The following is a 57,671-nucleotide window of genomic DNA, read 5'->3' as shown; positions in this document are numbered from 1 at the left end:
TGATGCTAAATGTAAAGAGTCGCCAATTTATGCAGAAGGAATTAACACTTTGATTCGCTTGTTAGCGCCTTTTGCGCCACATATTGCTGATGAATTGTGGCACAATACTGGTAACAGTGAATCGGTGCATACGCAAACTTGGCCGAGTGTGGATGCTTCTGCCTTAATTACCGATGAAATTACGCTGGTAATTCAAGTTATGGGCAAGACTCGCGGCACAATTCAAGTGCCTTCTGGTGCGGATAAAGCTGCTTTGGAAAAGTTTGCTCGCGAGTCGGAATTAGCCAAGCGTCACCTGGAAGGTAAGGAGATTAAAAAGGTAATTGTGGTGCCTGGAAAGTTGGTTAATTTCGTGGTAGCTTGAGTGTAAAAGTCGCTACCTGTAGGCAACGTATCGTTTCTACACAAACACAACCTCATCCCCTTTAAACACTATCGGGCAACTATTATTTACTGTAAGAGTAGACAAGTTGCCCTTTTTTTACTAGCTTTAAGGGAATTTTAGGATTGTTTAGCGGCTCGTTTTTTAGCCTTACCTTTTCTTCCCATTCTTTAAATTTAGGTTCCAGCATTTCAGGTGTAAGTTTATAAATCTCTTTGAGAGTTATGCCTTCATACAGTCCAATATACCAAGCTTCTACTCTGCGATATTTGTCAAGTATAATTTCATTCAAATGATGGTGAGTATTGACCCCACCGCTTCTATTAAGAGCAATATTTATTGTTTTAAGTTCGTATTCTTTTCCTTCAGCATCAATAGCATCGTTTCCTTCACGTCCCGGTGATATCCGCAGCCCTAAAAGGATTAATAACTGTAAAGTCTTTCCCCCGTTATCTTGAAAAATATCCGCAATACCATATTCACTAGCCAGATTTTGCAATTCTTGGATGCTTTTCATAGCATTTTCTAGCCGTTTAGCATCTGAAATGCGTTCTGCTTCCGTGGTAACAGCCTCTTCAACAGGCTCTACAACTGACGGAGAAACTGGTTCAGCTATCAGGGTGTTAATGAGAGCTGTACTCTCGCCGCTTTGGCTAAAACTGATTAAATAAGTAGCGGGTACATCGAGCGCTTCAGCTAGAGCGAAAATAACTTCAAAGGATGGCGATCTTTCACCGCGTTCCAATAAGCTGATATAGTCAGTAGTCTTGTCTATGAGTTCTGCTAACTCGTCCTGTGTCATCCTTTTTTCTCTGCGTAACTGACTTACGTTGGCCGCAAATTGTTGTCTGGCTTCTTTGTAATTCATACCCCTCACACTTCATAAAAACGAACGGAAAGTTCGCTTTTTGAATGGTACGAAGAATTTATACACAAAACAACGTACTGAAAGTACGGATTTAGTAAGACTGACAGTACGGATTTTGATATAATGACAGTAGGCTGTGTCTGTTGTACCTTAAACTAATATAAATTAAGCATGAGTAACATTTTGCCGGCCCCAATTTACACCACCCAATACGGTCAATCTTATGTGGGAGATTCTCTTCATCTCCTGAATAGTCTTGCTAACAATTCTGTAGATTTGGTGATTACATCCCCTCCTTTTGCATTGCAACGCCAAAAGAGTTATGGAAATGAAGATCAAGATTTATATGTTGATTGGCTGCTAGGCTTTGCTCCTGAAATTAAAAGAGTTCTTAAGGATACTGGAAGTTTTGTTATAGACCTTGGAGGTGCTTATCAAAAAGGGATACCTGTACGCTCGCTGTATAATTACCGCGTACTTATTAGATTATGTGACGAATATGAATTTAAACTGGCTCAAGAGTTTTTCTGGTTTAATCCTTCAAAACTTCCATCTCCTATAGAGTGGGTGAATAAAAAGAAAATCAGGGCTAAAGATTCTGTGAATACTGTTTGGTGGCTTTCCAAAACGAATCAGCCTCAAGCGAATATTACTAAAGTCAAAGTAGAGTATTCTGAGAGAATGAAAAAACTTTTAAAAAATGCTGATGAATTTTACACGCCCAAAGAACGTCCTTCCGGTCACAATATTAGCGATCGATTTGCCAAAGATAATGGAGGTGCTATTCCATCTAATTTGCTAGAGATTTCTAATTCTGAAAGTAATTCTCAATACTTGCGTTGGTGCAAAGAGTTTAATGTTAAGGCGCATCCGGCACGTTTTCCCCAAAAATTACCGTCATTTTTTATAAATTTTCTTACTGAACCGGGAGACTTGGTAGTAGATATTTTTTCGGGTTCTAATACTACGGGTTATGCAGCAGAACAATTATCAAGAAACTGGCTAAGCTTTGAAAAAGAAAAACAATATGTTGCTGCATCAATATTTAGATTTTTGCCTCAAGAATCTTTTTGGCAAGCGGATACAATATATAACCAATTGTTAACTGAGGAAGCATCAGGATTGATTTTACCTCAAAATAGGCTACTTTTTGAAGTTAATAATTATTGTTTTTAAGGTGACTAAATAGTCGAATTTTTATTCAGATATGAAGCAGTATTTAGAAATCGCTTCTACACGAACAAATTCCCAGCAGAGAGGGACTGAAAGAGATGATTTTAATTGTTAGTTTCAAAAAGCAATTGCACGATCGCTCCGCATTCCAATTTTAATACTGATTGAGCGCTACCGCCGTTAACGGCAATTTCTACCCAACCGTCAGAACCAGTTATGGCAATTAAATCGCCCGGTTTGCTGTCGCTGTAGGTTTTACCGCTGGGGATGCGAATTGCATCAGAACTATTGCTAATTGTCAATGACCAATTGTTACCTATAATGCAATTATTCGGGATATTAGTAATTAGGTTGCCGAAGCGATCGACATATTGAATGCAGCCTGCTGCACCTGTGGCTGTAACCGCACAATTTGGTATCTCTAACTCGACTAAACTTGCAGGGTCGAGATCCTCCCCCAACTCTTCCAATGCCACCCCGTTCGCCAAGTGAGCGCCCGCAGCAGCGAAAATATCGCGACCGTGAAAAGTGCTGCTGGGTTGAGGTGTGCGCCAGTATTTGGGGTTGGTGAGTTCGACAGAGGCGATCGCACTTTCCCGACTCAACACCCCGCTAAACAACCCGTTATCCGGCCCAACAAGGAAGCCATTAGCACATTTAATCGCAACCCCGCGTCTCTTGCTTCCCACACCCGGATCGACGACAGCAATATGTACGGTTTCCGGGGGAAAATAAGCAAAAGCAGTCATCAAACAAAACCTCGCGGCCGCAATATTTTGAGATGGTATTTGGTGAGTAATGTCAATGACTTTTAACTGCGGGTTAATTTGGGCGATCGCACCTTTCATCACTCCCACATAAACATCGCTTAATCCAAAATCCGTCAGCAGAGTTATAATTCTATTTTTAGACATATATCCACAGGTAAAAATATGGTATCACAATGGGAAAACTTTCTGCAAAACTTGGGAGAATGGCACGGTTCCTTTACTCAGTTATCCCCGCGAGGAGAGGTACTTCAAGATACTCCTAGCATTATTTCTCTCGAAGGTTTCAATGACAACAAAAATGTGCGATTGAAACTCCGTCGCTTTTCCCCAAATCCTAGCGGTGTCGGCGAACCGGAAGTCAGCGAACTTGTTCGAGAATATCAAAGTTTGGGACGAGATATCCTATTTTTTGAGAATGGAGCTTTTTGTCAGGGAACTATTCAACTAGCGCCTTATTCTGAGTGCGGTGCCGAGTTTGGTTTTATCTACAATTATCGCCGGTTGCGCTTCCCTCTGACATACAATACCGACGGCAATTTATCAAAACTTATCTTAATTCGGGAAAAGCAGCTTGATAAAAATGTCCCCGAACGTCCGCCTTTAACTGTTGAGGATTTGCTGGGGGAGTGGGAGGGCGAGGCGGTGACAATGTATCCAGATTTGCGTTCTCCAGACTTTTATTCTACCAAACTGCAATTGCATTTAGAAAGTGGCGATCGCCTACAGCAGAAAATTACTTTTGGCAGTAATGCTAGTGTTATCACTTCTAGCGCCACCATAGACGGTTCAGTTCTGCACTTTAACGAAGGTACTTCGCCCGTGCAAGTTGTGCTGCTTCCTGACGGCGGTTCTTGCACTTTACCTGTCAAGATTGAATCCAGAAAACCTATATTTTTCGAGGCTGGTTGGTTGGTAGAACCTGACTTGCGGTTTCGGATGATTCGCAGTTACAACGATCGGGGTGAATGGGTAAGTTTGACTTTAGTTAAAGAACGAAAAATTAGTCATTAGTAATTTAGTCATTAGTCATTAGTCATTAGTTAGTAGGGGCGGGTTTTACCCTAAATATTTATAGGTAACTCAGGAAATAGATAAACCCGCCCTTTGGATTTGATGCTCTTCCAGTCCACTTTACGGCGGAGGAAAGTTTATGTAGCAGCTAATTTTATTTGCGGGATTTTGTTTCCTGGGTTTGCGATTGAATCACCGCACTCCAATCATCATTGTTAACAGCCGCTTCCAAATCCTTAGCGCGTTCGCCGTCATTTTTGGCTGCTGTTTCTAACTCTTTGGTAAGACTAGAATCTGCCATTGCTTTACGCAATTTCAGCTTTTTTTCCTCATAAGCTTTTTGTTCCTCAGCAGACATAGCAGCGCGCGCTGCTTGACCTACCGTAGCCGCCCACATTTCGCTGTCAGCACCGTTCCCAGGGGGAATGCTGCCAATTTCTGCTATCCAAGCATCCCGCAAACTTTCCATTTCTTCCCGCTTGGGGAATTTGAAAGTTTGCACGCGCAGGAAAGCACAATTTTCAACGCCATTTTGGGCGATGTGACCGTTGATTGAAAGCAGGATATTTCGCGAATAACCGATAAACTGAGTATTGCGGGAAGTGTCCATTACAGCATACACGCCGGCGACTTTCGCGTTAGTTGCCAAATCGCGCCACGTATCGATCGACATTACTTGCGTGCCGTCATTTTCTAATTCAGAAATAGCAGCCGCTGCGCTGTGTTCTGAGTCGGAACTGTATAAAAAGTTGTGCAGTCCTTCATGGGCGACAGGTACGTTTTGATGTTCAATTGCTACGTCTCGATCGGCATTCACTTGATTAGCTTCCATTAAATTCAATTCCTCAAAAAATGTCAACTTTACTCATTAAATCCCGCTTTCAGGGGCGGGCAAGATGCCCAACCCCTACTCCCCACAATAAAGTTCTCGTGGAACAGGCATCTTGCCTGTTCTATTGTTTTTTTTGCCCTTATATAGCAATCCTAAATGAGATGTAGGGGTAGTGCTACCCCTACTCCCCGTGCCTACCCCAGCATCATGGGGGCAACCGGGCGTGGGTTTTGCCCCTACAAGAATTACACAAATGATGCGAGGATTGCTATATACTTAACTTACGGAAATTTGTTGCAATTCCTCGTCAGTCAATTTAACTTCGAGCGCCTGCACAGAGTCCTCAATACTCGATACTTTGCTCGCACCGGGAATCGGAACTACGCAGGGCGATTGAGCCATCAACCAAGCTAATACTATACAGTAAACTGAAACGTTTTTTTCTGCGGCTAATTTTGCGATCGCGGGCATCTCTTGCAAGCTGGTGACGCGGCGGCTTCCTCCCAAAGGACTCCAGGGAAAAAATGTCAGTTTTTCGGTTTCGCAATATTCCAGAACCCCGTCTGATTCCGGCTGTCTGTGCCACGGATTGTACTGATTCTGCACGGAGACAACTTCTACTGTATCGCGGGCACGTTTGATCTGCTCTACAGAAAAGTTGGACACTCCAATAAATCGAATCATTCCTGCTTCTACTGCTTCTTTTGCAGGTGCTAGGGCTGCTTCGATGGTATAAGCAGGATCGGGCGAGTGGTACTGCCAAAGGTCGATCGGTTCCTTGCCGCCCAATGCTTCAAAACTTTCGCGAATTGTCTGGCGCAAATGGTGGGGATTGCCGTTGCGCGTCCATGCACCTTGAGGCCGCATTAAGCCGCCTTTAGTGGCGACAGTAACGGCCCGAGTATCTCCGGTGTACTGTTCCAAAGCTTTGGCAATCAGGTGTTCATTGTGGTGTTTGTCGGATTCATCTTGGCAGTAGGAATCTGCGGTGTCAATTAGGGTGACACCCAAATCGAGGGCGCGGTGGATTACTGCAATTGATTGATCTTCGGGCGGCCGGCCGCTTAAGGACATTGGCATACCTCCAAGACCGATCGCGCTGATAGTAAAATTACTGTTACCCAGTTTTTTTCTTTTCATTGGTTTCCCTTCCTTTGCGTGGTTTATTTCCAGTTTACATTTCAAGGATAAGTTGAAATCTTACATTTATTTAACTATCTAAGTAAATAGACCAAAATATTTTTTAGATCAGCTGTTTTGCCTTGAAAATGTATATTTCACTTCCCTATTCCGCACCTGTCAAATCCTCTCCCTCTCAAACATAATAGACAATCTCGATCCGCAGCAGCCAACCCTACCTACTTAACTAGCTGGAAGCGCTGGTGTAAAAGCGGAGTGCAAATTGCCAGAAGTAGCGGGAGAAAAATAACAGCCCGATCGCCAATATTCCCGCCCCTGCGATCCAAACGATTTCACCTCTCCCCAGCATGGCTTCTGCAGGCACAGTCGTCAAGAAGGCAACGGGAACTACGAAAGTGAAGAAAAATCGATAAGCTGCAGGATAAGCGGCCATTGGAAATCTACCCGCTTCTAACAATCCTTTGAGGACTTCGGTAACATTGTAAATTTTGACAAACCAAATGCTGGTGGCCCCTAACATAAACCATATACTGTAAAGAGTAATAGTTCCGAATAACAGCGGTATTGCTGTTAAAAAATAGTTGCCGATTGCTACTCCCAATTTGTTGGCAGCATACAGCAGCAATACGGTGCCGAAGATTAAATCTGGGATTCCCCAAGGCGAAACTGTGTTTGCAGACAGCCAAAATTGGGAACTGATGGGTTTGAGGAGTACGAAATCGAGAGTACCTTGCTGGACTCGATCGACAATACGGCTGAGATTAGGTGCTAGAAACGTTGACGAAAACCCCTGCAAAATCGTGAAAATACCGAGTACAACTAAGGCCTCTTCCCATGAATAGCCCGAAAACGTGTAGCCGGTACGGTAGAACAAAAACAGCCCAAACAAGCTGCCCGTAAGATTTCCGAGGCTGCTGATGGCCGCCAGGACAAAGTTGATTCGGTATTCTAGTTCCGCTGCGATCGCCGCACCCCAGAACATTTTCAGTACGTGCAAATATCGTCCCATGTTTATAGCCATTTTTTGCCGTGTAAATACTTAAATTCCCCTATTGTAAAGCTTGTGTAAAGTTAACTGCTGTACTGGGTGTTCATTTCACTATAACAATAAATTATTGATACCGCTTACCTAAGTAGTTTTACTGTTAAATAGTATTAAGTTATTTAACAAAATTCAAATAAAAATTACAATTCTTAATTTAAGTCTATCTTAAGGCAATATATTTTGGCAAATATTAAGCATGGTTCATGTTTGGAGACAAAACTCCGCTTAATTGATTGGAAATACTAATATGTTACAAGTCTTAATATTATAAATATTTGACAAACATCTAGCCAAACCCAAACGGAACACTTAGGATGGGGCATACGTACTCAAAAGGAATACGTAATCAGAAATACGTATTCCTACGTACCAAATATGGCTCGAGAAATTGACTTAAGTAACAACACGTAAGGAAAAAAAGACATGGATGCTTTAACGTTATCGAGACTGGGCGTCAAGCACACCAAGAGTGCAGTAGCCGAATCGCTGCGGATCAATACAGGATACGACGTGACAAGCCCAGTCACTTTTTACGGGATTGTCAACGAGCACTGCAATGTTAAATGCCGCCAGTGCGAGTATTGGCGACTCAAAGAATATAAAGACGAAATGACGATCGAAGAATGGCAAAATGCCCTCTTGAGCGTCAAAGAATTTGTGGGCGAATTTTCAATCAACTTTAGCGGTGGCGAACCTTATATTAAAAAAGGTTTTCTCGACTTGCTGGCCTTTGCGAATAAAAATGGCATTCACGCCGGCGTCACCACCAACGGCTATTGCATGACCAGGGAAAACGCAGCCAAAACTGTAGCGGCGCGTCCTTTTAATGTGAATATGTCCGTTGACGGGCCGAATGCAGAACTGCACGATTATTTGCGGGGTCAACCGGGATTATTCGACAGACTTTCTAAAGGAATCGGTTATCTGCGCGAAGAACAAGAAAAACAGAACGTCTTGTTTCCGATCAACGTCAAACCGACAATTAACCGACTGAATTTCCGCCACCTCCCGGAAATAGTCACCTGGGCTCAGGGAATTGGGGCGACGACGGTCAACTTCCAACCAGTCAACCGCTGGACGCCAGAAACATACGAGGAATTGTGGATTGAAAAAGAAGACATGGAGGAATTTTCCCAAGTAATCGAGCGGCTAATTGAAATGAAGAAGAACGGTGCTCCGATTATGAACAGCGATGAAGTGTTGCGATTGATGATTCCTCACTTTGCCGAAGAAAAAGCTCCTGATTCAACTCGTCCTTGTCGCGTTGGACTCCGCAATTACTGGATTGATACGCGCGGCGATGTGAAATTGTGCGATGAGTTTCCGGTAATTGGTAATGTGAAAGACGCCAGCGCCCGCGAGATTTGGTACGGCCAAAAAGCTCAGGAAGTCCGCCGCGATACTTTGAATTGCGGCAAGCTTTGTCTGATTACTTGTGTTTCGCAAAAAACGATTTTGGACAAGGTGAAAATGGGGATGAAGTTATTAAAGAATTGAGGTTTGAGCCGTGTTAATATTGCTTGTGTTTATGGTGGCCGGGTTTTATCAGAAACCCGGTTTTTTGTTTAGTTGTCTTCGTTCTTGCTGTCGATTTCCATTTGTTCTAGATCGCGATCTTTGTGCTCTTTTTCCTTTTGTTTGTATAAGTCTATTTGTTCTCGATCGCGCTGACGTTCCCTCTGTTCCTGTTCCCGTTTCAATTCCACCTGTGCGATTGCCACCATCCCGCAAATTGTGGATGTTGTCTGCTGGAACAAATCTTGATTAGGAATCAGGTAGTTTAAGAATTTTTCAATATCCCTTTCCATGCCAAAAGAGCGATCGACCTTCCCAGACACAATAGCGAGCGCATTGCTTTTACTCAATCAGTATTGAAAACATCCTGCAAGTTACGATAACCACTAATAACGCGCAAAATCTCAATACCATCACCAACTATTTGATAAAAAATGATGTATCCATCACTGGCACACCACGTAAACTGGGAGAAAATTGTGAATACGATCGCCCCAAATATGGAAACTGTGCAATCTGCTGACATTTTTTACCAAATCCTTCCACAAAGCGCTCTCCTGCATCCACGCTTTGCGCCAAAAAGTAATCGGAAATTTCGGATAAATTTCGACTCGCTTCGAGCGTAATAAGCAAGCGATTCATGCTCTTAATTCTCTGGCTTTTTTCACTTTATCTCTAAGTTGAGCTAATACATCGTCTGGATTGAGCAACTCACCCCGTTGTGCTTGTTCTCGTGCTATATCGATTTTCTTCCCAGTTTCTTGTACCCACGCTAAATAGTTTGGGCTGTTGCCGTCATCGGATAAAGTAACATCATCGATTAATAACAGCAAGGCTGTGTTAATTGCTTCTTCAAGGGAGGGATATTGACCGTGCTTTACTAAAGCTTCAAGGACTTGGGTTTGCTCTTGGCTCAAGGTGATTTGCATTGTTACCTCGGATGGGGGCAAGGGTTGGACAATACTTCTACTGTATCGTATTTTATTACAAAAGTACGCGCGTGCGAAGCTATCCCGTAGGGAATCGCTCTTGACTGTGGCAGATAGAAAAAGGCGATCGCCTGCGCGTTGAGAAAAAGAGATAAAGTGCGATCGACCTTTCCATATCAAAAAGAGCGATCGACCTTTCCCTGCCAAAAAGGGAGATCGCTCTAGTTGTCGAGTAGACATGGTTTGGGATAAACTAATATTGTCTCCTTGGCTGGGCTATAATAGTCCTCGTATCATTCTTTAAAGAACCTTTCTGCCAGCAGTTGCACGATTTTACGGAATAATCATCAAAATTTTCTTTGGGGCTCACCCACCTCCTCATTTTCACGCAGTTTACGGTGAGTAAAACGCTTTGATCGGTATTGAGTATGCGAGAAATTATAGAAGGAGATTTACCGAAGCGGGCCCAAAAGCTGGTAATAGAATGGGCTACGTTGTACCAGAAAGAACTGCTGGATATGTGGAATAGCCAAGAATTTAGTAAACTTCCACCATTAAAATAACTCCGATATGTTTATGAAACCTCAACGCATTGTTTCTGCTAAAGCTATTGACGATCGCACATTGATGGTTAAGTTTACCAATCTAGAATTTAAAAAATACGACATCTCTAAGTTATTAGATAATCCGATGTTTACGACCTTAAGTAATCCTGTGTTTTTCCGAAATTTTACAGTTGAACCTGGTGGTTATGCACTGGCTTGGAATGATGAGATAGATATCAGTGAATATGAACTTTGGCAGAATGGAATTAGTGGCACAGAGGAGGAAATTGAACGATATATTGAATCTATTCATCATGTTGCTCGCTGAGAAATAAGACCCGATTCTTCTGAGCGATCGACCTTCCTATCCCAAAAGAGCGATCGACAATTTTATTGTAGATTTTTATTGTGCGGCTTTACAGTTAGTAATTGAGATTGATGGGGAGAGTCATTTTACGGAACAAGGGAAACTATATGATGCAGAAAGAACCGGGATTTTACAGGGTATGGATTGAAGGTTGTCACGTTTACGAATGTTGAGGTGTTGCAGAGTTTTGAGGGGGTTTGTGGGGAGTTGTTGGGTTTGATTGAGGGTGATTTTTGAGGCTAGATCACCCTGGCGCCCCCCTTAAGAAGGGGGGGAAATGAAGGGAGGGGAGTTGAATGGGTGGTTGGATGCGATTGGGGCGATCGCACTGTACGATCGCTAGTCGATCTTAGGCTTGCAATCGACAAAGGATAAAGCCTCTTCATCGAGATAACCGGCGATCGCCATTTCAATTACTGCCCAAACGGGATAATTCATGGTTTTAGCCCGCATTTCCAGTGCTTTACGAATGCTTTTGGGTAATCCTTCTAGAAAGATTTGTGCTAATTCCGGTGACAGATGTTCGGTGATAATAGGCGGAGTTTGCATAGAATTAGTCCCTCGCTGGAATTTTGACGTTATAGGGTGGGTTAACGGCTTGAATGATGAGGCTTCCTAAGTCTGATGATAACTGAATCCACGCTCGTAAAATCTAGCTGGTAAAAGGCGATAGCGCTCGCACTCAACTGGAAGCTAATAGTTGTATAATAGACTAGCTAGACAAGCGCAAAAAGTGAAAACCTATGTCACAGGCAATCCTCAACCAAATTGTTAATCAGCTTGAAATGCTGGATTTTTTAGAGTTACAGGAACTCGAACGCGCAATCGCCAAACATCTGGCCCAGAAACAGCAAGCTACTCAACAAAAACCAACTCAAAAATCTGTTAATAAAAAGCAATTATTTCAAGAATGGGATGCCATTTCTGATGAGGAAGCTGCGGTACTAAAAGCTGAGTTTACCACCGAAGATTTAGCATTTGCAGAAGTCGTCTTAAGTGATTATCTGCCCCAACTTCAGCAACAGGATGAAAATTGATGCTAGGAGATATTTATTTAGCCGATCTGAATCCTTCTAAAGGTTCAGAACAAGCGGGAATTAGACCAGTCATTGTTGTACAGCGAGATACATTAGACCGCTTTACTACGACGGTGATAGTAATTCCGGTAACAAGTAATCTGCGGCGTGCTAAAATACCGGGGACAATTATTTTACCAACAGGTGAAGGTGGTTTAACACAGGATTCAGTGGCGCTTTGCTATCAAATAGTAGCGATCGATAGAGAGCGATTAATCAAAAAAATGGGATCTCTTTCAGCAGATTATGTATCTAGATTACAGGTAGCATTGCAGTATACACTGCAAATGGATGAATTTGAGAATGTAGAAGAATAGAATGAGTTGAAGTGCGATCGCACTTTTTGACTTATTCCAAAGGGGCGATCGACCTTGTGTGAGAAAGAGGAATAAAGGGCGATCTGCCTTGTAGTTTATCAAGGCTAAGCAGCCATCGGGCAAAGGCTCAGAGTTGAACAATCAACTTTAATTCTCGGTCGCAGTTCAACTTGAACTAAAGTTTTAAATTCTTCATTTTTGGGAGCAACTAAAAATTCTAATTTACCGTTAATATAATCATTAATTTCAATAAAGTTCACGAGTTCAAAACACATAATACCCACAGTGGCATCGGCTATTTTTAATTCAATTTGAACTGATTTTTGAATGATATTCATTCCAAAATTGAGGGTGACACCTAATGAATCTGTCACTTCATAACACCAATAGCCATCGGAGGGTTGGGAATCTTTTGGTTCTTCACAAAATAATTCTAGAAAAGCTAGTTCATCAAATCCCTCATGTAAATTGATTTTTGCCATTTTCTTACCTAAGATATTGAGTTATTTTCCATAGATTATAGCACTGAGAAAGCGGCGAGTTCCATCGGGCAAGACTTCCCATGAACTTTGGACTTGGGCGAATTTTCCGGTTCTGCCCGGTAGAGCGTGAATCTCTAAGCTCTGTATCTATTGTACCCTCTTCTCCTGTAGTGTGGTTTGTATAAATATTAATAAATCGCTCAACAATATTACTTTCTTCTTGGACTGCTTGTTCTAAATGAGTTTGAATAAATTGACGAGATTCTGAATCGTCATCAAATCCCAAGCGATTTAGTTGTTGTCTATTTTGTACCGCTCTTTTTGAGTTATGAGCGTCTGGCTTTATGTTGACATTGAATAAGTAATCGAGCTTGCGATCGTTAATAATGCAGGGTGTTTTTGCGTCGGTGGGTCGATCGGATTGTGTCAATGGCTGATTTTTAAAATATAGATTTTGGGAATTGTAGGATTATATCATTTTGGCAGTTTTTTCATCCTACAGCACGATCGCACTCACAGCCCCAAAAAGGCGATCGCCCTTTTTGACTTATTCCAAAGGGGATCTCGACCCTAGTTGTCAAGTAGACATGATTTGAGATAAACTAATCCTGAAACTATTCCCTAAAAATATCGCCCCATCACAGACAATTTCAATGCACATCCAGTCCCCCCCTTCTTAAGGGGGGCTAGGGGGGATCAATCCGAGACTAAACAACCCAACCCACAATTTCAATGCACATCCAGTCCCCCCCTTCTTAAGGGGGGCTAGGGGGGATCAATCCGAGACTAAACAACCCAACCATAAACTTAAACCAACATCCAGTACCCCATTAATAAGGAGCACCAGGGAGATCATGCCTTTATTAAACGACTCCAACTTCCACCTACCATACAACCCAAAACTCATCCCCATCGCCAAACAAGTGCGGAAAAATCCAACTCCTGCGGAAAAAAAACTGTGGCAGGATTTTCTGAGAAATTTCCCCTTTCGAGTTTTGAGACAGCGCCCGATCGACAATTTTATCGTAGACTTTTATTGTGCGGCTTTACTGTTAGTAATTGAGATTGATGGGGAGAGTCATTTTACGGAACAAGGGAAACTATATGATGCAGAAAGAACCGGGATTTTAGAGGGGTATGGATTGAAGGTTGTCAGGTTTACGAATGTTGAGGTGTTGCAGAGTTTTGAGGGGGTTTGTGGGGAGTTGTTGGGTTTGATTGAGGGTGATTTTTGAGGCCAGATCCCCCCTTAGCTTGCCCCCTACTCCCCCTTAAGAAGGGGGGGACATGAGGGGAGGGGAGTTGAATGGGTGGCTGGGTGCGATCGCACTTTTTGAATTATTCCAAAAGGGATCTCGCACTGTACGATCGCTAGTCGATTTTGGGCTTGCAATCGACAAAGGATAAAGCTTCTTCATCGAGATAACCTGCGATCGCCATTTCAATTACTGCCCAAACTGGATAATTCATTGTTTTAGCGCGCAGGGATAGTGCTTCACGAATGGTTTTGGGTAATCCTTCTAGAAAGATTTGTGCTAATTCCGGTGACAGATGTTCGGTGATAATAGGCTGAGTTTGCATAGAATTAGTCCCTCGCTGGAATTTTCACGTTATAGGGTGGGTTAACGGCTTGAATGATCAGGCTTTCTAACTCTGATGATAGCTGAATCCACGCTCGTAAAATCTAGCTGGTAAAGGGCGATGGCGAGATATTCAGTTTGTATTGCACTATTGCACCAGTGTATACTAGATTATAGGGGTGTTTTGAGCTAGTTTATGCCACGCCTAGATATCTACCATAATGTCGTTAAAGCTGCTCTCATTAAAGACGGCTGGACAATTACTCACGATCCTTTCACTATTAGATTTGAAGACTTGACTGTTTACGCGGATCTAGGAGCCGAAAAATTAATTGCCGCCGAGAGGAGTGAGCGAAAAATTGCTGTTGAGGTGAAGGTATTTATCAGTCCTTCCCCAGTGACCGATCTCGAACGAGCCGTTGGACAATACTATCTGTATTCGAGTTTTATGGCGCGGCTGGAGCCCGATCGTACTCTATACCTTGCCATTCCGAAACGCACTTATGAAAACTTTTTTCAGCGTCCGTCGATTCAGGAATTTGTTAAAGAACGACAATTCCCTTTGATTGTTTTCAATCCTGACTTAGAGGAGATTGTACTATGGAAAAGTTGACTCAGTATCGATCGATCGTGCGAGAAGTAATCGACGAATATGCCCGATACAAACCTAGTTTAGGGCAGAGCGATATGTCGGCAGTTTACGATATCGATCGCGACCATTATTTGCTGGTTAGTTTTGGATGGAATGGCGATCGGCGAGTTCACAGCACTATCCTGCATCTGCGAGTTTTAGAGGGCAAAATCTGGATAGAACGAGATGAAACTGAGGAGGGGGTGACTCAGGATTTGCTGGATAGAGGGGTTTTTCAAAAAGATATTGTGCTGGCTTTTTACCATTATGAAGACCGGAAGTTGACTGATTTTGCAATTGCTTGAGGTAAAGGACGATCGCCCTTAGTTGAGAAACAGGAATTAAGGGCGATCGCCCTTTTTGACTTATTCCAAAAGGGCGATCGCAGGTTTGGCATCTGGTATAGATGAAGGGCGATCGCTCTTCCCTGCAAAAACATTCGTAACCAAAAGGGCGATCGGGCCAACGTTGAGTTGAGGAGATCGATCGCCCTTTTTTCAGAAAGAGGAGGAAAGGGCGATCGCTAATCTGTGCTTACAAAAGGGCGATCACTCTTAAACTATCCCTAAAGATGAGCGCTTTCTTCCTGAACAAACACTAAACTTCAAGTGTTATAGCTAGATGAACTCCCGCTGGTACTCTGTGGCAATTTTTTTCGGCTCAACTTAGACTTATTAGCTAACAGTTCAGCCTTAAAATTGTCTATTGTCAAACTGTTTCCATATTTGTCCCATAGCATCATGCCTAATGCTACAGCATTATAATCAGGTCCATCCCCAAAATTCCACTTTGTAGCATCATTGAATTGTGAAGCCAACTGTAAGTCATTACTAGAAATTCCTATGGCTTTCCCAACAAAGCCATAGTGAATGTTAGACCAGATATCGTAATAATATTCATATTCACTGTTATCTGGGAACTTAATGAAAAGATCGGTGTTAGGATATATATTCCGATACCTCCTTTGTAACTCAGGCTTATGATCCCAATCTTTTTTATCGTCAACAAGAGATTTCCACAAGTCTAACTTACCCGGATAAGTGTTGTAATAATTAGCTGAAATGCCCTGTAGCAGAAAGAGGATATTATCTTTCGCTTTTTCAAAAAGAATCCAAGGGTTTTGTAAGATTTCAATCTTATCGTTAGAAGGTTGACGATCACTCAGCTTTGAATTAAATATCTCTGGGTTTTTCTTCATCTCATCGAATATGTACTTTAATGCCATTTCAAAAATCTGATTTTCGAGATATTCTGGTGACAAATTGTTATTTGTAGAAGCACCAGTGCGAATTGTAACTCCCTTTCCGCTTATCGGATCATTACTATTACCTAAACCACCGCCATTTTCTGAAAAATTACCAGTATTCCCACTACCATAAGCCTGATTGAACTTACCAAGCACTGAAAGCGTGTAATTAGCAATACTGGGATATTGAACGCCATTTGTATATTCGGGCGCTGTGCTATTGTATTTGTTGGGATTACCTGAATACCAAGCTGATGCCACACGACGCACTGCAATATCAACATTGCCACCACTAGCAGCTATAGCTTGCTGATAATATTGATTCAGCTTGTAATCAATAATTTTTAGCTGAAGGTCAGGACTATTCAAGAACTGATTAGGAGTAATCTGATATCCCAGCGCTTCACGACTCCAAGAAGGAATATTTGCGGGCATCACTTGAGCAATTCCCAAAGCCCCTGAATTAGGGTTGACGGCTTTGTAATTGTAGCCACTCTCTTGTCCAAAAATAGCTGTTCTTAAAGCACCAATAACCGACTGATTAATATTATTAACAGGCTGAGGATTGGGAGACGGGGAAGTTGGCGAAACCGATCGCCCTTTTGTCTCATAAACAGTCACTTGCTGACCATTCCAGATCATAATCGCCCGTTCAAACTCCTGACGGAAAACACCACCCCCCTGATCCTGCATACCAGTAATAGCAGCCCCCACTTGCGGATACAAACTAGCAGCATACAAGAACTTCTGACGCACATCATCTGTAGGACTCGATGCAGTTGCAGGCTTTGTTGCCGCTCCCCAGATCAGACCGTTGCTAGAGACTGTACCGACAACAGTTGCTTTAGCCGTGTTCGGGTCAATTGCTAGTTTCCGGCGATCGGAAGTATAAGCTGTCAGTTGCCCATTTTCCAAGCTCAAACCGTACACTTCCCGCAAACCCAAATCACCTATATTGCGAACCGTACCCGTCGCCACATTGAAAGCAACCAGGCGATCGTTCAACGAAGTATTAGGACTACCAACCGTTGCAAAAATCTCATTAGCCCCGTTGAAAACCAAATCTCCACTGCTAGGCCCGCCCAAATTGCCAATCAAATTCATCTGACCATTATCAGGCGAAATCTGAAACAAATTGCCATTTCCCTGATCGGCCCCGTAGAGTCGGCCATCGGTCGAGAAAGTCAGAGAATTGAGAGTCCCCCCCGCCAACGGCCCGACATATCGTTCCGCACCCGTAGAGGGATTAATCTCATACAAACCGTCATAGAAAGTACAGCCGTAAAGTTTACCATTCGGAGCAACCGCCAAATCAGTAAAAGCGCGGCCTTGATAGATTGGATTTTGTGCACCCGTCGCCGTATTAACCTGCAATATCTGTCCACTACTGGTAGACAGGTACACCGTATTAGCAGTTGGTTGCTGTGGAGGTTGTTGTGGGGGTTGCTGTGTCGGCGGAAGTAAAGGCGGCCGACTTCCAGGGTAGCCACCAGTCCAAGCACTCGGTACCCAATAAGTTCCACCGTTATATCGGAAGCGATACCACAAAGCATCCGGTTTTCCTGTTGTTAAATCGCTAAGCTGTTCGCCGTAAGTCCAACCGTCAAAACTCAGCGTATCACCAGTCTTGACAACAAAATTACTTCGATCGCTCGTATTCGGACTATTGCGAAGAGTAATCCCATTCGACGAAACCACCCAAGCAGTAAAGTTTTCATTGATAATATTGACAGCCCGTTCCATCGGCGTGACAAGCCCTTCACCGCCCCAAGTCGTCGGTTTCAAGAAAGCAATGGGCCGATAAACTTCCGCCACAGTCTTCTTCGCCAAATCCACCGCCGCCAGCGTATTCAAAAACCCAAAACCCGTCTCATCATCCCACCCAGACGGCCCCAAATCCCTCGCCGTAGACTTCAAAATCTCCATCACTTGGCGATAATTCAAAGCAGGATTTGCCGCCCAAACCAAAGAAGCCGCCCCCGCAACTTTCGCAGTCGCCACCGAAGTCCCCGCCATCGTGTCCAAATCATTTCCCACAGTCGATAAACCGGGGTGTTCAGTCGTGCCGCCATCCGCCACCATATCCAAACCGCGGCCATAACTAGAATAGATCGATCGCCCGTTAATATCCCCAGCCCCAACCGTAAAAATATTGTCAAATTCCTGAGAAGCTTGACCCAAAACCGACATCACACCGCCGTCATTACCCGCCGCCACTACCAGCATTACCCCATTTTGCCGCGCATATTCGATCGCACTTCTTTCTGCTGGAGTCAACTCATAGCGCGTCGTCACACTCCCGTCAGCATTCTTCTGAGTCAAATCCAAACTGAGATTCGCGATCGCATTTTTCTGTCCAGAAGCCTTCGCAGCATCCACAAACTCTACCAAAGAATCAGCCCATCTCCCAGAATCGATCGCCCTTCCCACCCATTTCGGCGCAGTCTTATTAATCGCATCAATAATCCCCAACATAAAAGTACCGTGCTCGCTACCTTCCCCAGGCTTCAGCAACGGATTGTCATCCCCGCCCACATAATCGCGGCCCTTCTTAATATTCGCGTAATTCAAATAAGGACTATCCGCACTCACACCAGTATCAATACTCCCCACCAACGGCTGAGAAGCCAAAGGAAAATTGAGCAATTGACGGATTGCATTCGGATTGCTAGGATTCGGCGAATGCGGATCGACAGGAATTAAAGCAACCGGCAAAGTCTCAAACGCACCGCCCGGATTGTAAGGAGTTTGAGTGGCAATCCCATCATGGTACAGACCCAGCGGGTCAAAATCAATCAGCGGCGGTAAATTGTTAGTTGGAACTCCAGAAGGATCGATCGGGCAAACACCGCTATCAGCAAAGAAATTAGGTAAATCTAAATCAGACAGCGACCAAGAACCCAATAACTGATGCAGCGAGTCAAAATCTTGCAGCCAACCCCCAACACCCGCACTCGGAGTCACAATTTTTTCTAAGATAAAAGTTTTTCGCCGTTTCCGGCTTTTCCCCTGCTGGGAATTGCCAAAACCTTTACCTTGTTTGCGTTTTTTGCCACCAAGATTTAGCCAACCCATAACTTTTGTACCCTGTTTAATATGAATTCGATCGCAAGAACTTAATTAAATGCCTTCAGACATTCAACCAAAATCCTTTGTTGACAAGGATTTTTCAATAATCGTAAAAAATTTCTGTTTAGTTGAGAATTTACGCAAACTTAACCAATTTTCTGTATAGGCTATCGCTTTACATCTGCCGCGCTTTGCTAACGGTCAGGCGGGCGATCGGACAAATACTTTGTTAATGCGTAATCTCTATGATTTTTTGCTTCTTCACGATTATCATACACCCAAGTTCTATTTGCGATAGTAAAGTTTGTGTAAACTTTTTTCCGGCAACTTAATTATGACTTACGCCTTGCAAGGGGATAGCAATTCCCGCCTCAACCAGAAACATCCGCTACACCCTCCTTTCCCACGCAATGACAGGTGGAAAATGCGTAATTCCTAAAATAGTTAGAATTTACACTTGCTTTTTTTCTGCTTTCTGATAATATGAACACAAAGGTGAAATTTGGATTAAAGTCTAAAGCCCAAACAAATATCACTAAAGCTTCTTCACAAAATACTTCAATACTTCCATGCTTCCTTAAAACAGGGGCAAATTTCGCCTTGAAACTTTCCGTTTCCAGAAAAACTTAGGGCGGCTCGAAATGCTCAAAAACCCAGCGGAGAGAGCTAAAAAAGAGAATAGGGCGATCGATTCAAGACAATTCAATAAAAACACCCACTTTGATTGAAAACTCTTGTCCCCCCCTTCTTAAGGGGGGCTAGGGGGGATCGAGTTTCGCCCTAAAATGTGTAATTCCTAAATTAGTGAAAACTCTTCTCCCCCCCTTCTTAAGGGGGGCTAGGGGGGATCGAGTTTCGGCCTAAAACCCACTGTCTCTCTGCTTGATCCAAAAGTCCAGATCCCCCTAAATCCCCCTTAAGAAGGGGGACTTTGAGTAAATTCTCTTGTCCCCCCCGATGTTTTGGGAGAATTTACAAACACTCTTGTCCCCCCCGATGTTTTGGGAGACTTGACGAACACTCTTGTCCCCCCCGATGTTTTGGGAGACTTGACGAACACTCTTGTCCCCCCCTTCTTAAGGGGGGCTAGGGGGGATCGAGTTTCGGCCTAAAACGCGTAATTCCTTCTTCCTTCTTCCTTCTTCCTTCTGCCAAACCATGCAACTCAAATCAGCGGTGCAGTGGATACCTCATCCCGACGGTCATTGGATACTTCGCAATCCCGAAGACATTACCTGTATTCAAGTAGACGACTTTGACAAACAAGTAATTTTGCAATTAAGCCAACAGCCAATAACTAATATTCTCGCTGAATACAACCTCGATTTAGAAGACGTGCAAAATCTCTTGAAAGACTTAGCACAAGCAGGAATGCTAGAAGGAACCAAGCCACCGAAAGCCAAATTTAACCTGCTATCCTTCACAATTCCCCTAGTCAATCCAGATGTTTGGCTATCGCAGCACATCGACAAATTACGCTGGATGTGGACGTGGGAATTTGGCTTTTTTCTTTGCGCTTTCATCTCTTCCTCTGTAGCAGTGTGGTTGGCTTCCTCTGCCGAAATCGCAGCCTCACATCAGCAGTTGTGGATAGCCGGAAAAAATGAGACTATTTTCCAATTTGTCTTGCTGACAATGCTGGTAATAGCTTTGCACGAACTAGGTCATGCTTTCACGCTCAAACACTACGGCGGCATAGTTAAAGAAATTGGATTCTTGTTGATGTGTTTCATCCCTGGATGTTACACAGATACAACCGACCAATACAGTTTAGTCAGGCGGAAACAGCGGCTTTTAGTAGTAGCCACCGGAGTATTAATCCAAGTAACAATTTGGGCATTTGCTGTTTGGATGTGGCTGTTTTCTCAGTCAAATCCGGTTTGGCATCAAATTAGTTATTTGTTGATGGTAGCAGCGTTGCTGACAGTTGCAATTAATTTGAATCCCTTGAATAGATTTGACGGTTATTATTTGTTAGTAGCTGGAACTGGCATTAACAACCTGCGACAAAGGTCGTTTGATTTTTATGTGGACTTGTTGCGGCGGGAGGAGATTGAGGAAGCAGCGGAAACGCAATGGGTTTTGGCGGCTTACGCGCCTTTGAGTATACTTTATACTGTTTGGGTTTTGAGTTATCTAGCGTCATTGCTGGGTAATTTGGTTTTGCGGCTTTGGAGTTTTTAACCGCAGATTAATCACAGGCGGGACGCCCGTGCCACGATTAACCTAACGGGCGAGACGCCCGTGCCACAAAATGCAACTTTATTATTGTAGGAGTTTATCGAAATGAATGTTTTTCAAAAGTTGGGAATTGTTAGCGGAAGTTTGAGTTTTGCAGTTGTCAGTCTATGTTTTTCTGCACAAGCGGCAACTCTTACTCAAACTTACACTGTGAATTTGGGTTCGCAGCCGTTAAATAGCAGTACGAATGTGGTTTTTCCGAAGTTTAATTCGCTTTTGGGAACGCTATTAAGGGCTTATGTTACGGTTAAATCTACTGTTAATAATAGTGTGAGCATTACTCCTTTGACGGGAGATTTTATGGGGACGGCGGCGACTAATGCAAGTATTGCTGTGAATATTCCGCTGCTAAAAGTTGACCCGAATTTGACTTTGAGTGTTTTGGCGAGTCCGCCGGAAACGAAGATTGCTAGTGGCGGTACGGGAAGTGTTAGCGGTTCGGCTTCTGGTACTGTGTCGAAGAGTTATGATTTGCCGCAGTTTTTAAGTGCTTTAACTGGCTGCGATGGTGATACTTTTACTGCAGGCGTGGCGACAACTGGTTTGACTCAAATTCTGGGGAGTCCGGCTAGAGGTAGTTTTGGGGGTAAGGTTGTGGCTAACACTACAGTTAGTGCAATTTATGAGTATGAACCTATTGCTGATGCTTCTGTACCGGAACCGATGACTGCTGTTGGTACATTTGTGGCTGCTGGAATGGGTTTGTGGTGGAAGAAAAGGGTTTCAAAAAGGGGGTAATATTTAGCTGGTTCCTAGGCAGAGCTCATTGCTGACAACTTAAGACTGAAACCTACATAATAAATGTCGCTTTTAGTTGAGGCTAGATCCCCCTAAATCCCCCTTAAAAAGGGTAGTAGGGGTTGACTTTGATAAGAATCTTGTCCCACCCCCTACTCCCCTTATTAAGGGGGGTTAGGGGGGATCGAGACTTCGCTACAACCAGAGAAACGGTCGGTTTAATGTTAAGTTGTTACCAATGAGCACAGCCTGGGAACGAGTAACTTTACGTTAAAGCGATCGATAAACGCGATAGTTAATTTCAGGGAAAATATTATCAATCTCCTCAACTTTCTCCAACCAACCCGAATCAACTTTCCCTTCTTTCACTTCATCGTAAAGCTTGTGAAAGCGCATTAAGTGCGATCGAGTCCGCCGCACTGCATAGGGCACCATCGTTCCTGTACGCATGATAAACGCCCAGTCAGATGATTGAGCTAGCAGCACTTCCCGCGCCGCCTGATTCAAAGCACGATATTGCAATTCATCTTCCGGTTCCATACTTCCCAACTCAATCATCCGTTCCGCAGCCTTGTGCAAATGCGGGTAAATCCAAGCATTCGTCTCATTCAACCAATATTCGTGGAAACCCCGGAAACCCCAGCTAGACTGAGACGGGCGGCACACTTGCTGAGTCCGATTTCCCCGCAAATAATCGGCTAAGTGCGTCATCTCGTAGGTATTTTGGTCGTACCAACTCTTGCGGAATAGGTAATCTAAGAACCAAGGCCCTTCGTACCACCAGTGACCGAAAAGTTCGGCGTCGTAAGGCGAAACAATAATCGGCGGACGCTGCATAATGCCGTTGAGGTGTTCGACTTGGCGTTCGCGGTTGAAAGCAAAGTTGCTGGCGTGTTCGGCTGCTTTTTCCCGTGCCCAGTACGGATCGTACAACTGTTTATCGCCTAAACCCAATCCGCGACCGGTGATTTTGTGATATTTAATCCCGGTATTTTTCCGCTGGCCGTTGGGCATGATGTAGGGCTTAATGTAATCGTAGTCAGCTTCCCAGCCCAAATCTTTGTAGAATTCGCGGTATTCGGCGGCCCCTGGATAGCCGACTTCGGAAGACCAAACCTGCTGCGAGGATTCGTGATCCCGGCCGAAGGCTGCGACTCCGCTTTCGGTGAAAATTGGGGCGTAGCTGCCGTAGCGGGGACGCGGGCGGGCGTAGAGGATGCCGTGACCGTCTGTGAGAAAGTAGCGGAGGCCGGCGTCGGCTAACATCCGCTCTAAGCCTTCATAGTAGGCGCATTCGGGCAGCCAAATGCCTTTTGGTCGGCGGCCGAAGTTTGCTTCGTAGTTGTCGCAAGCTACTTGAATTTGTGCCCAAACTGCTTCGGGGTACATTTTCATCAGCGGTAGGTAGCCGTGGGTGGCACCGCAGGTGATGATTTCGAGGTTGTTGGTATCTTGGTGTTCTTTGAAGGCTTTGACTAAATCTCGATCGTACTTTTCCCAAAAGTTGCGGACTTGAGAGAAGTGGGCGGCGTAATGTTCTGCTAAATAGCGGAGGTGGCCGTTGCCGCTGTTGTGTTCGATTTCGAGATCGGCTAGTTCTTCGAGTTTAGCCAAGTGGTCGTCGAAACGGTCTTGCAGCAAGGGGTCGCGCAGCATGGCAACCAAGGGCGGCGTCATGCTCATGGTAATTTTAAAGTCGATGCCGTCGCGCTTGAGCCCTTCAAAGACTTGCAGCAGGGGAATGTAGGTTTCCGCGATCGCCTCAAACAGCCATTCTTCTTCTAAAACGTAGTCGCTTTCCGGGTGGCGGACAAAAGGCAAGTGGGCGTGGAGAACGAGGGCGAGGTAGCCAATAGTCATAAAAAAAGTTCGGTAAGTGGGAAACGAGCGAGACTTTAGTCCTGAGAGGGAAACGACTCGGCGGTTTCAACCGCCTTGAATCCCCTTGCGGGGAGAGGGGTATGGTTGCCCCTCAAGGAGATATGGTTGTCTCCGACCTATTTCTAGGTAATGTTCGCTTTGCCAATGTTGTAAGGGCTTGTTAGGCTTGCAGCACTGTCGAGAGTGACTTTAAGACTGTTTAACTACAAGCGACATAGCAGAAAACTAGCGTCGCATTCAAGGAGTGTCGTGACCCTAACAACGTAGTCAGTGAAGACTTAGGCGGGTCAGTACAGCTTGTTTCGATTAATCTTACAAGCGAGCGTGGCTTTAGCCCGCTCGTTACTGACAGTGATTTGGATGCCGTAGTTATTAACTGACGCCATTTAGGGACAGCTTTAAAATATTTTAAGATTTTATGCTGAAACGGGACTCACAAAATGGCGTGTTTTTTTAATGGCCTTTCTCTAACAAACTAAATGTCAGCAAATTCTGATTTTCTGCTTGCTGTCGGATTAGGGCTGCTGCTGTTTGAGAGTCTACTGCCTTTGAGAAAAAGAATCCCTGGGCGTACTCGCATTTTAACCCTTTTAGTATAGATAGTTGCGAGGCTTCTTCGACTCCTTCGGCTACTACATCCATGCCTAAATTGTGGGACAAAGTAACAATCGACCGCACAATTTCTGTCGGGTCAATGCCTCCTTTACTGAAATCGAACTCACCTCCCATCCTGCTAACAAAAGAGCGGTCTATTTTTAAGGTATTGGTGGGGAAGCGGTGCAGGTAGGAGAGCGAGGAATAGCCGGTGCCGAAGTCGTCAATGCACAAGTGTATGTTTCTGGTTCTGAGCTGCACCAGCATTGCTGTTACTGATTCGGAATTTTCTATGAGTACGCTTTCGGTAATTTCTAGTTTTAAACTGCTGCCGTCGAGGTTAGTTTCTTGAAGAACTTGGTCGATGTATTCAATTAAGTCTGGCTGAGAAAACTGTTTGACAGAAATGTTGACGCTAACGCTTAAGGGGGGGTTGCTGGGAAATAGCTGCTGCCACTGGCGGATTTGGTGGCAAGCTGTGCGGAGTACCCAGCGGCCGAGGGGTACGATCAAGCCGGTTTCTTCGGCAATGGTGATGAATTCACCGGGGGAAACTAAGCCGCGTTCTGGATGCTGCCAGCGCACTAGGGCCTCAAAACCGGTAATTGTGTTATTGGCGATCGACACGATCGGCTGGTAGTGAATAATAAACTGTGGCGCTGCGGATAAGGGAGGTAAGGCTGATTCGGGGAATGGGGGAAAGTCTTCTTCTCTGGCCGGCTCTCTAATTGATTCGATCGCCCGCCGCAGGTCGTTTTCTAGCTGCAACAGCCGCAAAGCGTGGGCGTGCATGGAACTGTTGAAAACTTCGTGTCGGGCTCTGCCGAGTTCTTTGGCGCGGTACATTGCTGTGTCGGCGTCGCGCAGCAGGGTTGTCGGTTCCACGTATTCGCCAGAACTCAAAGCTATGCCGATGCTGGCGGTGATAAATACTTCGTGTCCGTCTAGAAGGAGAGGGGAAGTGATTTTCTTTTGCAGGCGGTTGACAATGGTGGTAGCTTCATTGATGCCCTCGATGTCTTCTAGCAACAGCACAAACTCGTCTCCTCCCAGGCGGGCCACTGTATCTCCGGGCCTCAGACACGCTTCCAGACGCCGCGCGATCGATACTAGCAGTTGATCGCCGATGGCGTGGCCGAGGGAATCGTTGACTACTTTAAATCTATCTAAATCGAGAAACAGCACGGCAAACGAGTAGTCTTTGCGCCGTTTTGCCAGCCTCAGAGCGTGTTCGAGCCGATCGGTAAATAGCGATCGGTTGGGCAATCCGGTGAGGGCGTCGTGAAAAGCATCGTGCAGCAGTTGTTCTTCGGCGAGTTTGCGCTGAGTGATGTCGTGACAGTTAATCACGATTCCCTTGACTGCCGGATCGTACAGCAAGTTGGTGGCTACAGCTTCTACATAACACCAGGAACCGTTGCGGTGTCGGACTCGGTACTCAACTGGGCACTGGCTTCTTTTGGGGTTTTCAATGGCTTTGTGGAGGGTTTCGGCGATCGTGGCGCAGTCGTCGGGGTGAACTATTTCTAAGGCGCTGCGGCCGATCGCCTGGTGGGGCGCGTATCCTAAAATTCGCTTGACGGAAGGGCTGATGTAGCGGAAGATTCCTTGGGCGTCGAGAATGATCGTGATGTCTGTGGCGTTTTCAATCAGCGAGCGAAATCGCTGTTCGCTTTGGCGCAGGGCTGATTCTGCTTGTTTGCGATCGCTGATGTCGAGGGCTACTCCGTCTATAATTACGTCGCCGTTTTCGTTTTTGGAAAATTTAGCGCTGTCTTGCACCCACTTGACTTCCCCCGATCTCAGAACGATGCGGTACTGGCGATCGCACGGCAAAAGAGTCGCTCTCGATGCTGCTACGCGTCTGTCACACGAGCTTTTGTCCTCTGGATGGATGATTTCGGTCAAGAGTTCCGGGTGCGAAATCACTTCTTCTGCCCCGAACCCAGTAACTTCGCGCACGCCCGGACTGATGTAGGGCATGGACATTGTGCCATCTGGATGCAGCACGGTGCGGTAGACTGAGCCGGGAATGTTGGCTGCCATTGTGGCTAGCTGCTGCTGGATGCCGCAGACTGCTGCTTCGGCGCGCTTGCGTTCTGCAAGTTCATTTTGGGCTTGTTGGTAGAGTTCGGCTTGGTGGATCGCGATCGCGCACTGATCGGCTATGGCTTTGACTAGCGATAGTTCTTCTGTAGTCCAAGAGCGGGCGCGATCGCACTGGTAGAGGCAAATTCCTCCCAAAAATGATTGCTGGTAGAGCAGCGGTGCGATCGCGATCGAGTGAAACCCTAAAAATTCCGCTGATGCTTGCAGTTCCGGGCCCAGAGTCGATAACTCGGCGAGGGCGATCGCTTCTCCGCGGGCGAGGGAGAAGCGATAGTGTTGGGCAAAGTCGCAATTTAGACCGATCGCCCGTTCTCTGCCGGCTGCCTTTAAGCTCATGTAGCGAATCCCGATCCTGCCTTCAGCATCTGGCTGCAATATCGCGCAGCCGCTGATTTCGAGAGCTTCGTGCAGTTGATCTGCGGTGGTTTGCAGCACTTCGTCGAGTACAAGGGTGAAGCGCATGGCTTGGAGGATGCGGTTGACGATCGCTTCACGAGTCGCTTGCCGCTGAATTTTGGCGATCGCTTCTTGTTGCTGGCGCCGCATTTTGTATTCTTGGAGCGAGCGTTCTAAGACTGTTGGCAACCTAAACAGCCGCCCTTTTAAGACGTAATCGGTCATTCCGGCTTTGATGCACTCAACTGCCGCTTCTTCTCCCAAACTTCCCGTTACTAAAATCAAGGGTATGTCTTGCCCTAATTCCTGCATTAATTTCAACACTTCTAAACCGTTGAATCCGGGGAGGCGGTAATCTGAGAGTACAGCATCGTACTTGCAATTCTCCAGCAGTTTTCTGCACTCTGCTGCTGTTTCTGCGGTGTCGCACTTAAAATTTACCCCTCCCGACTCTAAGGCGAGCACTATTAATTCCATATCTTCTGCCATGTCTTCGATAATCAACAATTTTAATGTTGATTCCGCAACCATTTTTAGTAGATAGTTAGTCTGATTTATATCTAACATAAGGTATTGGGGATGTTTTCAATTGGTTATTCGTGTTGTTGCTAGTAATTTTTTAGAGTGAGTTGGGTTGTTAATTTTATCTCGATATTTTTAGCAAAATCAATTATATACTCTACTCTCAAAACCTTTATTTAGCACCGACCGTCGAGGGCTGACCGAACCGATTGGGGATCATCCCAATTTTTAAAACAGCCTTTTTTAGGAGTACGAGCATCTGGCACAGCCAAGGCTAGATATTTCGCTTCCATCCCTGAGAGTGCACACTCCTGTCACACCAAAATTCTCATGTTCTCACCGATTGTGACTTATTTAAGTGTATAAGAGTTTTAAATTCTAAATTTAAAACTCTTATACACTTAACTTACGAATCTCTACTACCGTTTGAGATTGTTTGCCCTAGTTTAAAGTAAAAGGTGGCTCCTTGACTAGGTAGGCTTTCGGCCCAAACCGTGCCGCCGTGGCGGTGAATAATCCGCTGGACGATCGCCAAACCGATGCCGGTACCTTCAAATTCTCTCTGGGAGTGCAGCCTCTGAAAGGCTCCAAACAGGCGATCGGCATATTCCATCGGAAAACCCACCCCGTTATCCTTGACAAAAATCGTCCCATCCGGTAAACCCTCAATAACTATTGTAGCCGGAGTGCGTCCGCGGCTGAACTTGACGGCGTTGCTAATTAAGTTGCTGAACACCTGTTGCAGCAACGTTGGATCTCCCATTACTGTCGGCAAATCTCCGACGGCAAATTCAACGCTGTGGGGAGTTTGGGGCGGATCTGCGACAGTTGGTGGTTTAGTCAATTTAATCGCATTTTGTACCAAACGGCTCAGATCGATCGGAATTTGCCTCAACTCGGTGCGAGTCACCCGCGACAGGGCGAGCAAACCGTCAATCAACAGGCTCATCTTTTGGCTGCTGTCTTCAATTATTTCCATATAGTGAACTATTTTGGAATCGCTCAAAGCCTCAGTTAATTCTAGTCGCTGTTTCAACGCTTCTACAAAACCTGAAATGTGTCGCAAAGGTGCGCGCAAGTCGTGGGAAACTGAGTAAGAAAAAGATTCTAATTCTTGATTGGCAGCTTCTAATTGCTCTGTCCGTTCTGACAAAGCTTGTTTTGTCTCTACCAACTCAGTGATATCGCGAGAAGTGCCAATTAAAGCATAAACCTCGCCCTCGATATTTCTCAGGGGAATTTTAAAAGTATCGTAGTAAGTAGTGTCGCCCGATATCACAAATTTATCCTGCAAGTGCATAGTTTCCCCTGTTTCAAACACCTGGGAATTTTCCCTACAGAATTTGGCGGCTATTTCTGGGGAAAAACATTCAAAAATAGTTTTTCCCTGCATCTCCTTCCTGCTATTTAATCCAGCAGTGTGGGCCACAGATTGGTTGACAAAAGACAGGCACATCTTCTCGCGCTCTACCACAAAAATGTGATCGGGCAAAGCATCAAAAAAAGTTTCTAATTCTGCGGTACGCTGCGCGACTTGAGCTTCTAAAGTTTCGTTGAGTTCTTTAAGTTCAGCTTCTACTCGTTTGCGTTCGGTAATATCTTGACCAATGCTGATACACCTGCCGTCCGAAAGACGAACATTGGCCCAAGAAGTGTCGATAATTCGCCCGTCTCTAACTTTTGTTTTGAAGTCGCTCCAGTTCGGATTTGCTGCTTCAATTTCATCCCAAACATATTGACGGTCTTCTGGCTGCAGATAAAATTCGGCCAAGATATCCCGGTTTGTGATTTCTGCCAAACTCCAGCCTAGCACTTCTTCCCAGTGGCGGTTTACCCAGTTTATTTGACTGTTTTTGTCCAAGAATGCGAGCATGACTGGCACGTTGTCGAATATAGTTTGCAGCAGTTCTTTTTGCTGTTTTAATGATTCTTCGGCTTGTTTGCGATCGCTGATGTCGAGTACGGAACCGATAAATTGTAAAATTTGTCCGTCTGGGGTTCTTTTGAAAATTTTAGAGCGATCGTGCACCCAGCGCCATTCCCCATTTTTGTGTTTGATTCTGTAGTCTCTGTCATCGGTTTCATAGGGATTCCTGCTGTGTTTGAGTCGCTCCATACCTGTAATTAGCTTTAACATATCATCGGGATGAACTAAGTTGGCTAAAGCGTCTTTACCCAAATCTTGCAATTCTTGGGGAGTGTATCCCAGCATGGCTGTGACCGATTCATTTGCATAAATATTTTGGCTGTCTACTGCATCGTAAATGTATAGAAAGTTAGGTATTGTTGTAACAATACTCTCTAAAAGTTGCTGGTGCTTTTGCAGTTCCAATTCGGCCTGCTTGCGCTCGCTTAAGTCCAGCACAAAACTAACGCCTAACTGCTTCGTTCCTTCTAAAAATGTGCTGCCCAGCAGCACCGGAACGCGGCTACCATCGGAGCGTATAAATTCTTTTTCAAAGGGAAGAACCGTATTTCTAGCCTTCAGTTCGGCGACTTTTGCTGTATCTAAACGCACGTATTCGGGCGGTGTCATTTCTTGCCAGTTAACTCTTCCTGAAAGCAGATCGTCCCGCGTATAGTTTACGGTGTTTAAAAAAGCGGCGTTGGCATCTGTAATGCTGCCGTTAAGATCCCAAAAAATTAGGCCGAGCATGTTAGAATCAACTATGGCTTTAAATTTGGATTCGCTTTGGCGCAACTGATCTTCGACTTGTTTTAGTTCTGTGATGTCGCGGGAGATGGATAAAACTGTTTCTACTGAATTGTCTTCAGCAAATTCGGGAATGACTCGACAGTGGTAATGTTTTATGCCATCGGGAGTGGGAAACTCAAATTCTATGGTTTCTTGTTTGCCACTACCCAAAACTTTCATAAAAGCCTCATCCCACAGGTCGCACAAGTGGGGCGGCATTCCAGCTTCTTGGTTGGTTTTGCCAATCAATTTGGCGGCTGGTTTTCCAGTTGTTGATTCTACTGCTGGGTTGATGTAAAGGAGGCGTAGTTTGCGATCGAACCGGGCGATGATATCGGTAGCATTTTCCGCTAGGGCGCTGAAAGCTTGTTCGCGTCGGTGCAGTTCTTCTTGAGTGCGGTGGAAATCGGTTATGTCTCTGGCAAAAGATAGAATTGAAACTACTCTTCCCGATTCATCGATGAGTGCAGAATTGTACCATTCGCAGTAAATTACCGAGCCATCTTTGGTATAGTTGCGGTTGCGGCAAACGTTGCGGGTTTCTCTGCTGTGTAACAGTTGATTTGTGACGGCGCACACTTGCTCGAAGTCTTCTTGATGAACTATTGACCATTCGTGCCAGTATTTGCCGATTACTTGGGCTGCACTCCAGCCAAATATTTGTTCGGCCATTGGCGACCACCGCACTACCCGAAATTCTTTGTCCCACTCTACCACTGCCATTGGTGAGTTTTCTAGGTGAAATTCCCGGCGCGAGTGGGCTTTTTTTATTTGAGTTTGAAGTTGTTGGCGGAGTTGCTTCGCCTCGGTCAAGCGAGCGCTGAGTTCCTGTGCGTTTGCTGAGCCGGCTTTGGCAATGTGAGCAATGGTTTCTGCTGTTTGTTTTTCGAGTTCGTTCCAAGCGAGTTCGAGGGCTGATTCCGCCTGCTCTAGCTCAGTGATGCTGTTCTGAAACAGTGTGGCACTTTCAACTGGAATTTCAGGCATATTTTTGACACTTAGACAAGTGTTACTTTGAGAATTCAAAATTAAAGCTTAAAAATTAAAAATATGTAATTTCCTGTTAAATTATACATTTTTAATTTTTAGTCGGTGCGTGGAGCCGATCGTTGGAGGCGGGCGGCGTTATTAAAGACTGCCAGTAAAAGGATCTGGGGTGCAGATCGATCGGCAATTGTGGTGGATCGATCTAAAATTCTCCTGGGTAAGGGAAGGGTGCGGGCAGGAGCTGACCCTAACTATATTTTTGCACAGAGTTGTTGTTTGGGGGCGATCAAAAGGATCTCGGCGTGGCTGCGGGCTGGGGTCGATCGCCAATCTGTAGCAGGGCGTTGCCTATGCAGATCCCCATTTGTCTCAACTAAACACGCTTTCTCAAAGTCGGGCAGGGCTTTAACCCCCTGTCGGACTGAGGGTTGGACGGGCTGGTTGACACCAATGAAACCGCCCCTACCTACCAATAATCTCCCATCAGTTTGGTCAATAAAAAGCTAAAATAAAATCTAAAGTTATTCAGTCTTTTAAATCGCTTATGACTGCTGCTGCACCCTCTTCGATAAAAAACCAAACTCAGTACGAAGCCATTATCGGTCTCGAAACTCATTGTCAATTGAGTACGAATACTAAAATTTTCTCCAGTTCTTCTACAGAATTTGGCAATGCCCCAAATACTAACATTGACCCAATTTGTATGGGAATGCCGGGAGTGTTGCCAGTATTAAATCAAAAAGTGCTGGAGTATGCGGTGAAAGCAGGGCTGGCTCTCAACTGCTCCATCGCACCTTACAGTAAGTTTGACCGCAAGCAATATTTCTATCCCGATTTGCCGAAAAATTATCAAATTTCTCAGTTCGATTTGCCGATCGCTACTAACGGTTGGCTAGAAATTGAACTCGTGGATGAGACGGGAAATTCTACTAGAAAAAAAATCGGGATCACTCGCTTGCACATGGAGGAAGATGCCGGAAAATTGGTTCACGGCGGCAGCGATCGGTTGAGCGGTTCTACTTATTCAATGGTGGATTACAACCGCGCCGGTGTGCCTCTAATCGAAATTGTTTCGGAACCGGATTTGCGATCGGGCGCGGAAGCTGCCGAATACGGTCAAGAATTGCGCCGGATCGTGCGCTACATCGGTGTTGGCGACGGGAATATGCAGGAAGGCTCGCTGCGGTGCGACGTGAATATTTCGGTGCGCCCCGTTGGCCAAAAAGAGTTCGGCACGAAGGTGGAAATTAAAAATATGAACTCTTTTAATGCGATCGAACGGGCGATCGATTACGAGATCGAGCGGCAAATTCAAGCTGTGGAAAATGGCGAAACCATCATCCAAGAAACCCGGCTGTGGGATGAAAACAAGCAGTGTACTTTCAGTATGCGGATTAAGGAAGGTGCAAGCGATTACCGGTATTTCCCGGAACCAGATTTGCCTCCGATCAAAGTTTCAGCCGAGCAATTGCAGGATTGGCAAGCTCAACTGCCGGAATTGCCGGCAATGAAGCGCAATCGCTACGAAACTGAGCTCGGTCTTTCTCCCTACGACGCGCGGGTGCTGACTGACGACAAAGCGGTGGCGGAGTATTTTGAAAAGTCGATCGCCGCCGGTGCTGTGGCTAAACAAGCGGCGAATTGGGTGATGGGCGATATTACTGCTTATCTGAAAAATGAAAAACTGGCGATCGCAGAAATTCCTTTTCAACCGCAGGATTTAGCCGAACTGCTGGGGCTAATTGAGGCCGGTACGATCAGCGGCAAAATTGCTAAGGATATTTTGCCGGAGTTGCTGGCAAACGGTGGTTCGCCTCAGAAGTTCGTTGAGAGCAAGGGTTTGATTCAAATTTCGGATACTGGGGCGATCGATCGAGCGATCGATGCCGTGTTGGCCGCCAATCCCAAGGAGCTCGAACAGTACCGAGCCGGTAAAACTAAGCTGCTGGGCTTTTTTGTCGGCAAGGTGATGAAGGAAACGGGCGGCCGGGCCGATCCCAAACTGACCAATGAGCTGCTGGCGGCGAAGCTTAACGCCCCAGGCTAAGCAAGTCGTTAAGGGGGTCGTGTAGCGGATACAGCGGCGGGCGATCGGTTTTCCCCGATCCCGCCGCCCTCTGGCCAAGAATTTCTGGATGGTACCCGCCACGTAATTTATCCGTGGGGTCAATCCAAAATCCAAAATCTCAAATCTAAAATCGAATGACCCTTCTCCCTGGCTCGTAACTTTATAATTAATATACATTTCTTTACAACATCTTCACGTTTGGGGGTAACACCCCTCATCCCGGTTGTGTTATATTGTGTTATGTAGATGCACCCTGATGGCAGAGAGAGTTACTTAGGTAGCTCTCTCTTTTTTTGTCTTTTTTTTTTGCACGGACGTGAAAATACGGATGGGGGAGAGGGGGATGGGCTATACCGATTCCCGATTACTGATTACCGATTTGCAATTACCGCTTTGAGTCGATTAATACTGAAATGCTGCACCATTCTCAATAAGCTTTTATGAACAGGCAAGATGCCTGTTCCACAAAGAATGAATTTTCTTGTGGAACAGGCATCTTGCCTGTTAAGCGAGAATGGTGCAATATCTCAGTTAATATCAGCTTGAGTTATTACCTAATTTTGACAGTATGAGCGAACAAGCTAGCGAGCTAATCAAGCAGGGGATTTCGCAATATCAGGCGCGTCAATTTGAGGCGGCGCTGGGTTCTTGGCAGGAAGCGCTGGGGCTGTATCGCTCAATGGACGATAAGCGCCGATCGGGTGCGGCGCTGGGTAATATGGGCGTAGCTTACGAAGCGCTGGGAAATTATGCTCAGGCGATCGACTGCTACCAGCAGCATTTGGTGTTAGCGCGGGAAATTGGCGATCGCCGGGGTGAGGCAAATGCTTTGGGAAATCTGGGCAATGCTTGCTGTGCTCTGGAGGATTTTTCTAGTGCTATTGATTACCAGCAGCAGCGTTTGGCGATCGCGCGGGATACTGGCGACGGGCGCTCTGAGTTGGAAACTTTGGGTAATTTGGCGCTAGCTTACGATGCTAAGGGAGATTTGCCTGGTGCGATCGAATGCTATCACCAGCAGTTGTCGATCGCGCGCGCCAGCAAGGACGATCGCATTGAGCGCAATGCTCTCAAGTATTTGAAGCTCGGTTACAAGTATTTAGCAGATTACGAGAAAGCCGACGAGTACCGACAGGAGCAATTGGCGATCGTCCGGGAACTGTTTTTAACTGATAAAAATAATAGTTTTGTACAACTTGCCGAAACCGTTGGTTTGAATCCGATTGAGGACTTTGCTGGGGCTAATTTAAGCGGTTTTGACTTGCACTACGCTGATTTTAACGGTGCGGATTTGCGCGAAACCAACCTCCGAGGCGCCGATTTGACTTTGGCGGATCTCAGCGGTGCTTTGCTGAGCGCTGCTATTTTAATTGATGCTAATTTGTGCAATGCTAATTTGCGGGATGCTGAACTCAGCAGCGCCAATTTGAGCGGTGCAGATTTGCGAACCAAGCTGCCGAGGGCAAATTTAACCGGTGCAAATTTAACCGACGCCAACTTGAGCAGTGCTTATTTACCGAATGCGATTTTGGTAAATGCAAATTTGACAAATACTGATTTCAAAAATGCTGATTTAAGCGGTGTTAATTTGAGTGGTGCGATTTTAAACGGTGCTGATTTGACCCGCGCTGATTTGAAAAATACGGTGGTAAAAAATGCGAACTTTTCTGGTTGTGTGGGAATTTCGGAAGCCCTGAAGGTTGAATTGAGGACACGGGGCGGGATTTTTGAGTAGAATGGGGAATGTTAGTAATTGTAGAGGGTAACAAAAGCTATGACTGCCGTAACTGCAAAACGATTCTCGATCGCCGAATATCACCGTTTGGAAGAACTGGGTTTTTTTGAGTCCGATAACCGATTTGAATTGATTCGCGGAGAAATTATCAAAATGGCTGCCAAAGGTACGTTTCACTCTGTTTGCAACTCGCTATTGCTTAAAAAATTGTACCCACTGCTGGAAGAACGAGCGATCGTGCGCGGTCAAGAGCCGATTATTTTGTCGGCTGATAGCGAACCAGAGCCTGATGTTGTTATTGCTTGCAATCGTTCTGATAATTATTTATCTTCTCACCCGCAGCCTGCTGATATTTTGTTGGTAATTGAGGTTTCTGATTCTACTTTGAAATACGACAGGAGAACCAAGTTATCTCTCTATGCTGAATCGGGAATTTCTGATTATTGGATATTTAATTTGGTAGATATTCAACTGGAAATGCACAGCGAACCTTATCAAAAACAAAGAGGTGGTTTCGATTATCGAGTCAAACGAGTGGTTTTGCCGAATGAGGTTGTGGTAATTCCAGGTTTCCCAGATTTGTCTCTCGATTTATCTGCGGTATTTCCGGCGCAGATGGGTGAGTGAAGGTGAGAAGTGCGTAGGCCGGGGCCGGGGCGTAGCCATCGCCCGGATTGATGATATAATGCAAAAGTGCGATTGAACTCTTCACCAAAGTAGCACTATGACGGCTAAAACTCTCGCCCCACCCGAACAAATTGTCCAGCTATCGGGTATCAGTTGGCAAACCTACGAAAATTTGCTTGCCGAAATCGGCGATCGGCAAATTCGACTGACCTATAATCGCGGCAATCTGGAAATTAGAGTACCCTCCCCAGAACACGAACTTTACAAAAAAGTAATGGGTCGATTTGTTGAAACCCTAGCAGAAGAATTGGAACTCAACATTGCCCCCCGGGGTTCCACAACTTTCAAGCGCCCTGAACTTAGCGGTGTAGAACCTGATGAATGTTTTTACATCCAAAATGTTAGTGCAGTTAAAGGCAAAAAAAGAATCGACATGAATCAAGATCCGCCACCGGATTTAGTGGTAGAAATTGATATTACCAGTCGTTCCGAAAATAGTTTGCAGATTTATGCGGATCTGGGAGTGCCGGAAGTTTGGATTTATAATGGAGTGCGATTCAGAATCAACAGATTAGAAAATGGAGAATACGTTGAGTGCGAGATCAGTTTAGCATTTCCTAGCTTACCGATATTAGAGATTGTCAGATTTTTGGAACAAGCAGAAACAATGGACTATTTGGAATTAGTGAAAGCATTTCGGAATTGGGTAAAAAGCCAAATTCAGCAAAACCCATGAGGGCGGATATAATTCAACAAAATTTACAATTTAAACCCGCGAAAAAAAGCTTTGTTGTGATGAACTAGAGATGATAAACTAATTTAAATATCAATTACAGGCTGGTAGTGCCAGCAATTCTACCCGATATGCGATCGCTAGAGTCTCACAACAAATACCCAGATTGCTTGTGGATGCAATTAGAAGCAATTCCCGTTCCATCGGTTGCACCCCAAACCCAGCAGCTTGACATTCACTTGAGCCTGAATTTTAACGAGCATTGGGAACCCCTGCTAGGTGGTCGCGTTAAGTTTGGTCTGCAAGGCGGGACGCTAAAACTCTATCTAGAAAAATGCGAAATACCCGTAGCATCACGTCAGTTAGTCGGTTCTTTCAAGCTTTTGCCAATAGAAGAAACCCTACCGATTCAAAGCAGTGCAGAAATTTTAGTAACCGAAAGTCAGCGGGGAGTTCCGGGCGGGGAGAAGGCTGAAAAAACTAAGGAAACAGAGAGCATATTGTGTCACGTTTCCACAATCAGCGATGATACAACGCCAGCTTGGATTTTTGCAGTAGAACAAGGCAAATCAGTATTAAAAGGTTTGCTAAAAAGTGCTAAGCTGGGAGAATTAACGGCGAAAGAATTTCGGATGGCAGCGGCTTTTGAAGTTGCTAAAGAAGATATTAATCTCACAGATGCGGAGGGTTTGTGGCCGCACGAGATCACGCCAAATCAACATTCGGTTTTAGAAAGAATCCTGACTATATACCTGCAAGCAAATAAACTCCAACCTGCCCTCAGTTGGGCGCTATTGTCCTACAATTTGCCTCCGGTTGAACCGCGCGAAGTGGCAATTGTCCCGGAAGCTGAATCGGAATTGCAGGAAATGGTCGATCGCATTATCTCCGCTGAAACCGACAACTTTGTAGAGTTGGCCCAAATCGCCAATCTCAACCCAGCACTAGATTTCGCGGGTAGCAGCTTGCGCGGAACGACTTTAAGTGCAGTGGATTTTAGCAGCGCAAATCTCGATCGGGCAAATTTCCGGGGTGCAACCTTAAACGATGCCGATTTCAGCGACGCCAACCTGCAAAATGCCAAATTCGGCGGTGCAGATTTGAGTGGGGCTTTCTTAGGAAATGCTGATTTAAGCGGCGCAGATTTGCACAAAGCAAGTCTGGCTTTAGCTAACCTCAGCGGTGCCAATTTGAGCGGCGCAAATCTGCTGGAAGTGAACTTAACAAATACTAATTTCAGCGGTGCGAATGTCGAGTCAGCCAGATTCGGGAATAATTCAGGAATGGATGAGGAGATGCAGGTGAATCTACAGCAGCGAGGCGCAATTTTTGAGGAGGTTTAGTCCGTAAGTGCGAGATCCCTTTCATTCATCCCCATCTATTGTGGCACGGGCATCACGCCTGTGCGATGGAATTTCACCTTGAAACTATCGCATTTCAAGAAAGTTGCTTCTTAATCCTTAAGTCTGTAACTAAATTTATAGAGGGCGATGAACCGTAGCTGTTAAGAGGGTAAACAGGCATTTCTTGCCAACACTGACGGCAAAACCAGTATACTTGACTGTGGCGAAGGTGACGCAGCATTTGATTCGTGCAGCAAGGACAGCTTGTCATAAAAACCTCTTTTTTATCGACGAAAGTGTATTTTTCTCTTGTTGCCCAGTGCTGTAAGCTGGGTTGAAGCAGCAACTCTATGAATGTAGAGGTAAATTATTAAGAATCCTGCCTCTGCCCTACCGGGGAGTGTCAATCGATTTTAGATTTTAGATTTTAGATTAAAGAATTGAAGCATTGACTTGCGCTAGATAAATTCGGGGGCTCCTTTATCGGATACAGGTTTTTTATTTCACCGGTCCTGAGTCTGCTTTCGGAATGAATCACGTGGCGGGTATCCTGGATGCTTGATTGTCAATCATCCCATCCCAAAATCTCTGCCACTTTTCCCGGCAGGCTGGTGGCTTCAAATGGTTTGGGAATTACCCCAGCAACACCCATTTTGGCAAAGTTGGCCATATCACTTGACAAAACTCTTGCTGTCAGCAGAATCACTGGAATCGATCGAGTTATGGGATCGGATTGGAGACGATCGTACACAGCAAACCCATCCATTCCCGGCATTGATACATCCAGCAAAATAGCGTTAGGTCGTTCTGTTTGTAGGATTTGTAAACATTCTTGTCCTGATTCGGCCACCAGGGTATTCCATCCCGCGAGGTCTTCCAGGCACATCTGTATCAGTTCGCGGAGGTGTTCTTGATCATCAACGATGAGAATTTGTTTCCCTATCATCTTGCTTTCGGGCAGGAGACTGCCCTCATAATTAGCTAGTTGCAAAGTGTTCATTTTATTTGGGTTGATTAGAAATCAATTTTTTGGTTGCTAATTGGGTCTCAAATACACATCTTTAAGCAATCGCTCAAATGTGCAGGTCAGACTTGAATCCGAACTTGGGATGGCGGAATTCTCAACTCTTTAGCAAGCTGAATTGTTAAACCATCCGAGTGTATTTCAGCCCCATAGATTTCAGGGTGTACGCGGTGGGGCAACGGGATGAGACTTTGAAATCCATTAGGAAGGAAATAACTTTCTACTCCAGCCGCTTCGGTAGGTTGACCTTGAATTAAAACAGTTTCTGGAGTGATTTGGAGATTCAATTTGACAAGATGAATGTCAGAAATATGAACTTTAAGGATAAGTGTCACATCCTTTTCTTGAATTTTAATAGCTGCGATCGGTGTTTCCTCTGTACGAGCAATCCAAAGTGTGGATTGCTGACAACCAGTGGGCCAACCGGAAAATGAACCTGCGAGGTCCTGATTTACATCATTAAAATCCTGAAAAGCATTCATCGAATCTCCTGCTAATGCAAAGAACTGTTAGCTGCATAACAGGAGACTAAATAGCAACGGTAAGGAATTGGTAAAGATTCCGTTATTGTTACAAAAATTGACAAAAATGGTGAAAGTCAATCGATTTTGGATTTTCGATTTTGGATTTTCGATTTTCGATTGAAGCATTCACCCCACGGATAAATACGTTCGGCAAGTTTCATCGGATACAGGTTTTTTATTTCACCGGTCCTGAGTCTGCTTTCGGAATGAATCACGTGGCGGGTATCCTGGATGCTTGATTGTCAATCATCCCATCCCAAAATCTCTGCTACTTCTTCCGTCAAGGTGATGGGTTGGATCGGTTTGGCAATTACCCCAGCTACCGCCATCTTGGCAAATTTAGCCCGATCGCTGGGCAAAACTTTGGCTGTCACCAGAATCACTGGAATCGATCGGGTAATCGGATCGGACTGGAGGAGCTCGTACAGGGCAAACCCATCCATTCCCGGCATAGATACATCTAGCAAAATAGCGTTGGGTTGTTCTATTTGCAGTATTTGTAAACATTCCTCTCCCGATCCGGCCCCCACTGTTTCCCATCCGCCTAAATCTTCTAAGCAGGCTTGCACAAGTTCCCGAAGGTGTTCTTCATCGTCAACAACTAGAATTTGTCTGTCTGTCATGGGATTTTGGATTGGAGATTTTGGATTGTGGATTGATGCTACAGATTAATCTAAGCGTTATTCAATGGTGCGTAAGGGTAGGGTAAAGCAAAATGTGCTGCCTTCACCTAAGATACTTTCCGCCCAGATTTTGCCGCCATGCCGCTCCACTATACTGCGACAGATTGCTAAACCTAAACCGGTGCCTCCTCTTTCACGGGAGTCGGAGGCATCGACTTGCTGAAATCGCCCAAAAATGAGTTCTAGTTTATCGGCAGGAATGCCTCGCCCGCGATCGCTAACTTGGAACAGCACAAAGTCTGTCTGGTTTTCGGCACTCAGATGAATTGTGGAATCGGCAGGTGAGAATTTAATCGCATTACTGAGCAAATTTGTTAAGGTTTGGACGATCGCATCTCCTGTTGCCCAGACTTCGGCATCCGTGGGGGTAACGATTAATGATATCTGCTGTTGAGTAGCGATCGCCTGAATGCTATCTACTGCTTGCTGCATCAAATCGGCAGCTTTGCAAAGGGTTTTCTCCACAATTGCCCGCCCGGAGTCTAGGCGCTCCAAATCTAAAATATCATTAACCAGGTTCACTAAACGATTGGTATCGAGGAGGGCTATTTCAATCATGCGTCTAGATTTTTCGGGTTTTTTATCATAAACCCCACTTTTTATTAGCCCCAATGACATTTGAATTCCTGTCAAAGGAGTGCGAAGTTCATGGCTGACAATGCCAATGAACTCATCTTTAATGTGTTCGATCCTTTGTCGTTCGGTAATATCTTCCCCAATGCTGATAGTTCCAATGATGTTTCCCTCTGAATCTTGCAAAACGGTATTGTTCCAAGCAATGAACCGTTCTTCACCCGATTTGGTCAAGATGGGATTTTGATAATAGGGACCATATTGCTGGGCTAAAACTTCCGAAAAAACAACTGGAAGCGATTGTTGAATAGAACGGGGTAATAATTTTTTAAACCAATTTTTTCCGATCACTTCTGGCTGAGTATATCCTGTGAGTTGTAAGAAGAAAGGATTAACGTAATTGACATTTCCCCTTATATCAAGTCCGACAACAATCAACTGCACGTTATCCAAAAGCGATCGCCAGCGTCGTTCGGCTTCTCGGATCGTGGCTTCGGCTTGCTTGCGTTCTTGCAGTTCGACCTGAAGTTGTCGGTAGAGTTGGGATTGCTGAATGGCGATCGACAATTGGCTGGCAATCTGTTCAAGTAAGTCTATTTCCCATGATTGCCATTTACGAGGTGCATTATTTTGGTATATAGCTAACAAACCCCAGAGATTGTCTCTCAAAAATATCGGGAAAACTGCATAACTTTTTGCTTGAAATTGTTCCACTAGCTCGATATGACAGGGTTGAAGTTCAGCGCTGTAAATATTATTAATAACAAAATTTTCATGATTGCGGAATCGACCGCCGTGAGTTTCTTGCAGATAGGTATCTGCACAAGTTTTTTGAAGTTCGCTTCCTATCAGTTTTACCCAATCCTCACCAACTGACTCCACGACAAAATCACCACTCCAATCAGGATTAAAGCGGTAAATGGCAGTGCGATCCGTTTGTAATGTCTGCCTGATTTCAGTAACAGCAGTATTTAGAACGGCATTCAGATCCAAAGATTGGCGAATCCCTTGAGTAATCCTCCAGAGCAAATTTTCCTTTCGGGATTTCTGTAGTAAGGCTGCTGCCGCCTCTTGTCGAAGTTCTTCGAGGTGCTTCGCTACTGTGATATCTTGATGAACTGCCACCAGAACATCGCCATAGTCGGAATGATTGAATACAGAGCAAGTTGCACTGCACCAAAATGGAGTCCCATCTTTCTTGACATTCTGAACTTCATAGCTAAATTCACCCGTTTGTAAAACGGCAGACCGAATAGCTTTATTTACATCTTCAGGACTGACCGATGCGCTGCCATAGTTGAGAATTGAAACGTGGTGACCGTTGAGTTCGCCCAAGTCATAGCCAAACATCTGCTCAAATTTAGGATTGGCATAGACAATAAGTGCATTATCTGTTCTTACTAAACAAATGCCTTCGGCCATGTTGCGGGTAATGACAGCCTGAAGCTCCAGCATTTGTTCGGCTTGTTTAAGCTTAGTCAGATCGCGAACAATAACGATTATCCCTACAATATTTTCGCCTGCATCACGTAAAGGTGTATAAGTAACGCTCAAAAATTGCCTGACTGAATTTGGAGAATCAAACCAGTTTTCATACTGAATCTTTTCGCCCGTCAAACATCTGTCTAACCGAGGTTTTATCATGTTATCGAACACGTCGGGATTCAGAATATTTCTAACAGAATTTCCGATAACTTCGCTTTCAGATTTGTTGCACCAATTCAAATAAGCTTGATTGACTATTTGATAAATATAGTTGCAATCCATCAACACAATCCCATCTGTTGTATTGAATACGATGCGTTCATATTGGCGGAATGCTTCTTCTGTACGTTTGCGATCGGTGATATCAAATACGCTAGAACGACTCATCATGAAGTTACCTGCTTCATCATAAATTGCTGTAGCATTTAGGTTAATCCAAAGGGGTTTTCCATTTTTAGTCAATAGCTGAAACTCTAAATTCTCGATCCAGCCTTGTTTTTTAAATAAGGGAAAGTTTTGATAATAATTTTTTTTACTTTCCATCGTGATTAAATCAACAAATTTCTTTTTGTGCACAATTTCCTCGCGGGAATAGCCTAACCACTTCAGTTCCGTATCATTAATCATAATTATTGTTCCTGCAGCATCTACAGAATGATAGCCACAGGGAGCCTTATTATAGAGGTCTTCAACTTGAGTGATAGAGTGTTGCAAGCTATCGTTGACTTCACTGAGTTCTGGTGTTTGTTCTATGCCTGGTTGTTCGAGTTCAGTATGGAGTTGCTGTAGGGAAATTCCTGCTTGTTGGCGCTCGCTCACTTCCGTTTGTACTTGAGGAAATAAATCAGCTTGCTGAATGGCAATTCCAGCTTTAGTTGCTAGCTGTCGCATGAGTTCAATTTCTGATGGTTGCCATTCGCGAGGTGCTGCACAGTGATGGGCAATCAATAATCCCCAAAGTTCTTCTCCCTTAAGGATAGGAATAACCAGGTTAGCTCTAACTTGAAAAGTGGTCAGGAAGGCCCGGTGACAAGGATCAATTTCGGCAGTATAAATATCAGATTTAGAGGTGAATAAGCCTTGTTTGAATGGTGCGATATAGCTTTCACCCACGCAAGGATCGTGTATCTGAGTGGATAAGATGGCTGTCCATTCTGAACCAACTGACTCTACCAACACCTTTCCGCTCCAGTCGGGAGCAAATTGGAAGATAATTACGCGATCGCATTGCAGAATGTTTCTGAGTTCCGTTACCGTAGTGTTGAAAATATCTTCTAGATTGACGGATTCGGAGAGAGAAAGTGCTGTTTTAGCAAGGATTTGTTGTTGCTGTTGTTGCAATTCCCCATTATTCTCATCAGTATGTTCTATCATTAATCTACTTAATTAATTACATTTTTTAGATTGAGGCAGAAACCAGGTTTTTAGCCCTTGTGCGTAATACCAATTTAATGTGAAGTTGCACATATCTCGATCCCCCTAAATCCCCCTTCTTAAGGGGGACGAAAGATCGGAATCTTGTCCCACCCTTATTAAGGGGGGCTAGGGGGGATCGGATTCTACGGGGCCTCATAAAAAATTGGTATAAGTTTTATTTAAGTATTCCCACCCTGAAGTAAAGGACGACTGCGCCTGATTCGGCTGAGTACCCGCGTGACTAATTCAGGCCCTAGTACCGGCTTGGTAATAAAATCATCGGCTCCCGCTGCAAAGGCTTGTTGGAGAGATTCTGGATCGGTATGGGCTGTCACCACCAAAATCGGTAAATTTTCCCATTGGATATCTTGTCGCACCACCTGACACAATTCTAACCCGCTAACGATCGGCATTTCTAGATCAAGCACTACTAAATCGGGTTCAGTGCTAATTAACACCTCCCAAAATTGCTGTGGTTCTTTGAGAATTGTCACCTCAATTCCCCAAGGAGTGAGTAAGGCTGATAATTTAACCAGCATCACAGGGTCATCATCTACGATTAAGACTTTCGCTTCTGAAGTTTTGGGACTGGGTAAAACACGGGCGATGGCTCGAAAAATTTGCTCGGTGGTTGCAGGTTTGTGGAGAAATTGCTTAGCACCTAAGCGCGATACTGCCAAGCGATCGGCAAGACTATCTCGTCCGGTAAAGACAATTATAGGCAGGTTAGGCGATCGCTCGGCGAGCTCTCGCAGTAGCGTCAATCCATCTTCCTCTGTCTCTGCAAAGCTTAAATCTAGTAACATCACATCGGGCATTGACAGTGCAAGACGCGATCGGGCATCAGTAATATTCGGCGCAATTTTCATCCGCAATCCCCAAGCTTCGGATTCTACTTTCAATCGCTCCGTTAATGCAGCATCATCATCAACTACCAAAACCCGATAGTTGAAAGTTGAAATAGTAGAAACTGGTACAGCCGTTGATGTAATCGGTGTTTTGGCTAATTCCTGCTGTAATCCTGTCACCAATTCCGAGAAGCGGGTAATTTCCTCAGCAGTCAAAGAGCCATATTTTATTAGCAAATGCTCTGCCGAGCGTGCCAATTTCCAGCCTTCGGGATAACCAAAAGATCCCAGAGATCCCGCCAATTTATGAGCTTCATGTTTTGCCGCTTGCTGTAATTCTGTTTCTAAATTTCCTGCTAATAGAGCCGTTTTTGCCTCTTCCAATACAGCAATTTGTTGGTTGAAGCATCCCCGAAATCGCTCTAAAACTTTGTCGGTCTCGGACTTATCTACCGCGCGAGATTGATGTTTTTGGGTGCGTTCAATCCCAGGATTATTTGAACTAGACGACGCAGATTGGGGGTACGGTTTCAGTCGATAGCCCATGCCATAAACTGTTTCGATGATTTCTTCAGTTAAGCCGCCGGCCTTCAGTTTCTTTCTGACATCCTTAATATGAGTGATAATGGCGCGATCGCTGGGTGCGTCATCAAATCCCCACAGACGATCCAAAATAGCACTGCGACTAAAGATGCGATCGGGATTTCGCAGTAATAATTCCAGCAGATTATATTCTGTCGGTGTCAGTGAAATTATTTGTTCGCAAAATGTCACTCTACCAGACTCTAAATCTAAACAAAGCTCTCCCCAAGTCAATGTATTAGCCGCTGACTTCTGAGTAGAACATCCTGGGGAAAGTGCTTTACTGCGTCGCAATAAAGTTCGGATTCTTGCCAGTAATACTTCCGTAGCAAAAGGCTTGCTGATGTAATCATCGGCTCCCGCATCGAAAAGAGCCACCACCTCCGCATCTGAATCCTTTGCCGTCATTAACAAGATCGGTTTGTGGTAGCCTTGCGATCGCAATTGCCGACATAGACTAATTCCATCGAGTTTGGGAACCTGCACGTCTAACACAATTAGATCGTACTCAATTGCTGCTGCCAAGTCTAGGCCCACTTGTCCATCATTTGCCCGATCCAACCCGTAATGATTTGCTTCCAACACATTTGCCAGTGTTGCTCTCAGCCCTCCATCGTCCTCTACGAGCAGAATTTTTATTTGAGACTTCTTCATTTTGGCTGTGTGGTTTAATTTCCATGCGATCGACGCGCTTTAATGTCAGGCCGAAGCGTGGCTTTTAACTAAATCACTGCTACTCATTACTACTGCTTTTATCTTATCATTTTTGCAGTCCCATAACCTAAAAATTGCTGTCACTTCCGCAGTTTAGATAGGGAGCATCTCAGTTTTGTAAAAAGCATTTTTTTATTGTAGTGCGAGCGTCCCCGCTCGCGTATTGTACAATACGCGAGCGGGGACGCTCGCACTGTAAATGCAAAACTGAGATGCTCCCGTTTAGATAAAACCGATCGCCCTTTCCTCCATCTGCGTCCATCCGCATCTACCCGCCTGCATCTGCAGTTCAAAAAAGCGTGAAGCGAAGCTATCCCGTAGGGAATCGCCCCCAAAAAGAGCGATGGGAGCATCTCAGTTTTGTAAAAAGCATTTTTTTTACTGTAGTGCGAGCGTCCCCGCTCACGTATTAGACCTCTTGCAAAAATAATTAGGACGGGCTTTCCGGCCCATCCCACAAGAAAAAATAACTCTTGTGGGACGGGCCGGAGAGCCCGTCCCATCAATTGATGAAAAGGATTTTTGCAAGAGGTCTATTGTACAATACGCGAGCGGGGACGCTCGCACTGTAAATGCAAAACTGAGATGCTCACAAAGAGCGATCGCCCTCCCAAACCAATTATCCTTCATCCTCCGACTTTACAAGTCGGAGATGAAGATGCTATACTATTTTCAGTCTTAGCCGCCCGTAACAGGCGGCCGTGATAAAAAATGAAGACAAGTGCAGGAATCTAGAATCCGTCTAGAAAACACAGAACCTTGATAAATCAATAGTTTCAGGAGAAACAACCATGAGAAGCGACAAACGTCCTCAACAGTCTTGTGATGTAAGCGTTACTGCTGACGGCAATTCTTTGCGGTTAGCGTTCCCTAAGCGTCACACACCGTTGTGGGAACAGTTAAAGGGTAAATCACTCAAGGGTAAGCCTAACTACCTGTACCTGACTAAGTACGGCTTTAGTGCTGACAACCCAGAAGATTGGAAACGAGCTACCCAGCTAGCAATAGCAATGGAATCCGACCTTGACCACCCTGAGTGGGACAAGTTATTCGATCCGACGCTTGCCAAGTACGGCTTAGGGGGCGGTAAATACGGCAAGTTAGCCGACGTGCTGCAACTACCAGGTGCTAAGCAACCAGAACCCGAAATCACTGTAGGGGAGATGTGGGAAGCGTACCTTGAATGGAAGAAAACAGTAATTGAAGAGTCAACCTTTGTAGATGTTTTTAAAACAATGTCTAATACTCTTTTGGGTAAGGTATGGGACAGAAAAACTAACAAACACATCCAATCAGAAACAGATTTATCTGTTTTTCGATTGGATGACAAGGCTAACATTCTAATTGCAATAGAAAATATGAAGATGTCTCGCAAGACGTATTTCATAAATGAACTCAATCGAGCTTTTGATTTTTCAAAAATTAAGGGAATGTTGGTAAATCCGACTACTGAGAACCCTTTTACGCTTGACAAATTTAGTACCCCTGCTATTACAACTCAACAAAAGTACGCTTCTAAACTTGTTAATGGAGTAGAGAAAGAATGGCACGAGGTATTAGATGAGAAAGCTTTAGAGGATGATAGACGTGCTTTTACTAGAGAAGAGCGTGACATCATTATCAAGGCTTTTTATGAATCAGAAAAAGCAAGCGATAGAGATTATGCACCCTTGATTGAGTTTTACTTTTTGACTGGGTGTAGAACTGCTGAAGCTATCCCTCTTGTTTGGAGAGATATCGACTTTGATCGAAATCTAATTCGATTTAGCAAGTCACTAGGTGTGACAACTAGAAAACTCAAAGAGACTAAAACTGGAGATGTGCGATTCTTTTACTTTAGTGAGAATTCTCGATTAAGGGAGTTATTATTGAAGTTAAAAAGTGAAAGCTCAAACAGTTTAGTTTTTCCTAATGAAGATGGAAAATATCGACATCAGTCAGCAATTGCTAAAAAATGGCGAGGGTTTAACAATTCTAAGGAATTGAGTGATGGAACTAAGGTTGTTTACACGTATCCCGGTGTAGTTACTCAGTTAGTAGAAGAAGGTAAGATTTCAGGATATTTACCTCTTTATCATGCACGCCATACTTACATAACTCTTACGGCACACGCTAATAAACACGATAACAATGCTTTACTCTATATTGCTACTTCCTGCGGTAACAGTGTAGATGTGATTCTCAGACATTACCTAGGAGTAAGTGAGAAAACAAGAATTGTAGAAGTTTAGCTCTCCCACTACCGCCCCCTTAAAAGGGCGGTTTTTTTTTGGCAGTACGATCGCACGGCACGGCAACCGGAAATCTTCAATCGAGTTATGCACATGATGTGAGTGAAAGTAGGGAAGCTTGCCTTAGTCTGTGCCTTCATTCTTTATCACAGCCGCCAGTAACAGCCGCCTATTACTGGCGGCTGTGACTGGAAATGAAGACAAAAAAAAGCTAGAGTCACACTATGCAGATGATGTGATTCTAGCTTTTTACTTTCCGTGCCAGGCGACCGACGGATTAAAACTCAATCAACAAATCGTTTAGCTCTTGCCGTGTTGGCGGGAACTGTCCGCCGCGATCGTAATGGGTAAGCAACCGCTTATAGGTAATGCCCGATTTAAGGTCTCCGAAGTGTTTGGCGTAGGCATAAAGCCCTAGTTCTTGTGCTTCTGCTACCATTGCAACCTTGTCCTTTGGGGCGGTACGTCGTTCCACTATCCGATAGTGTTGAGACATCCTCACCGATTCGGGTAGTGGCTCATATGCTTTTTTTGCGATCGCTTCTAAGCACGTTAGTACCCGTAATACCTCGGTAGTAGCAGGCATCCAACAAGCCAATTTAAGTACGGCCCGTGGAGGGAGTAGGTAGTTAAGGTGAGGCTTCCCGATCCAACAGATACCCAGTACAGGCTCTGAGTATTGGACAAATGTTTCCGGGCAAGCAAACAAACCATCCCCTACCAATTGGGCTTCAAAGTTGCGAATCAACCTGTCGGTAGTTTTTGGCTCGACACCGTAAAGGGAGTCACATTGCTCTGGTAGTAGCACGGGGGCCTGGTAGTAGTACAGCCACGGCTTAACGCCAGTGGCGATATCAATGCAAGCAAAGGCCTCGGTGTGACGGATGCTATCAAATACGGCATCTCGATACCATCGTAGAGCAAGGGGCTTGTCCCACGAATAGTTAAGAGAAGCCGATCGTGGGGTATGTGGAGCGGACTGTTGTGACATAATAATATTCTCAATTGCGTCAACAATTGAGAAAACAGCAGTCATCGGGGTGCAACCCGGTGGCTGTTTCTCGCTTTTTACGATCGCAGTATTTTGCGTGCCAAGTCAATCCCTGATAGGTTAAGTTTTGTGAACCCGACGCCATACCAAAACGGACATTATCAGAACTACCCTACAGTCGGCTAGCAAGCTTTTAGTCACCTGACACAAGCGATTAGAGTCTTGAGTCAAAGAGTTTAACGGCATAATACTTGAGTTTGAGCTCCAGCTCGGAAAGAGAAGAATTGGCATATTAGGGTAGAAAATTACACAAGAGACCCGTAAGGTCTCTAGAAAATAGAGAGAAGTGTAATTTAGGTAGATTCCCCGTATGCCTTCATTTTTTATCTTAGCCGCCTGTAACAGCCGCCTAACATGGGCGGCTGTTATACAAAGTAAGGAAAATGCGTCTTGTGTATAAATATTTGTGAGATTCAGTATAAATTTTTCTCGCTTTGTATAGACTTTAATATACGAGAAAATATTCCTAGACCTATAGAGGTTCGAGAAGAAGTATAGCGTTGTATAGCAATTATTTGTGGGATATTTGCCATCTGGTTGTAGGTTATAATTCCAACAGCAGAATTTGTCCGCTTGCACCCGCAGGCAAAAAAAGCCCCGCTACCTCTGATAAAGGTGAACGGGAGACAATCAAATTTAAAATTCAGTTTCAACTTAGCATTATTTTCTAGACTTTTTCTAGCAATTTTCTAGAAAGTCCCCTTGCCGGAAGGGTATATCACGGCAATTGTCTCCAATCACTAACACCAGGGATAGCGGTTATCCACCCTTACAAAAGGAACAACCGCTATGGACAGTGTATCATCAATTTCTCAAACTGTTGCCGCTACTCGCAACAAATCTTTACTCAATGCCGCCGACCAAGAGTATCTGAGAATCGAGCGCAAGCTTACCCTCGACTGGATGTACGCAAGTTGTGGGAGCGCGGATATCCCGAAAGCCACGATATTACTGGGATATGAAGCAAAATCACCCTGTATCGTGTTCTACAGTGACGGGATGGAGCAATTGCAACTCCGACCGATTACCCCGTGGGCTTCAAAGGATGGAAAGCTTCCCAAGTACCGTACCCCGAAAGGTGAATATGACGCTTTCCTTGCCAATCATCCAGAAATCGAAGCGTATTGGACTGATTTAGAGGCGCTTAAAACCCGATGCTTCACCATTAACGGCAAACCTTACTTGCTAATTACTGAAGGCTGCATAAAAGCGATTACAGGCTGTATGCACGGCATTCCAACGGTAGCCCTAATGGGGATAGATATGGGATTAACCCCAAAAGCAAAAGGTGAACCCGATTTAGTCCCTGCATTGAAACGATTAGCTGAAGCGGGTTTTAACTTTATCATCTCTTATGATTCCGATCCACCTGAGAACGTGGAAACCATAAAGAATGTTCGCCGTGCAGAAACAAAGCTCGCTAAATTCCTGAAAGCCTCTGGCTGCGAGGTACTATCAGTCACGGGTAAATGGGCATCAGAGGACGGTAAAGGGATGGATGATTTTATCAACAACAAGGGGATTGAAGCTTTCAGGGCAATTCTGATAAAAGCTGATAGCGCTATCGAATCGCATGACAGAGGCGATACCCGTTCGCTAGTCAAAGGCAAAAAACCACCGACACCCCGCGAAATTGCGGCAGAGTTGGCTGAAGAGTATCGCCCCCATTGGAAATACCACGAAGAACAGCAAACATGGCGGGGATGGACTGGCAAGTGTTGGGAAAAGATAAAACCGGGCCCGTTTAAAAGCCTGATTGTTACTACGCTGGATGCAAAGGGCATCAACTACAGCGGGATTGAGTACGTTAACAACGTCATTGAAATGCTCAAGTGTTACCTGCGAGAAGTCTACTGGCAGACGTGGGATAAGTCCCGATACGTCAATTTTGAGAACTGCGTACTTGACGGCGATACCCTTGAAACCTTGCCACACTCACCCGGCATGGGATTTACTTCCTATTTACCCTTTCCCTACCAGCCACTAACAGGCGATTTAAGCGCACCGCTGGAAGCACTAAAGGTAAATTGCCCTAATATTAACCAATTCTTTCAGACGGCGATGCAGGGTGATGTCAAGAAAATATTCAAGCTACTGGCAATCATCAACAGTTGCCTCCGGTTTAGCTTTTACGGATATCAGCAGTTTGTTCACTTTATAGGGGTTCCGGGTTCCGGTAAGGGTACTTGCTCCCGGTTAATGGAAAAAATCGTAGGCAAGGGCAATAGCCAACCTTGCAGCCTCGACAGCCTGAAAGACGGATCAACCTTAGCTAGCATCATTGACAAGCAATTAGTAGTTTTTGGCGATGAACGTAAGCCCGTGGGTGTTGACAGCATTCTCCGACTAACTGGTGGGGATAACGTCAACTATCGGGAAGTGTACCAGCCAGCGGCAAACTCCCATTTTTACGGACTGCTGCTTATCTGTAGCAATGACCCTATCTTCATGGGAAACACTACCGGGCTAGAGCGGCGCTTGTGTCTGGTTAATTTTGAAAATGCCATCCCCAAACACCTGCGAAACTCCGAGATGGAAGCCACATTTGACGGTGAGATTGCCTCGTTAATCGCGATCGCACTTTCACTCCCCAGTAGTGAAGTGAAGCAGGCGATTCAGGGTATCGGCGATGCTGAGATTGCAGATTTCAAGGCTGCTGAATGGGATATGAAGGTACGGATGGACAGCTTGGCCGCTTTCTTTGAGATGGAGCTAATTGTCGAGGATGGAACATCAATCCGTGCGGGCGACCTGTTTGACAGTTATAAAGATTTTTGTGAGGAAATTAAAAAACCTGCGATGAGCCTGACAACTTTTTCGCCGGGTCTAGAGAAACTTTGCGCCGAACTGCACCTGCCAGTCGTTCGCGATCGGAGTGGCCGGCACGTCACTTTTGTCGGCTTAAGGTTGAGGGGTAAAAATGACTACCACCTCACCTATTCCCAACAACTAGCACCGCTTTGCAGGACTTCTGACAGCACTTGCAGCACTTCTGCAGGAGTTAGTGCAGGACTTCCACCCTTACGGGATATAGGTTTGCAGGACTTGCAGGACTTATCCCCAAACATTTTGGCAGAAAGTGAAAACACCGAAAAAACAAAAAGTGTAGGTCAAGAAAAACAGGAAAAACTGGAAGTAAAGGAAGTTGCCCCCTCAAGTCCTGCAAGTCCTGCAAACCCTTTACAAGACAAGGGTTTAAGTCCTGCACTAAGTCCTGCACTAAGTCCTGCAAGTACCCCTTCAAGTCCTGCAAGTACCCCTTCAAGTCCTGCAAGTACCCCTTCAAGTCCTGCTTATATGCAAACCACCGCCAACAGACAGCGGGCGAAAAGGATGGCTGACGAATACCGCGAAGCAGAAGCGAGCGGCGATACCGAAAAAATAGAAGAGATAAGGAAATTTATTAAGAGCACCGATGGACTTCACTTGAGGGGTTTTTTCAAACAAGCTCTTAAGGGCAAAAAAGAAAATGACACTCAGCCAACAACTCAGAAACAACCCTTGGCAATCGGTGACTCGGTGGAAATTACCCTAAAAAGCGATTACCAGGGGCAAAAGGGCATAATTGCCGATATTGGATATGGGGCAAGGGAGCTTGACTATTACGTGGAAATTGAAGGCAAGAGAATGATGGTTACGATTCCAATGGGCGTGGATAGTTTTCCCTACTTGAGAAAGCTGTAACAATTACATATCTGGGTATGTTACTTTTTAAATAGTGTGTTATGTTGGTATCATACTAAAAAAAGTGACATACTATGGCTACCGACAAGAAACACATCGCTGTTTACCTCGCACCCGAAGTCGAACAAGCGTTAATCGCTTTCTGCGAACAGAAGGGGCTGAAGTCTAAGAAGGGTACTATGTTTTCGGCTGGCGTCAATGCTGTACTGACTGAATTTTTCGGTACAGCAGCCGATGCTACCGTAACAGAAGAAGGTAGCACACCATCACCTGCGAGTAACACACCATCTAAATCTAGTAACATACCAGTTAAGCATTATAGTGACATACCTGCCAAGAACAACATACCTACTCCGGCAACAAGTAACACACATATTGGAAGTGTTGCTGTAGAGGTACTGCCGGGAAAATCCCTTGCCCTGAGTGAGGGTGAGGCTGAATCACTCAGGCAGGAACTAGATGCGGTACGTATCGAGAATCAGCGGTTACAGAGTATGTTAGATAACTCAGAGACTGAAAGGGAAAAACTTAATCAACAGTTAGAGGAAGCTCGATCACAACTTGAGACAGTACAGGTCAACCCGCCGACAACGCCAGTAGCTAAATTTAAGCTACCAGAAGCGGGCCGCTTACTCAACCAATTAAAAGCCAAGCGCAAGAAGTCCAAGTGCGACCTAGCAGATCTAGAGGAAATTTTGGATATGCTGGATAGCTTGTTACCTTAACTCAGTGCGATCGCACGGCACGGTAGTTCATTCACATCATGCACATAGTGTGAGTGACACGATCGAACTACCGTGCCAGCAAAATATATATGCCACGGTAAAGCCAAGCTAATGAAAGCTTGCGTCCCCTAGGCTCTAGAGCGAGTACGGTATGGTGTCGGTAGTGATTTACCCTGAGTGTCAAGTCTATTTTTATTCATAGCCGCCAGTAACAGCCGCCTATTACTGGCGGCTATCCCCAAAAATGAAGACTTAAAAGCACTACCTCACCCTGCACCCTAGGGCTTGCGACTTTTTCGCCCTAAAATCCCAGAAAGCAAAATTTAAAATGGCAATTACCATCGAAAAACCCGATTTTGCTCTGAGGCCTGCAGTGCGATCGCAAATATCGCTACGTGTAGTGCGACTAGAATTTGTCTAGAGAAAAATCACTCTTAAGTAACCTAGCTGAACGTCTGAAACGACGTAAACACGTTCTCACTCTAGAATTACTCTAGAATCTAGAGTGAGAATGGCTGAAACTATTGATTTTGCGTTTTATGGCTACTCCTTTACAGGAGGACGCCCAGAAATCACCATAAATCCCACAGACTCAAGAGTCATGTGCGGGCGGCGAATCCCAGCTAAAACCGCTTGACTCAACAAACTTTCCGTACTGATTTCCTCAGCCAAAACCGATTCTAAAAGTTGTTCGGATTTAGAAAGTCGATTCAAGCGCAATTGCAATTGATTCACCCGGTTTTCGAGTTGGATAGCAGCAGTAACAGCAGATCGATCGCACATTTCCACAAAAGCCGATCGCCCGCGCAGCAATTCCTCCGATACCACCCGTCCCTTTTGACAAAAATCATCCCATTCTAGCGGATCGACAAAACTGTCAATCAGCGACGTGCGATTTTTCGACAAATTGTAATCCCGATTTGGCCCGCCTTTCCCCTTATAAGGCCGCTGCAAAATCGCTAGAATTTCCGCATCTTCCACCAGTGACATCTGCTGGCTGCGAGCATCTACAAACACAGTTTCAAAAATTTGGAGAAACAGAGCATCAGCGCGGCGCTGCAAAGCTTTCAAGTTGTAATTTTCGATATTTTGTGCTTGCAAAACTTGCTCGGCTGGCTGCACATCAGTCTGGATTGAATAATTAAACTGAAAGCCGAACCACTCCTTCCCAGGCGCAGCATCCCAACTTTCATCATGCCGCCACATGGCAAAAGCTTGACCGCGATCGTCCCAGCGAATATAAGAGCTAATTGCATCGATCAATCCCTCACCAATGCGGTAAAGAGCAACATCCGCATTCTGATAAGCAATACGGCGATTGTAACTACCATATTGCTGGCAATAAGGAACCAATCTGGTCATCAAATCGTTCGAGGGAATTAACGTTTTTTGAGTAGGTTTATAGCGCATCAACCCCGATACACTCGGATGTTCGATTTGTTTGAAGTGAAGAGCTTGACACAACCAACCTTCAGTAGCCCGCTGCATTTCTTTATGCTTAGCATCGCAGTTGTCGAGAGATTCAAAATACTGAGATGCACTGTCATCAAGAGTATCAATTTCATCAAGAACGTACTGTTCGTCAATTTTGATTTTCTCTTGTTCGATTTCAGTTTTAATCGCTTCAATTTCGCTTGATAAGCCCTTGCCTCCCTCAGCAAACAACTTTTCTTCAAGTTTGAGAATTTTTTCCTCAGCATAAAACTGAAGGCTGGCAATAGATTTGTTGAAGATATCAAACCCATCTTTTAAAACTTGAAACCAAGCTTCGTGGGGACTCTCTGGCAAATCCGGGCCTGCAAACAAACAAAATTGCACTCCCATTTTGCTGCCAATGCGATCGACTCTGCCGAGTCTTTGTTCTAACTGATGGGGAAACCACGGCAAATCGAAGTGAACTAACCAATCTGTCAATTGCAGATTTACCCCTGCTTCAGCCGATCGATCGCACACTAAGATAAAACAATGGGGTTCAGTCTTAAACCGCTTGAGACTAGCCTCAACATCATCAGCCGATTTGGTCGTGTCATGGCTGGCGATCGCATTTTTACCAAAGATTTTAGCTAAATTTTCCGCAATCTCTTTACAAGTTGCAGTAAAACTGGTAAAAATCACAATTTTCGGGAAACGCTCGCCCGGAATCGGTCGTTTAATTTGCTGTTGAATTCTCGACAGCAAATCGCGAGGTTTGCTGTGATACTCGCGCGGAACCTTCAAAGCAACTGCCAGAAAGCGGAGAATCGCGATTCGTAACAAACTCAGTCGATCGAGTCCTTCCTGGGGCTTTTCCAGGGTATTGAGCAAGGTTTCCAGCATTTCCCTTTCTTCGGGAAACAGCTCCGTTTTGGTCAAAATTGTCGTGTCATTTTGTCCAAATTCGCGATCGAGCTCAGGAGTCGATTTTTTCTGCAAGCGAGCTTTGACAACCCGTTCTAAAACATTCAGCCAAGTACCCGAAGCGCGGAAAAATAGCAGAAATATTCTCTGATATTCGCTCGACTTGGGAGCGACTGTGCGCCATTTATCGAGTACGGTTTGAATTTCCGACCACTGTTCATCATTCAGATCATACTCAGTTTTGGGGACAGCCTCTCGCTCAAAAATCACATCTTCAACCGCATCCCGGCGGTTGCGAAGGATGCGACGATGCAGGCGGTAGGTATCTCTAACATGAGTGCGAATAGTTCGGACAAGCCGAGCCTGTTCTGCTGTTTCTTCCGTTTTCAAACAACTTTCTAACTCTGTTGCTAATCCGATTAAATAATCATCTTTGGCAAAAATAGTGCGAAGTTGAGCGATTTTTGTTGCCAAAACAGCAGGCTTGGCATTTTCTCGGAAATCGAGCAAAGCGCGACCGATTTCTTGACGGTTTTGCACCTGTTCTTTGAAGCTTTCCAGGTCATCAAGACGGTAAGTTGTGGGATCTAGCAAATGCAGCATTGTTAGAAAATCTTGCTCGTGGCCGATAACTGGCGTTGCAGATAATAACAATACATTTTTGCTTTTCTGAGCTAGTTTCTGACAAAGTTCAAAGGACTGCTGCTGAGCGCGATCGCTCGAATTTGCCATTGCTGCCACATCATGCGCTTCATCGACAATCAGAAAATCTAAGTTAGCGTTGCGGCTAATTTGATTGATGTCGCTAACAGCCACAAGCTGCACTCGGTCAGCAAAATGAGACAAATAGAATTTATTTTCCAACTCCTGCCGCCACTGTTCGAGCAAGTATTTCGGAACCAGAACCACAGCGCGTCCGTTGGGTTCATCTAGCAGAAATTGGCGGAGAATTGTGCCGGCTTCTACTGTTTTTCCGAGTCCTGGTTCGTCTGCCAATAAATAGCGCACGATTGGGTCTTCTAGGACGCGCCGGACGACTTCTACTTGGTGCGGATAGAGGTCTATGTTAGCAGAAATTAAACCCGTCATGCCGCGACTGACGGCCCGCTGTTCGATCGCAGATTGAACGAATGCCAATCGGCGATCGTGAAAATACGGCGTTTCTTGGCCTTTGACTGCTAAAATGTCGATCGGATCGGCGATCGGGATATTGCAGCGAACGTAAAGTTCGGTTTCAACAGCTTGCAAACTTTGGCTGTCGGGGAGGTCAATTTCGTACTCTAATTTATCTTCATCCCAGTCATAAACTCGCCCAATTATCCATCTTTCCTGAGTGGTACTCCAGAGGTAGCAGCGGGTTTGGCGCTGAAGTCTAGCTTCTTGCAGTAGACTTAATGGCACAGTTTTGCGGATGCGGTTTTTAACTGAGCAAAAATATTCAACTACCGCCTCGGTACGCGATACCTCGACAACTTTTCCGACTCCCAAATCGTTTCTGGGCGATCGAACTAACGAACCAACATCAATCATAGTTTCAGCCTGACAATACTTACTAGAATACACTAACGCCTTTCACGTTAAAATTTTTAGCAAAATGCGATTTTTGCCGCCGTCACTTTTCTAGTCAAATGACAGTCAATCTTGTATTCTGAGAAAAATAAGTTTAGCATAGTAACTCACATTTTGCACCATTCTGAAGAACGGGCAAGATGCCCGTTCCACAAAAGATAAATTTTCTTGTGGAACAGGCAAGATGGCTGTTCCTAAAAGGCTACTTGAGAATGGTGCAACCTATGAGTTAAAACTCACATCTTGCACCCTTCTCAAGAACGGGCAAGATGCCCGTTCCACAAAAGATAAATTTTCTTGTGGAACAGGCATCTTGCCTGTTCCTAAAAGGCTACTTGAGAAGGGTGCAACCTATGTGTTAAAACTCACATTTTGCACCCTTCTCAAGAACGGGCAAGATGCCCGTTCCACAAAAGATAAATTTTCTTGTGGAACAGGCATCTTGCCTGTTCCTAAAAGGCTACTTGAGAAGGGTGCAACCTATGTGTTAAAACTCACATCTTGCACCCTTCTCAAGAACGGGCAAGATGCCCGTTCCACAAAAGATAAATTTTCTTGTGGAACAGGCATCTTGCCTG

Annotated in this window: 45 protein-coding genes and 1 pseudogene (1 of these 46 cut by a window edge); 23 read left to right on the top strand and 23 right to left on the bottom strand. The window is 44.9% G+C overall.

Going from position 1 to position 57,671, the window contains the following annotated elements; genetic code table 11:
* Positions 1 to 364, top strand: the end of a protein-coding gene (leuS, locus tag QT992_RS15870; protein WP_333318290.1) for a leucine--tRNA ligase. Its footprint begins 2,192 nt before the window's first position; the window shows 364 of its 2,556 coding nt (coding positions 2,193-2,556); the start codon falls outside the window, past its left edge; the stop codon is at positions 362 to 364.
* Positions 365 to 446: 82 nt separating this feature from the next.
* Here leuS and QT992_RS15865 read toward each other — a convergent pair whose 3' ends face one another.
* Positions 447 to 1,250: a helix-turn-helix domain-containing protein gene (locus QT992_RS15865; RefSeq protein WP_333318292.1), complete on the bottom strand. Its 804-nt coding sequence runs from the start codon at positions 1,248 to 1,250 to the stop codon at positions 447 to 449.
* A 171-nt stretch (positions 1,251 to 1,421) separates the two neighbouring features.
* On the opposite strand from QT992_RS15865, the gene QT992_RS15860 reads away from it, so the two are divergent.
* Entirely contained in the window at positions 1,422 to 2,426 is a 1,005-nt protein-coding gene (locus QT992_RS15860; RefSeq protein ID WP_333337857.1) for a site-specific DNA-methyltransferase, read from the top strand.
* Between the two features lie 101 nt (positions 2,427 to 2,527).
* Here the strand turns inward: QT992_RS15860 and QT992_RS15855 are convergent, their stop codons facing one another.
* A complete protein-coding gene (locus QT992_RS15855; protein ID WP_333337854.1) occupies positions 2,528 to 3,337 on the bottom strand; it encodes an SAM-dependent chlorinase/fluorinase in 810 nt (269 codons plus the stop codon).
* A gap of 18 nt (positions 3,338 to 3,355) precedes the next feature.
* Here QT992_RS15855 and QT992_RS15850 point away from each other — a divergent pair, with 18 nt between their 5' ends.
* A complete protein-coding gene (locus QT992_RS15850; RefSeq protein ID WP_333337852.1) occupies positions 3,356 to 4,204 on the top strand; it encodes a DUF3598 family protein in 849 nt (282 codons plus the stop codon).
* A gap of 154 nt (positions 4,205 to 4,358) precedes the next feature.
* Here QT992_RS15850 and QT992_RS15845 read toward each other — a convergent pair whose 3' ends face one another.
* The 3 genes from QT992_RS15845 to QT992_RS15835 form a co-directional block, all read right to left on the bottom strand.
* Positions 4,359 to 5,036, bottom strand: a complete 678-nt coding sequence (locus QT992_RS15845) for a GIY-YIG nuclease family protein (RefSeq protein WP_333337849.1) — start codon at positions 5,034 to 5,036, stop codon at positions 4,359 to 4,361.
* Between the two features lie 276 nt (positions 5,037 to 5,312).
* On the bottom strand, positions 5,313 to 6,176 hold the full coding sequence (locus QT992_RS15840) for an aldo/keto reductase (protein ID WP_333318304.1): 864 nt from the start codon (positions 6,174 to 6,176) through the stop codon (positions 5,313 to 5,315).
* A 226-nt stretch (positions 6,177 to 6,402) separates the two neighbouring features.
* Entirely contained in the window at positions 6,403 to 7,197 is a 795-nt protein-coding gene (locus QT992_RS15835) for an ABC transporter permease (RefSeq protein WP_333318306.1), read from the bottom strand.
* Positions 7,198 to 7,644: 447 nt separating this feature from the next.
* Here QT992_RS15835 and QT992_RS15830 point away from each other — a divergent pair, with 447 nt between their 5' ends.
* Complete coding sequence (locus tag QT992_RS15830; protein WP_333318308.1) at positions 7,645 to 8,718, top strand: radical SAM protein; 1,074 nt, start codon at positions 7,645 to 7,647, stop codon at positions 8,716 to 8,718.
* Between the two features lie 68 nt (positions 8,719 to 8,786).
* Here QT992_RS15830 and QT992_RS15825 read toward each other — a convergent pair whose 3' ends face one another.
* The 3 genes from QT992_RS15825 to QT992_RS15815 all read right to left on the bottom strand — a co-directional run bounded on the left by QT992_RS15825 (position 8,787) and on the right by QT992_RS15815 (position 9,905).
* Complete coding sequence (locus QT992_RS15825; protein ID WP_333337845.1) at positions 8,787 to 9,086, bottom strand: hypothetical protein; 300 nt, start codon at positions 9,084 to 9,086, stop codon at positions 8,787 to 8,789.
* Between the two features lie 70 nt (positions 9,087 to 9,156).
* On the bottom strand, positions 9,157 to 9,378 hold the full coding sequence (locus tag QT992_RS15820) for a type II toxin-antitoxin system RelE/ParE family toxin (protein WP_333318312.1): 222 nt from the start codon (positions 9,376 to 9,378) through the stop codon (positions 9,157 to 9,159).
* Positions 9,375 to 9,905, bottom strand: coding sequence for a hypothetical protein (locus QT992_RS15815; RefSeq protein WP_333337842.1), 531 nt, complete (start codon positions 9,903 to 9,905; stop codon positions 9,375 to 9,377). Before QT992_RS15815 ends, QT992_RS15820 begins: the two co-directional genes overlap by 4 nt.
* A gap of 188 nt (positions 9,906 to 10,093) precedes the next feature.
* Between QT992_RS15815 and QT992_RS15810 the strand changes: the two genes are divergently transcribed.
* From QT992_RS15810 to QT992_RS15800, 3 genes are read left to right on the top strand one after another with little or no spacing between them, the layout of a single operon-like run.
* Positions 10,094 to 10,228 (top strand): DUF4160 domain-containing protein, encoded by a 135-nt coding sequence (locus QT992_RS15810; protein ID WP_333337839.1) that lies wholly within the window; start codon positions 10,094 to 10,096, stop codon positions 10,226 to 10,228.
* 13 nt (positions 10,229 to 10,241) lie between these two features.
* The gene (locus QT992_RS15805; RefSeq protein WP_333337837.1) at positions 10,242 to 10,538 is read left to right on the top strand and encodes a DUF2442 domain-containing protein; all 297 of its coding nucleotides are present in this window, start codon (positions 10,242 to 10,244) and stop codon (positions 10,536 to 10,538) included.
* Between the two features lie 13 nt (positions 10,539 to 10,551).
* Positions 10,552 to 10,725, top strand: coding sequence for a DUF559 domain-containing protein (locus tag QT992_RS15800; protein ID WP_333337866.1), 174 nt, complete (start codon positions 10,552 to 10,554; stop codon positions 10,723 to 10,725).
* Between the two features lie 191 nt (positions 10,726 to 10,916).
* On the opposite strand, the gene QT992_RS15795 is transcribed toward QT992_RS15800, so the two are convergent.
* Positions 10,917 to 11,126, bottom strand: coding sequence for a hypothetical protein (locus QT992_RS15795; protein WP_333337834.1), 210 nt, complete (start codon positions 11,124 to 11,126; stop codon positions 10,917 to 10,919).
* Between the two features lie 194 nt (positions 11,127 to 11,320).
* Here QT992_RS15795 and QT992_RS15790 point away from each other — a divergent pair, with 194 nt between their 5' ends.
* Both QT992_RS15790 and QT992_RS15785 read left to right on the top strand, forming a co-directional pair.
* On the top strand, positions 11,321 to 11,614 hold the full coding sequence (locus QT992_RS15790) for a hypothetical protein (protein ID WP_333337832.1): 294 nt from the start codon (positions 11,321 to 11,323) through the stop codon (positions 11,612 to 11,614).
* Positions 11,614 to 11,970 carry a type II toxin-antitoxin system PemK/MazF family toxin gene (locus tag QT992_RS15785; RefSeq protein WP_333337829.1) on the top strand — a complete coding sequence of 119 codons (357 nt, stop codon included), beginning with the start codon at positions 11,614 to 11,616 and terminating at the stop codon, positions 11,968 to 11,970. Before QT992_RS15790 ends, QT992_RS15785 begins: the two co-directional genes overlap by 1 nt.
* Before the next feature lie 104 nt (positions 11,971 to 12,074).
* Here QT992_RS15785 and QT992_RS15780 read toward each other — a convergent pair whose 3' ends face one another.
* Positions 12,075 to 12,452: a hypothetical protein gene (locus tag QT992_RS15780; protein ID WP_333337826.1), complete on the bottom strand. Its 378-nt coding sequence runs from the start codon at positions 12,450 to 12,452 to the stop codon at positions 12,075 to 12,077.
* 4 nt (positions 12,453 to 12,456) lie between these two features.
* Complete coding sequence (locus QT992_RS15775; RefSeq protein WP_333337823.1) at positions 12,457 to 12,882, bottom strand: hypothetical protein; 426 nt, start codon at positions 12,880 to 12,882, stop codon at positions 12,457 to 12,459.
* Positions 12,883 to 13,306: 424 nt separating this feature from the next.
* On the opposite strand from QT992_RS15775, the gene QT992_RS15770 reads away from it, so the two are divergent.
* A complete protein-coding gene (locus tag QT992_RS15770) occupies positions 13,307 to 13,687 on the top strand; it encodes an endonuclease domain-containing protein (RefSeq protein ID WP_333337820.1) in 381 nt (126 codons plus the stop codon).
* A 136-nt stretch (positions 13,688 to 13,823) separates the two neighbouring features.
* Here the strand turns inward: QT992_RS15770 and QT992_RS15765 are convergent, their stop codons facing one another.
* Positions 13,824 to 14,033: a hypothetical protein gene (locus tag QT992_RS15765; protein ID WP_293330773.1), complete on the bottom strand. Its 210-nt coding sequence runs from the start codon at positions 14,031 to 14,033 to the stop codon at positions 13,824 to 13,826.
* Positions 14,034 to 14,228: 195 nt separating this feature from the next.
* Here QT992_RS15765 and QT992_RS15760 point away from each other — a divergent pair, with 195 nt between their 5' ends.
* Positions 14,229 to 14,645, top strand: a complete 417-nt coding sequence (locus QT992_RS15760) for an element excision factor XisH family protein (protein WP_096829196.1) — start codon at positions 14,229 to 14,231, stop codon at positions 14,643 to 14,645.
* Complete coding sequence (locus QT992_RS15755) at positions 14,633 to 14,968, top strand: XisI protein (protein ID WP_333337817.1); 336 nt, start codon at positions 14,633 to 14,635, stop codon at positions 14,966 to 14,968. Before QT992_RS15760 ends, QT992_RS15755 begins: the two co-directional genes overlap by 13 nt.
* 299 nt (positions 14,969 to 15,267) lie before the next feature.
* Here QT992_RS15755 and QT992_RS15750 read toward each other — a convergent pair whose 3' ends face one another.
* Positions 15,268 to 18,984 (bottom strand): S8 family serine peptidase, encoded by a 3,717-nt coding sequence (locus QT992_RS15750; protein ID WP_333337814.1) that lies wholly within the window; start codon positions 18,982 to 18,984, stop codon positions 15,268 to 15,270.
* Between the two features lie 1,152 nt (positions 18,985 to 20,136).
* On the opposite strand from QT992_RS15750, the gene QT992_RS15745 reads away from it, so the two are divergent.
* Both QT992_RS15745 and QT992_RS15740 read left to right on the top strand, forming a co-directional pair.
* Positions 20,137 to 21,162 (top strand): hypothetical protein, encoded by a 1,026-nt coding sequence (locus tag QT992_RS15745; RefSeq protein ID WP_333337812.1) that lies wholly within the window; start codon positions 20,137 to 20,139, stop codon positions 21,160 to 21,162.
* Between the two features lie 102 nt (positions 21,163 to 21,264).
* Entirely contained in the window at positions 21,265 to 21,957 is a 693-nt protein-coding gene (locus QT992_RS15740; protein WP_333337809.1) for a PEP-CTERM sorting domain-containing protein, read from the top strand.
* 270 nt (positions 21,958 to 22,227) lie between these two features.
* Here the strand turns inward: QT992_RS15740 and QT992_RS15735 are convergent, their stop codons facing one another.
* The 3 genes from QT992_RS15735 to QT992_RS15725 all read right to left on the bottom strand — a co-directional run bounded on the left by QT992_RS15735 (position 22,228) and on the right by QT992_RS15725 (position 31,141).
* On the bottom strand, positions 22,228 to 23,817 hold the full coding sequence (locus QT992_RS15735) for a glycoside hydrolase family 57 protein (RefSeq protein WP_333337806.1): 1,590 nt from the start codon (positions 23,815 to 23,817) through the stop codon (positions 22,228 to 22,230).
* A gap of 474 nt (positions 23,818 to 24,291) precedes the next feature.
* Entirely contained in the window at positions 24,292 to 27,504 is a 3,213-nt protein-coding gene (locus tag QT992_RS15730; RefSeq protein ID WP_333337804.1) for an EAL domain-containing protein, read from the bottom strand.
* 361 nt (positions 27,505 to 27,865) lie between these two features.
* Entirely contained in the window at positions 27,866 to 31,141 is a 3,276-nt protein-coding gene (locus QT992_RS15725; RefSeq protein ID WP_333318330.1) for a PAS domain S-box protein, read from the bottom strand.
* A gap of 544 nt (positions 31,142 to 31,685) precedes the next feature.
* Here QT992_RS15725 and gatB point away from each other — a divergent pair.
* From gatB to QT992_RS15700, 5 genes are all read left to right on the top strand, one after another.
* Complete coding sequence (gene gatB, locus QT992_RS15720) at positions 31,686 to 33,188, top strand: Asp-tRNA(Asn)/Glu-tRNA(Gln) amidotransferase subunit GatB (protein ID WP_333337801.1); 1,503 nt, start codon at positions 31,686 to 31,688, stop codon at positions 33,186 to 33,188.
* Between the two features lie 589 nt (positions 33,189 to 33,777).
* Positions 33,778 to 34,944, top strand: coding sequence for a pentapeptide repeat-containing protein (locus tag QT992_RS15715; protein WP_333377300.1), 1,167 nt, complete (start codon positions 33,778 to 33,780; stop codon positions 34,942 to 34,944).
* Between the two features lie 39 nt (positions 34,945 to 34,983).
* Complete coding sequence (locus QT992_RS15710; protein WP_333337793.1) at positions 34,984 to 35,571, top strand: Uma2 family endonuclease; 588 nt, start codon at positions 34,984 to 34,986, stop codon at positions 35,569 to 35,571.
* 97 nt (positions 35,572 to 35,668) lie between these two features.
* Positions 35,669 to 36,307, top strand: a complete 639-nt coding sequence (locus QT992_RS15705; RefSeq protein ID WP_333337791.1) for a Uma2 family endonuclease — start codon at positions 35,669 to 35,671, stop codon at positions 36,305 to 36,307.
* 107 nt (positions 36,308 to 36,414) lie between these two features.
* The gene (locus QT992_RS15700; protein ID WP_333318339.1) at positions 36,415 to 37,647 is read left to right on the top strand and encodes a pentapeptide repeat-containing protein; all 1,233 of its coding nucleotides are present in this window, start codon (positions 36,415 to 36,417) and stop codon (positions 37,645 to 37,647) included.
* A 565-nt stretch (positions 37,648 to 38,212) separates the two neighbouring features.
* Here QT992_RS15700 and QT992_RS15695 read toward each other — a convergent pair.
* The 5 genes from QT992_RS15695 to QT992_RS15675 form a co-directional block, all read right to left on the bottom strand.
* Entirely contained in the window at positions 38,213 to 38,593 is a 381-nt protein-coding gene (locus tag QT992_RS15695; protein ID WP_333318350.1) for a response regulator, read from the bottom strand.
* Between the two features lie 140 nt (positions 38,594 to 38,733).
* Positions 38,734 to 39,153, bottom strand: a complete 420-nt coding sequence (locus tag QT992_RS15690) for a hypothetical protein (RefSeq protein WP_333337787.1) — start codon at positions 39,151 to 39,153, stop codon at positions 38,734 to 38,736.
* Positions 39,154 to 39,437: 284 nt separating this feature from the next.
* A complete protein-coding gene (locus tag QT992_RS15685; RefSeq protein ID WP_333318343.1) occupies positions 39,438 to 39,818 on the bottom strand; it encodes a response regulator in 381 nt (126 codons plus the stop codon).
* 57 nt (positions 39,819 to 39,875) lie between these two features.
* The gene (locus QT992_RS15680) at positions 39,876 to 43,310 is read right to left on the bottom strand and encodes a PAS domain S-box protein (protein WP_333377298.1); all 3,435 of its coding nucleotides are present in this window, start codon (positions 43,308 to 43,310) and stop codon (positions 39,876 to 39,878) included.
* Positions 43,311 to 43,531: 221 nt separating this feature from the next.
* A complete protein-coding gene (locus QT992_RS15675; RefSeq protein ID WP_333318347.1) occupies positions 43,532 to 45,436 on the bottom strand; it encodes a response regulator in 1,905 nt (634 codons plus the stop codon).
* A gap of 851 nt (positions 45,437 to 46,287) precedes the next feature.
* Between QT992_RS15675 and QT992_RS15670 the strand changes: the two genes are divergently transcribed.
* Positions 46,288 to 47,727, top strand: coding sequence for a tyrosine-type recombinase/integrase (locus QT992_RS15670; RefSeq protein ID WP_333342125.1), 1,440 nt, complete (start codon positions 46,288 to 46,290; stop codon positions 47,725 to 47,727).
* A gap of 277 nt (positions 47,728 to 48,004) precedes the next feature.
* Here the strand turns inward: QT992_RS15670 and QT992_RS15665 are convergent, their stop codons facing one another.
* Entirely contained in the window at positions 48,005 to 48,718 is a 714-nt protein-coding gene (locus QT992_RS15665) for a hypothetical protein (protein WP_333342127.1), read from the bottom strand.
* Positions 48,719 to 49,567: 849 nt separating this feature from the next.
* On the opposite strand from QT992_RS15665, the gene QT992_RS15660 reads away from it, so the two are divergent.
* Positions 49,568 to 52,462 carry a DUF3854 domain-containing protein gene (locus tag QT992_RS15660; protein ID WP_333342128.1) on the top strand — a complete coding sequence of 965 codons (2,895 nt, stop codon included), beginning with the start codon at positions 49,568 to 49,570 and terminating at the stop codon, positions 52,460 to 52,462.
* A gap of 74 nt (positions 52,463 to 52,536) precedes the next feature.
* The gene (locus QT992_RS15655; protein ID WP_333342130.1) at positions 52,537 to 53,187 is read left to right on the top strand and encodes a hypothetical protein; all 651 of its coding nucleotides are present in this window, start codon (positions 52,537 to 52,539) and stop codon (positions 53,185 to 53,187) included.
* Between the two features lie 543 nt (positions 53,188 to 53,730).
* Here QT992_RS15655 and dpdE read toward each other — a convergent pair.
* A complete protein-coding gene (gene dpdE, locus QT992_RS15650; protein ID WP_333377296.1) occupies positions 53,731 to 57,054 on the bottom strand; it encodes a protein DpdE in 3,324 nt (1,107 codons plus the stop codon).
* 223 nt (positions 57,055 to 57,277) lie between these two features.
* Between dpdE and QT992_RS15645 the strand changes: the two are divergent.
* Positions 57,278 to 57,671: pseudogene (locus tag QT992_RS15645) on the top strand (hypothetical protein); the annotation flags it as partial.

This window comes from Microcoleus sp. T3_D1 (genome assembly GCF_036700405.1).
Lineage (GTDB): Bacteria > Cyanobacteriota > Cyanobacteriia > Cyanobacteriales > Microcoleaceae > Microcoleus.
Note: the sequence above shows the minus strand (reverse complement) of the source record. Positions and strands in the feature narration are given on the sequence as shown.

What these genes read in the sequence shown, in the direction of transcription:
- QT992_RS15815 (WP_333337842.1), bottom strand. Translation starts at nt 9,905, where the DNA reads ATGTCTACTCGACAACTAGAGCGATCTCCCTTTTTGGCAGGGAAAGGT.
- QT992_RS15730 (WP_333337804.1), bottom strand. Translation starts at nt 27,504, where the DNA reads ATGTTAGATATAAATCAGACTAACTATCTACTAAAAATGGTTGCGGAA.
- QT992_RS15695 (WP_333318350.1), bottom strand. Translation starts at nt 38,593, where the DNA reads ATGATAGGGAAACAAATTCTCATCGTTGATGATCAAGAACACCTCCGC.
- QT992_RS15865 (WP_333318292.1), bottom strand. Translation starts at nt 1,250, where the DNA reads ATGAATTACAAAGAAGCCAGACAACAATTTGCGGCCAACGTAAGTCAG.
- QT992_RS15660 (WP_333342128.1), top strand. Translation starts at nt 49,568, where the DNA reads ATGGACAGTGTATCATCAATTTCTCAAACTGTTGCCGCTACTCGCAAC.
- QT992_RS15840 (WP_333318304.1), bottom strand. Translation starts at nt 6,176, where the DNA reads ATGAAAAGAAAAAAACTGGGTAACAGTAATTTTACTATCAGCGCGATC.
- QT992_RS15750 (WP_333337814.1), bottom strand. Translation starts at nt 18,984, where the DNA reads ATGGGTTGGCTAAATCTTGGTGGCAAAAAACGCAAACAAGGTAAAGGT.
- QT992_RS15860 (WP_333337857.1), top strand. Translation starts at nt 1,422, where the DNA reads ATGAGTAACATTTTGCCGGCCCCAATTTACACCACCCAATACGGTCAA.
- QT992_RS15680 (WP_333377298.1), bottom strand. Translation starts at nt 43,310, where the DNA reads ATGATAGAACATACTGATGAGAATAATGGGGAATTGCAACAACAGCAA.
- QT992_RS15710 (WP_333337793.1), top strand. Translation starts at nt 34,984, where the DNA reads ATGACTGCCGTAACTGCAAAACGATTCTCGATCGCCGAATATCACCGT.
- QT992_RS15670 (WP_333342125.1), top strand. Translation starts at nt 46,288, where the DNA reads ATGAGAAGCGACAAACGTCCTCAACAGTCTTGTGATGTAAGCGTTACT.
- QT992_RS15740 (WP_333337809.1), top strand. Translation starts at nt 21,265, where the DNA reads ATGAATGTTTTTCAAAAGTTGGGAATTGTTAGCGGAAGTTTGAGTTTT.
- QT992_RS15810 (WP_333337839.1), top strand. Translation starts at nt 10,094, where the DNA reads ATGCGAGAAATTATAGAAGGAGATTTACCGAAGCGGGCCCAAAAGCTG.
- QT992_RS15675 (WP_333318347.1), bottom strand. Translation starts at nt 45,436, where the DNA reads ATGAAGAAGTCTCAAATAAAAATTCTGCTCGTAGAGGACGATGGAGGG.
- QT992_RS15835 (WP_333318306.1), bottom strand. Translation starts at nt 7,197, where the DNA reads ATGGCTATAAACATGGGACGATATTTGCACGTACTGAAAATGTTCTGG.
- QT992_RS15770 (WP_333337820.1), top strand. Translation starts at nt 13,307, where the DNA reads ATGCCTTTATTAAACGACTCCAACTTCCACCTACCATACAACCCAAAA.
- QT992_RS15705 (WP_333337791.1), top strand. Translation starts at nt 35,669, where the DNA reads ATGACGGCTAAAACTCTCGCCCCACCCGAACAAATTGTCCAGCTATCG.
- QT992_RS15805 (WP_333337837.1), top strand. Translation starts at nt 10,242, where the DNA reads ATGAAACCTCAACGCATTGTTTCTGCTAAAGCTATTGACGATCGCACA.
- QT992_RS15855 (WP_333337854.1), bottom strand. Translation starts at nt 3,337, where the DNA reads ATGTCTAAAAATAGAATTATAACTCTGCTGACGGATTTTGGATTAAGC.
- QT992_RS15845 (WP_333337849.1), bottom strand. Translation starts at nt 5,036, where the DNA reads ATGGAAGCTAATCAAGTGAATGCCGATCGAGACGTAGCAATTGAACAT.
- QT992_RS15795 (WP_333337834.1), bottom strand. Translation starts at nt 11,126, where the DNA reads ATGCAAACTCCGCCTATTATCACCGAACATCTGTCACCGGAATTAGCA.
- QT992_RS15765 (WP_293330773.1), bottom strand. Translation starts at nt 14,033, where the DNA reads ATGCAAACTCAGCCTATTATCACCGAACATCTGTCACCGGAATTAGCA.
- QT992_RS15755 (WP_333337817.1), top strand. Translation starts at nt 14,633, where the DNA reads ATGGAAAAGTTGACTCAGTATCGATCGATCGTGCGAGAAGTAATCGAC.
- QT992_RS15685 (WP_333318343.1), bottom strand. Translation starts at nt 39,818, where the DNA reads ATGACAGACAGACAAATTCTAGTTGTTGACGATGAAGAACACCTTCGG.
- QT992_RS15655 (WP_333342130.1), top strand. Translation starts at nt 52,537, where the DNA reads ATGGCTACCGACAAGAAACACATCGCTGTTTACCTCGCACCCGAAGTC.
- QT992_RS15790 (WP_333337832.1), top strand. Translation starts at nt 11,321, where the DNA reads ATGTCACAGGCAATCCTCAACCAAATTGTTAATCAGCTTGAAATGCTG.
- QT992_RS15715 (WP_333377300.1), top strand. Translation starts at nt 33,778, where the DNA reads ATGAGCGAACAAGCTAGCGAGCTAATCAAGCAGGGGATTTCGCAATAT.
- gatB (WP_333337801.1), top strand. Translation starts at nt 31,686, where the DNA reads ATGACTGCTGCTGCACCCTCTTCGATAAAAAACCAAACTCAGTACGAA.
- QT992_RS15820 (WP_333318312.1), bottom strand. Translation starts at nt 9,378, where the DNA reads ATGAATCGCTTGCTTATTACGCTCGAAGCGAGTCGAAATTTATCCGAA.
- QT992_RS15665 (WP_333342127.1), bottom strand. Translation starts at nt 48,718, where the DNA reads ATGTCACAACAGTCCGCTCCACATACCCCACGATCGGCTTCTCTTAAC.
- QT992_RS15735 (WP_333337806.1), bottom strand. Translation starts at nt 23,817, where the DNA reads ATGACTATTGGCTACCTCGCCCTCGTTCTCCACGCCCACTTGCCTTTT.
- QT992_RS15745 (WP_333337812.1), top strand. Translation starts at nt 20,137, where the DNA reads ATGCAACTCAAATCAGCGGTGCAGTGGATACCTCATCCCGACGGTCAT.
- QT992_RS15690 (WP_333337787.1), bottom strand. Translation starts at nt 39,153, where the DNA reads ATGAATGCTTTTCAGGATTTTAATGATGTAAATCAGGACCTCGCAGGT.
- QT992_RS15830 (WP_333318308.1), top strand. Translation starts at nt 7,645, where the DNA reads ATGGATGCTTTAACGTTATCGAGACTGGGCGTCAAGCACACCAAGAGT.
- QT992_RS15785 (WP_333337829.1), top strand. Translation starts at nt 11,614, where the DNA reads ATGCTAGGAGATATTTATTTAGCCGATCTGAATCCTTCTAAAGGTTCA.
- QT992_RS15760 (WP_096829196.1), top strand. Translation starts at nt 14,229, where the DNA reads ATGCCACGCCTAGATATCTACCATAATGTCGTTAAAGCTGCTCTCATT.
- QT992_RS15725 (WP_333318330.1), bottom strand. Translation starts at nt 31,141, where the DNA reads ATGCCTGAAATTCCAGTTGAAAGTGCCACACTGTTTCAGAACAGCATC.
- dpdE (WP_333377296.1), bottom strand. Translation starts at nt 57,054, where the DNA reads ATGATTGATGTTGGTTCGTTAGTTCGATCGCCCAGAAACGATTTGGGA.
- QT992_RS15780 (WP_333337826.1), bottom strand. Translation starts at nt 12,452, where the DNA reads ATGGCAAAAATCAATTTACATGAGGGATTTGATGAACTAGCTTTTCTA.
- QT992_RS15850 (WP_333337852.1), top strand. Translation starts at nt 3,356, where the DNA reads ATGGTATCACAATGGGAAAACTTTCTGCAAAACTTGGGAGAATGGCAC.